Here is a 54,459-nt window from a genome sequence, read left to right on the forward strand (position 1 = left end):
TGGGCACTACCGGCAATTATGAGATTTTACCCGTCGAAAAAGGCGGCACCGGTGGCAATGACCAGCCAACAGCACGAGCTGGTCTGGCTGCCGCGAAGAGTGGTGCCAACAGCGACATCACCGAACTCAATGCCGTAACCAAGGCTCTCACCGTTGCGCAGGGCGGGGTATCGAAAGGCTACATCGAGGGGCTCAACTTCACATGGGTGTCCGGAACACAAATCAGCATTTCGCCTGGCGCAGCATATATACCAGGACTATCAAGAACGTTAGAGGTTAATAACTCTCTCATCCTGAACATTGCTGCCGGTAGCTTGGCCTCTGATACGTTCTATTACTTGTATCTTTATAGTAACTCTGGGTCGCCGACTCTTGAGCTGAGCACAACAATAGCAGATGCATATACCGGTGGAACTGCAAGGCATAAGTCAGGTGACCCGACGAGGAGATTTCTTTTTTGTATCAGAAGTGGTTCGGGGGGGAGCTTCTTGAAGACGGTACAAAATGGCGATCTGATGGAATATAGGAACATATTGAACGCAGCACCCTATCGAATTGTTGCAGGGAACAACTCGGTTACACCGTATACGGTGTATCTAATTTCTATCGTCCCTCCAATCGCGAAGTGTGCCTTGGTTAGCTGTCACAACGCTACTGCAGGAACTGGTGGGCCGACGCTCTGGATCACTGATTACGAATTCCAGTACATGCTTGTCCGAGGCATTGATAGCTCGACGAGACAGGTGCTCAGGCTGCCGCTGGTTAATCTGAGCTTTGTATTTTTCTTTGTAGCAGCCGGTGGCAGCGCGAACTTTGACATTATTGGCTACAGCGCGGAGCGATAACATAATGGAAGGATTTGTAATCACCGAAACCTCTTGGGCGCCCTACATTGAAAGTCGTGGGGTGCTGGAGGGGGAAACGTTTGTCGAGGAAATCCCTCATTGGCTGATCGATAACCTCGCAAAAATCGATGCTGATCGCGAAAGCCGCAGTATTCTTTCTGCTCGAATGGCAGCGGCAAACGATTTAATTCAGCCATTGCAGGATGATTTCGATATCGAAGAAATAACTGATGAGGATTTGGTTAAATTGAAAGTCTGGAAAAAATACCGTAGCTCGTTAGGGAAAACGCCTGAGCGCGAAGGGTGGCCAGTTACGCCAGACTGGCCACCACTCCCGTAGGTTGGCGCTGAATAGATCAGGGATTACGCCGTCTCAGCAGGCGTTGGTGAATTTTCTGCCTTTGACTGACGCCGAATGACGTTTCTCAACGGCTCAAGCCATTTGTTTGCCGACCAGGCCAAGCCATAGGAAAGAAGCAGTATTGGGACGATGGATACAGCAACAAGGCTCAGTCCTCGACGCTGCCCATCCAGCACCAGATAGCTCATGATGAAGCCGACTACTCGGTGCAGTAGAAACATAGGGTAAGCAAGATCCCCTAGCAATTTTCCTGAACTCTTGAAAGTCTTTTGTAGGTCTGAGTTTGCGACACAGTAAATAAAACTTGCCATGCAAAGTAGATTTACATAGAAGAACAGGTTGAAGCTTTTGAAGGCGAGACCCGAGAATAACCCGCAAGCAAGAAGGTTTGCCGCGCCGATAAGAACGGATGCACCAGCAATCGCGTGTAGCATGGCGGGAGTTAGTCTTTTCGCAAAGTCTTTGAAGAAGTAAATGCATGCACCCATTGAGAATGGCAAAAGCGCAGCATAGAACGGGAAATAGCGCTTGGTCCAATCCATATCCATGGCGAAAGTAGCAGCGTGATAGATCAGCGTCACGGCGACTGTGATCACCGCAAGTTTTTTACTTCTCGCAACAAATAGCCACAATATGAAGTAGTTGATAAGTTCCACGCCTACCGACCAAGCTGGTGGGATTAGCCTGAAGGATGCGTCATAAAACTCGAATGGGAAAATGAATAGGTTACCTACTACGTCTATGGCTCTGCCGGTGAAGGTCCAAGCGTTATGATATTCCTTGGCTCCAGGAATCACGACCATTGCAATAATTGTTATTATTGCTGCAACGTAATATATCGGAAAAAGCCGGAGGAATCGGTTTTTCGCAAATGATGACAAGTTAAAAGAATACGCTTCATTTAGGACAATGGTCATCAGGTAGCCGGATATTAAATAGAATCCGAATACCGCAAAAATACCCCAATGTTCGAAGAAAAGGCGACCTTCAGTCAGGTGCGCGACAACGACTAGCGCGGCTAGCCCAAATCGATAAATCCCAAGCATTTTCGCATCCAAGCCATATTTTAGTTGGCGAATTGTATCGTCAGGCTTGTGTCTGAGCCACAGAAACAAGGCTAAACACCCCAATAGTTACCCGCCACTGAGCGGGTATTTTTTTACCTGGAGAAAAGTGATGCCTGTAACCGAAAAAGACCGCGACATCCTCGCTCGCACAATCTGGGGCGAGGCTCGCGGCGAAGGGACGGCCGGCCAAGTGGCCGTGGCCTGGACGATCCGCAACCGTGTGTTTGATGGAAAGGAAAAGTCTTGGTGGGGCGAGGGCTATGCCGGCGTGTGCCAGAAGCCGTATCAGTTCAGCTGCTGGAACAAGACCGACCCGAACTACCAGTTCCTGATCGGCGTGAAGGAAATCCCGTTTCGCGAGCTGGCGCAATGTCGGATCGCTGCTGACCAGGTGATCGACGGTAAGGTGTCAGATCCCACCGGCGGCGCCACGCACTACTACGCCACCAGCATCAAGGCGCCGGCCTGGGCGGCGAAGGCGAAGCAGACCCTCAAGCTTGGCGGGCACGTCTTCTTCAAGGATGTGCCGTGATGGTCGTTCCGTGGAAGACGGTGGGCGCAGTGGTGTTGGTGCTGATCGGTGCCGGCAGCGCCTGGCAGTTTCAGGACTGGCACTACGGGAATCAATTGGCCCAGCAAGCCCAGCAGCACGCCGAAACCCTAAATCAACTGACCCAGGCCGCCGCCACCGCGAAGCAGACCGAGCAGGACAAACGGCTGGCGCTCGAGCACCGGCTGGCGGCCAGTGAGCAAACCCACTTCAGGAAAATGACCGATGCCCAACGTGACCAAGATCGCCTGCGCGATCGCCTTGCCACTTCTGATTTGCGGTTGTCAGTCCTCCTCGACACAACCGACGCTGCCAAAGGCTGTGGGGTGCCAGCCACCGCCGGTGCCGGCGGCGTGGATCATGCAGCCGTACGCGCCCGACTTGACCCAGCGCATGCTCAACGAATTATCGCCATCACCGACACCGGCGACCGGGGATTGATCGCGCTGCAGGCGTGCCAGGCCTACGTGCGTGCGCTGAATGATGGCTCGGCGCTATTGTTGCGAGATGATTATCGGTAAACCATCATTTAGGTTCGAACTGGATGATGCGGACACATGGACAAGCAACTGGCTGGCTACTCAATTGTGATGACGATTATCTGGGTTTCAGTCGTACTTTCTGTCATTTATTGGATGTCGTAGTGAAGGTAATAGGTGGCTGATGTGGAAGGTGTAGTGCTGAGCGAGAAAATGCAGCGGGAAGCAGATCGGCTGCTGGCGCAAATTGTCCGGGCAGATTCGATGATCATCGCTGTGAAGGCGGGGGCACGGGCGGACGGCTTCGTGCTCGGATTGGAAACCGGCGGAGCTTTGCGCACCGGTGATGCTGAAAGGCTGTATATCATTTTTGAAGCCGCACTGGTGGAGCGCCTGAAAACGCTGACCAGGAGCTGAGTCATTCGACTGGTTTGATCAGGTCCGGGCCTTGGTTTCGGACATTGCCCACGCCCCGGTCAACCTTGAACCACTCGAACACCTCTGTCGGCTCGCCCTGCTGAAGCACCATCTGTTCGGCGCGCTCTTTCGGCGTGGCCGGGTCCAGCCATTCCCGGGCGAGCTGAGGCGATAACGCCACCGGTCGCCGATCATGGATGTCGACCATGCCGCCGGCGCTGTCGGCGGTGATAATCACGAAGCCATCATGCTCGCCGGGGCCATGCTCTTCATTCGGGTATTGGCCGATGGCCGCGCAGAGGATCGGGGATTGGTCCCGGTGCCTGATCAGGTAGGGCTGCTTCTTCGGCCCGCCCTCATCAACCCACTCGAACCAGTTGTTGATCGCGATGATCGCCCGGTGCGGCCAGATCGCGCGGAAGAATGGGCCGTGGGCAACTTTCTCGACTCTGGCGTTGATCGGCGCTGCCCGATCTTTGGCCCAGTGCGGGCGCCATCCCCAACGCACCATGTCGGCGTGGAGGAACTGGCCTTCTTGGTGGAAGAGAGCGAGCTGAGCAGTCGGCGCGGCGTTGTACCGCTCGAAGGGCTGTTCGCCGGTTGAGTTGATCAGGGCGTTTGGCATGCTCAGCGCCGCCACGAAGTCGTGAATACCGCTGTACTGGGAGAGTCGTCCGCACATCGACTGATCCTCAAGGTGAACCCTGAGCCTAGCCTTCAGCTGTTCCTCTCGCGAGCTTCCCTCAGTAGGCGCTGATTCTCAAGGAAGAGGTAGTCACGCTGATCGGACACGCGCAGAAGGCTGTTCACCTGTCCGAGTAGTTCGCCTCGTTCGCTTTGGAGTCGCGCAGCATCAGCGGCAGATTTCTTGAATGCGGCTTCTGCTTTGGCTTTGCCGGCAGACAATTCATCGTTCATCTCGACGAGTTTGAATATCCGTTCCCTGGCTTGGCGCAGCTGCAGGTTCAGTTCCTCGAACTCATTTTCGTAGAGGGCGAGCTGGTGCCGACAAGTTTCGAGCGGCGTCGGGCAGCCGAGCCAGTCGTCGGTGTTTTCGATATCGGAGGGGTCCACGGATGGTGCCTTTGCTTTGTACTGTTTGGATATACAGTAATCGAGGCGCGATAGGTGGGCGAGGGTGAGGCGACGAGCTGTCAGTCAGGTGTCATCAAAACAGCGAGCGTCATCTTGATGAACTCCTCATTTTTGTCGATCGTCCAGAGTGCGCCGCGGATGTTCTCGGCGACATCGGCCGATCCGCGCTGCTCGACCCAGTTGGACAGTTCCATTATGGCGGCTTCGAGGGCGAGTTGGTTTTCGTTGATCTTGAAGAGCAGGGAAGGGAGCAGATCAGAGTTTGGCATTTTGGTTTCCTCCGTGGACGAAACCAGAGTAGCAGGGGGATTGTTAGATCGGCAGGACGCCGGGGATGGTGCCAAAAAGGCTCAGTGACTTTCCGAGTGACTTTGTAAAACACGGTTGCGCACGGTTGGGCATCGTTGCAGCGAGCGCCCGGCGCGAAGCCTCTGTTTTTGCGGGCTGTAGATCAGTCCGCTTGCATGGGGTGCTAGGGGTCGAGTGTTCGAATCACTCCGTCCCGACCATTATTCCTGAGTAAAATCAGACACTTGAGCCGATCAGTCAGATCGGCTTTTTTGTGCCTGCGCAAAACCCGCGCAAAGCTCGATCAAATGCCCTGGCTCAGCGCCCGAATGGTTTCTCGATCACGAACCTGGCCACGTCGTTCAAAATGACCGGACGTTCGTCTCGGTTCTTCACGCCAGACCTGGTGCTACTGCCCCCAAACCCTGCCGGGATCAAGAACACACTTGTTCCCAGTTCCGATACCGCAATTTCCCGATTCCACTGAAGCTTTGTAAACCTCCTGCTCCCGGCAACCGGTGTTGACCTTGATTGCGCGCCGGCGACAGCTGAAAGGCTGTACATCATTTTTGAAGTTGCGCTGGTGGAGCGCCTGAAGATGCTGACGAAGAGCTGAGTCAGTCGGTGATTAGCTCCGAGCCTTGGTTGCGGACATTCCCCACAGCCCGATCAACCTTGAACCATTCGAAAACCGCTGTCGGCTCGCCCTGGTGCAGGACCATCTGCTCGGTGCGTTCTTTCGGCGTGGCCGGGGCCCGCCATTCTTGGGCCAATCCGGCGTCAGCACCACCGGGAGGCCGATAGCTGGAGGATACATGCGGTTGTGTATATGATCCGCGCAATTAAAAAAGGATCAGGGAATGAAATTCTACAACCTCCAGGCCATGCGCGGCGTTGCGGCTTGCATGGTCTTTCTAATTCATCTGCTCAGCACCAAGCACGGCTTGGGCGCTGACTGGTTTCTTTTCAAATGGTGGTGGGTGGGCCCGGCTGGCGTGGATCTGTTCTTCGTCATATCGGGCTTCATCGTCTGCTACACGGCGGCGAAGGCCGGTCGGGAGGATCTTGCCCCAATCACGGCAGCAACTCGCTTCGGCATTAAACGCCTGTTCCGGGTGTATCCCGTCTACTGGATCGTCCTGGCAGTATCCTTTGCCCTGGCGCCATACGTGCAGACTGCTGACCCAGGCATGGCAGCCGAGCGCGTTTGGCGGCTGGTGACGCTGGCCACTACGAACAACAACCGTGTGGTACTGGCCTGGACACTTTGTTACGAGCTGTTCTTCTATTTGGTGCTGGCGCTGATCATCCTGATTCGGCCAAAGCAGGTGTATGAGCTGGTGCTTGGATGGATCGCTTTACAGATCGGCCTGACCATCTGGGCCAGTGGCGGCGGCTTGCAAATGTTCAACTACGTGCCACTGAGCCCGCTGATTCTTGAGTTCGGCGCCGGATGCATCCTGGCCTTCATGGTGGATCGTGGCGTAAAGGCGTATGGCTGGCAGTCCCTGATGGCGGGTGTGGCGCTGTTTTGCGTTGCGGTCTGGGCTCACTCTCAAAATGGTAACTGGGCACCGTGGTGGCGCTCGCTGTACTTCACTATCCCTTGCGCGTTGATTGTTTATGGCGCCATCGCCATTGAAATATCCAGCGGCGTTACACTACCGGCCTGGTTGCAGAAGGTGGGCGACTCGTCCTACTCGATCTACATCTGGCACCAACTGGTGCTGGCGATATTGCTCAAGCTGACCGAAATGTCAGGCCTTTTTGATGTGTTGCCCGGTCTGCTGATCTTGTTCATCTGGGGCGTGATCGCCCTGGCTTTTGGGTTCCTGAGCTATCAGGTGATCGAGAAACCAAGCCAGAACTGGATACACCGCGTGATGAAGCGGCCAGAGCGCAGAGAGCTTTCTCACATTTAGGCCGGATAGGCCCGCCGCTGAGCGGGCCTATTTATTGGGTCTGGATTTTTTCGTTCGGCAGAACCGATCAGTTGGCGCCTCTTACACACCGCCATATTGGTACACAGTCGCACTCCAATACTGGCTGCCGTTACGTTTTTGGCGTGCCCACCCATCGGCCATCAGTTGTTTGGCGATCATTCGATTCATCAAGCCATGACCGAGCAGCAAAACCGGTCCATCGCCGGCAATGGACTGCAATCGCTTGGCTGCCATACTGGCGCGCCTCCTCGCAACGCCGGCGGATTCGACGTTGCGTGAGTAACCGCATAGCCATAAGACGCGAAGGATAATTGCCCAGGTAAACGGCGATAGTCGTGGCAGTTTCCAATGACCATAAGGTAGTTGTGCTTCGCAGAAAAGCGCGTCGACCAGTGCAGGCTTCAAGCCGAGCGCCTGGACGGAGCTCAGCGCACGCGGCGCGTTGCTTGAAACAATCACCGTGGCGGTTGCGGCGAGTTGCACACTGGCCTGTGGGACCGGGTGGTGGGTAATTTCGGATCGGTCGTATTGTTCGATCCAGTCTTTCATCTCGTGCACTGAAATTTTATCCGTTGCGGCCAGTTTTGGCTGGCCGTGACGCATCAGGATGATTTCCCTTTTCACAGTTTTTACGTCCTTGTTTTTTCCCAACGTCAGATGTCGATCATGACGGATGAGCTTTTATTCTTCGAGGCACTGTGGTTTTCAAACCAGCCATGATCACGGTACCACGCCACGGTGTCAGTGATTGTCAGCTCTAGCGACCTGAAACTCAGGCCAAGCTCCTGCTCACTCTTGTGATGGTTGAAACAGCTGCGGTCATTCTCTCGTCTTAACAGACGCAACGTGGCCATGCTCAGCAGAATGGGCTTGCCGGTAAGGCGCGCATAGATCTCCTGCACAGCCGCCAAAGTGTATAGAAGGGGGAACGGTAGTTGTCGAACGGGTGTCTTGACGCCCGCGATACGTCCTAGAACAGGGACCAACTGACGCATCGTCATATGCCGACCCGCCGCGAGATAGCGTTCACCGCGTCGGCCATGTTTGGCGGCAGCAATCAGCGCGAATGCCACATCACGTGCATCGACGACGGAGAAACTGCCTGGGATCAGTCCGGGCAACTTGCCCTGCACGACATCGTTGACCAACTGTCCCGAGGAGGTCGGGCCAATGTCGGCAGGGCCCCACATCCAACCGGGCAGGACCATGCAGGCATGCATCTCGGGATGTGCTTGCAGGAACGACAAGACGACCCGGTCGGCGAGGATCTTGCTGCGGTAGTAGTCATCCGCGTCGGCGTCCGCCCGCAGGCATGTTTCATCAATGAGCGAGCCAGGTGCGCCGTCGAGCACGGCTATGGAGGACGTATGGATGAACCGTCGTATACCGGCGCGGTAGGCCTGGTGAATCAGGTCACGCGTACCGGCGACATTGATCTTTTCGAGTTCCTTCCAGTGGTTGCCGCCCTTGTAGTTGTCGCGAAAGAACGCCGCGGTGTGAAACACCGTATTGCAACCTTGCAGTGACGCTGCGAATGCGTCGACATCGGCCATGTCCCCGACGACCAGTTCCACAGTCGGCAAATTGTCGAACTGCTGTTCTCCTTTGGCTTTTGAACGGACCAGGGCTTTGACCGCGTAACCACGAGCGACCAGTTCACGTACCAGGTTGTTACCCAACAAACCGGTCGAGCCAGTAACGAATACACTGTGCATGGCTCAACCCTCAGCCGGATGGGTTAACGGCAGCAGCACTGCACTGTCGAAGAAGGCCTCTTCACGAATGACCAGCCCGTCTTTGAACGTGAAGTGTGCGGCGTAGTACGCGGTGATATGGCGTCCATGAGGTGGAATCACCCGGTCCGGCAGTACCAAGGGTGCGGCGAATGTGCCGGTCAGGAAGGCAGTCAGCGCCAAGCGATCGTGACTGGCGGCGAATGGGCTGAAGATCACATGGGCATCGGGGAGTGCTTCGAGCAATGCGTTCTCTCGTTTGCGCATGGCTTCGCGACCGGTTTGTATTCCCATGCTGTCGAGGTAGATGAAGTCTTCGCAAAACAGCGCAAGCATCGCCTCCACATCATGGCGATTGAAGGCGCTGGCGGCGCGTTCCGCAAAGTCGTTGGGGCCAGTAGCCATATCGTCCATTCCATTCGTTTTCGAGGGCCTGCAGATATACCTTTGAGGCCTCTCCCGAAAAACAGCGACTACTGCATAATGGCTTTGCACATATGCAGACCAGGGAGGACAGGACGCATGGCGTTGCAAGCAAATTGGGACGATCTTCGTCTGCTGTTGGCAGTTTCTCGGCGTGGCAGCTTCCTTCAAGCTGGCCAGTTTCTGGGGATCGCGGCGTCTACCGTGTCCCGCCGCCTGACCCAACTGGAGGTCGCACTGGGCGAGCCACTCATCGAGCGGGGTGTTGAAGGATGCTGGTTGACCTCGCGGGGCCAATCCCTCGTGGAAGTGGCGCTGGCGGCGGAAGCGGGTTTGAGGCGTCAAGCCGCTGCGGGCATATCCGAGCTGAACACAGAGCTGTCTGGCAGTGTCCTGGTCAGTGCCGGAGAGGGGTTCTCGTCGTGCGTGCTGGAGGCCGCGAGTCGTTTCACGTCTCTGCACCCACGTTGCTCGGTGGAGTTGATGGTAACCACTGACTTTCACAAGATCGTCCGCGGTGTGGCGGACATTGCTGTACGCACTGCCCACCTGGGCGAACCGTCGCTGATTTATCGACCCATAGGCAGGCTCGCTTATGGTGTCTTCGCCGATGCCGGTTATCTGAAACGGTATCCGGGGGTGACTCCGGCCACTGCGGTCACCATTGCCTTGCTTCCTCCGCTGGATATGTTGCCGCAAATGCGGACGGCAAAGGCCGCGGGCCTGGAACGCGCGCAGATCAGCGTGAACTCGTTCGCTGCGCAACTCGAATCGGTGAGGCGAGGTATGGGGGTGGCTGTATTGCCCCGGATACTGGCGAAGGATCTGATCGAGCTGTTCCCGGATATCCACCTTCCTGATATGGAGGTCTATCTGGTGACCCGGCCTCAGGCCTTGAAACAGGCCCACATCAAATGTTTTTTTGCCATCCTGGAGCAGGTGATGCTCGAAGCCCTGTCCATGGAAAATGGCGAAGGCTACCGCTTGGGGGGCAGCCTGTGAGTATCGGAAGAGTACCGATCTCTGCCGCGTACGGGGTATCTATGGCAATTCGAAGGAAGAGCCGATTTCACCGGGTGAAACCCATGTTGGAGCATCATAGGTTTTGATTGTCGAGGCGTCGTTTAAAAGCGTCGAGCGCAGTACCGATCATTGGTCCCATCACCGGGTCGGCGGCAATGCTTTCGGCGCTCAATCGGCTGGACAGGAGGTTAACAGTCATTGACGCTTCCTCGATGATGCGCGCTGACATCGTATCCAGTACCAGACGCAATGCAGCTTGCGCGTGACTGGCTCTGGGCGAAGCGTTGAAAAGCGCGACAGGCTTGCCCGGAAACTCTTCACTGCTCACGAGCCAATCGAGCATGTTTTTGAATGAGCCGGGAATACCTCGAGCGTATTCGGGGCATGAAAACAACAGCCCATCCGCTTGCCCGATAATTGACCATAACGCTATGACTGTCTCGGGGGGATCCTCGAGCAGATCCGGGTTGAAGTGAGGCAATTCACCTATACCTTCGTAATGCCTGACCAATACCCCGTCGGGGCATAGACGCTCAGCTGCTCGTAGCAAAATCGAGTTGGAGGAGGTCTGGCGCAGACTTCCAGAGACAGCAAGCAGGCACACCATTTCAACAACGTCCGTGATTCGCAAGTCGGTGAAGTTTCGCACGAGCCTGAACTCATGCACAGATTTTACCGGCGCAGTTGTTTTGGGGACGCGTTCAACAGGCGGCGCATCAGTCGCCGTAGGGCCGTGGCATCCTGGTATCCCACCTGCTCGGCGATGGATTCAACGGAGTATCTGCTGGTTTCCAGTAGCACGCGGGCTCTGTTCAGTTGCACACGCTGGATCAGATATTGGGTTGAGAGGCCGGTTGCTTTTCGAAGGTGCCGTGACAGCGTTCGCTCAGACATGCCGGCATACGCCGCAAGGCTCGGGACACTGGGGGGATGGGGCAGGCGTGCTTCTATGTAGGCAGTGAGGTTGGCGACCAGCGTATTGCCCTGGGCCATGATTGCCGGATTGATGAATGGGGATTGCAATTGGCGGCTGTCGAGGAGAAGAGCCTTGCCCACATAGTCGGCGAGCTCCGGCGACAGGCGTCTGCGCAGCAGGTGCAGCATCAGGTCAGTTTGCGCGAAGGCTGCGCCAGCAGTCGTCAAGGGTGGGTCGCAGAGCACCATGACGTTGGGGTCGACAATGCAATCAGGCGCAATGCTCGACAGCCAGGGCGCGAGCCACCAAGAGGTGGTTACCTGTCGACCACTCAGTAGTCCTGCGGCATGCAGGAGAAAGACCGCCGAGCACGAGGCCGCAATCTCATTTCCCTTATTCACATGTACCCTCAGCGCGGGCAGCGTCTGAAGTACCCAGTCCTCTTCAAGACGCTGCAGCAGCGCGTCGAAGTCGCTGATGCCAAGGCCCGGAATGATCCAGCAGGAATGGTCCTCGACGTCTGTCGTCAGTTCGTCGACCAACAGTTGCATGCCTTGCCCTAGCGTTATCAGCCCGGACTGAGGTCCACACACTCGCCAGCGTGGCACGGCAAGGCCTCGCCGCTGCGCAAGTGTTGCGGCGGTGCCGAGGATATCCAGGGTGACGGCTACGCTTGAGCTGAACGACCCGGGGAAGACCAGAACAGTGAAATCATACATTGTCCGATTATGCCCGAAAGAAGACGAATCGGTCACTTATCGAGTCGGGAGATAACTGGCCCAATGGCGCCTCCAGTCAACCACGAGTCACAACGAGGTTTCGCCATGCCAAACATCCTGATCAAGGTGCCTACCGGCGCTTTCAATCAGCTACAGCGCCAGCAATTGCTTAGAAGCGTGAGTGACGCGGCAATGATTAATGAACACATGGGCGATGCCCCTCAGCAGCGCGCCTTGTGCTGGGTGCTCATCGAGGAGGTACAGGCTGATGAATGGCTGTGCGGTGGTGTTGCTCCTCATGCCCGGATTGTCCCATGCATGGTCATCGTCAAGGTGCCTGCCGGCGTTCTTGATGCGCCGATGCGCCAGCGCTACGTGCGCGACCTGCATTACGCGATGCAATCGAGCCTGGCAGCGGGGGATCAGCGCCAGTTGCTGAGTTCAATACAAATCGAGGATGTTGTTGACGGAACCTGGGGGGCGAACGGTGATATCTGGCATTTGGCCGACTTCACCCGTGCTGCCGGATACGGACATCTTGCGCACTAGGATAGATGCCAATGGCTCGATGCGCGCCTGTTGCTGGTGATGAACTGACATTGGTCTTTTTCATGCGCGTGAGCTTTGCGCGAAGGCTCCTAGATCGCTGCGCGCAGACCGGGCTCAATGCAGAACCCGGCGGCTCTCACCAATCCTGATCCGGTCCAGCGCCCGGTTCAGCGCATCCAGTGCATCCAGCAGCGCCTTTGCCTCCGCTTCTCGGCCGTCGCCCCAAAGGCGCTCGGCCATTTTGTTAAGCGCCTGAATCGAGCGTTCGATGTCAGCTGCGGTGGTCGTCGCGGCTGGGGGGTGCGGTGGCTTTTTCGGCATTCGGTCATTCATCTGCAGGTCATTGACGATCTGCCGCATGATCGGCGTTCGCTGTCATTCAATCCAGTGGTTACTGTTTCGGCGTGCTCTGAATATCTTCCGAGTCGCTGGAGGTGGCCGCGTCTTTCTCGGTTTCTTTCGATTCTGCGCCGGAGTTTGAACCAGAGGCTTCCTCACCTTTTTTGTTGGCTTTTTCTTCGTTGGATTCGGACTTGTTGCTGGACTGGTTCACGCCGGGAATGGCGGTGGGCGGTGCGGCAGATCCTGCCGCTTCGGATGCCAGTGTGAAGCCCGAGCCCATCAGCAGCAGACTTGCCAGTGCCAGGGTTGCCATTTTCTTGTTCATTTTCAGGCCTTCCGTACGAGGGTTGTACCGCATTGGAAGCATGGGCAGGGCCAAGGTGCAGGTCGCTGGACGAGCGGTAGGTCCTGACACAAGGCGGCAAATTGCTGGCCCCCGGGTTTTATCATCCCGGGCAAACTCGCCTTTTTTCAAAAGGTTAGGTTGGCTATATGCGGACGATTGTCATAACCGTTGCAACGCTTTCCCTGGCTGCGTTTGCCTCGGGAGTTCAGGCGAAAGAGTTGAGCAAAAGTCATCGGTTTGCCTGTATATGGGGTTCGGATATCGCCGCCGGTGCCCAGCAGTCGAAACTGTCGGGAATCTCCCTGTACGGCGCGCGTAAGCAACTGCAGGTGCGCAAGTTCCAGCAACCGTGGATGCGCATGACGGCCATGGGGATTACCGAGCAGACCTACAACAGCACGTCGAGGCTCAAGCCGGCGGCGGTCAAGCAAACCTATTACGAGCAATGCGTGCGGCATGAGCTGGCCCAGCGCTAATCAAAGAAGCCCAGCCTGAAGAGGTTGGGCTTTTTCATGCCTGAAGAGGCCTCAGCCTCACTTGTCGCTCTCGCAATTGACCATCCACGACACGCCAAAGCGATCCACCAGCATGCCGAAACGGGCGGCCCAGAACGTCGCTTCCAGCGGCATGTCAACGCGACCGTCCCTGGCCAGCGCATTAAACACTCGCTCGGCTTCGGCAATGCTGTCGACGTTGAGGGAGATCGAGCAACCGCTCATGCCCCCGGTTGGCCGGTCAGGCGTGGTGTCGGAGGCCATGATCATCTGGTCACCGACCTTCAGGCAGGTGTGGATGACCAGGTTGTGGTGCTCTTTCGGCACGTGTTCGGCGGCGGGTGTTTCGCCGAAGGTCATCATCGCTTCGAGTTTTCCCTGCAGGGCTTGCTCGTAGAAGGTGAAGGCCTCACGGCAGTTGCCGTTGAAGATCAGGTAGGGATTGATTCGCATGGTGGCGTTCCTGGCAGTAGGCGCGGAATGCGGCGATGTTCGTCAGGTTCCGCGAGGGGCGGTTAAAACATAGCAGAGCATTGGACGCCGGAAAGGGCAGAGTTTTTCCAGATGTTTTTCTCATGAAAAAGCGCGGTTTCAGCACGGATCAAACCTGCGGAGTACCATGGCAGGCTCTATCTGCCGTCGAGCTCACCGTTCCATGCCTTTGATTTCCCGCTTCCACGCTCTGTTGGATCAGGCCCGGCGCGCCTTGCTTCTGGTCTGGGCGACCTCACGCGGACTGTTTCTGGGCTTGGTGCTGGCGACCTTGATTGCCGGTGTACTGCCAGCGCTGGCCGCGTGGCTGGGCCAGCGCATTGTCGACGCAGTGGTGACGGCGATGCAGTTGCACGCACAGCAGGGCGATGCGCCGCTGTGGCCGGTGTTGCGTTATGTGCTGATGGAGGCGGGGGGGGTGGCGCTGTTGTCCGGCACGCAACGGGCGTTGTCGGTCCAGCAGTCGCTGCTGCGGGTGCAATTGGGGCAGAAGGTCAACACGCTGATTCTGGAAAAGGCGCAGACCCTGTCGCTGGTGCAGTTCGAGAACTCCGAGTTTTACGACAAGCTGGTCCGCGTGCGCCGCGAAGCCTCGACCCGGCCGCTGGCGCTGGTGATGAAGTCGCTGGGATTGATCCAGAACCTGATCATGCTGATCAGCTTCGGCGTGCTGCTGGTGCATTTCTCGCCGTGGGCGCTGGTGTTGCTGGTGGTGGGTGCGTTGCCGGTGTTCTTCGCCGAAGCGCATTTTTCCGGTGACGCTTTCCGCTTGTTCACCCGTCGTGCTCCAGAAAGTCGGCAGCAAAATTACATCGAAACCCTGCTGTCCCATGAGGCCTACATCAAAGAGGTCAAACTGTTCGGCTTCGCGCCGCTGCTGTTGCAACGTTACCGGGACACCTTTGCCAGGCTCTATGCCGAGGACCGGCGTCTGACGCTGCGTCGCGATGGCTGGGGCTTCGGTCTCGGACTGCTCGGCACTGGAGCGTTCTATCTTGCCTATGCCTGGGTGGTGATCGACGCGGTGCATGGCAATATCAGTCTGGGCCAGATGACCATGTACCTGGTGTTGTTCAAGCAGGGACAGGGCGCGGTCAGCAGCAGCCTGAGCGCGATCAGCGGCTTGTACGAGGACGGTTTGTACCTGTCCAACCTCTACGAATACCTGGCCGAACCGGTGCTGGCCGATTCCGGTCATCTCACGGTCGGCGCGCAACCGGGCGATGGTCTGCGCTTTGAAAACGTCGGTTTCCGTTATCCGGGGGCCAACCGAACGGCGCTGGAGGGCATCGACCTGCATCTGGTACCGGGCAGGAGCATGGCGCTGGTGGGTGAGAACGGCTCAGGCAAGACCACGCTGATCAAGCTGCTGACCCGCCTGTACAGGCCCGATCAAGGCCGGATTCTGCTCGATGGCAGCGACTTGCAGGATTGGGATGAGACAACGTTGCGCCGGCGTATCGGCGTGATTTTCCAGGACTACATCCGCTACCAGTTCACCGTGGGTGAGAACATCGGCGTCGGTGATACCGCGGCGTTCAATGAAGAACAGCGCTGGAAGGCAGCGGCTACCGAAGGCATGGCCGCACCCTTCATTGAGGGGCTCGACCGTGGCTACGCCACGCAGCTGGGTCGCTGGTTTGCCGGTGGTCAGGAGTTGTCCGGTGGGCAGTGGCAGAAGATTGCCCTGTCCCGGGCGTACATGCGCCGCGATGCCGACATCCTGATCCTCGACGAACCGACCTCGGCCCTGGATCCGGCTGCGGAAGCGGCGGTGTTCGAGCATTTCAGCCAAACCACCGAAGGTCGCATGACCTTATTGATCTCCCACCGCTTTTCCAGTGTGCGCAACGCCGATCAGATCATCGTGCTGGAGGCCGGACGGATACTGGAGCAGGGCGATCACCCGCAACTGATCGCGGCCAATGGACATTACGCCAGACTGTTCGACCTGCAGGCCCGAGGCTATCGCTAGGAATCCTGGGCGCTGCGTGCCAGCGTCGGCCCGGCCACGCGGGGGGCTGGTCTGGACTGCATCAGTGCATCGATCGCCTTGCGGTAATTCTGCCCGCCCAGCGCCATGCTGTTGTTGTGGGTGGCGCCCGGTACCAGCAGCAGTCGCTTGGGTTGTCGAGCGGCATTGAACAGTTGTTCACTGAAGCGCGGCGGCACGAATGCGTCGGCCATGCCGTGCACCACCAGCAGCGGCATGTGAATCTCGGCGATCTTGTCGATGGAGTCGAACTTCTGCGACAGCAGCCAGCGCACCGGCAACGAGGTGTTGGCCACGGCAGCCGCGACGTCGGCGAGGGAGGTGAACGTCGACTCGATCACCAGGCCTTTGACCGGCAGCGGTGTATGGTCCCGGGCGGCGTCCTGGCCGAGTTCTGCCGCCAGATCAATGGCCACGGCGCCACCCAGCGAGTGGCCGTAGATCAGGCGCTTGCCCGGGTCGGGCTGCAGCAGTTTGAAGCGCTCCCACGCTACACGGGCATCTTCGTACACGCTGCTTTCCGAAGGCAGATCACCTTTGCTCTGGCCGAAACCGCGATAGTCGATGGCCAGCACCGAGTAGCCCGCCGCGCGCAATTGCTCGATGCGGAACAACTGTCCGGTGAGGTTCCAGCGCACGCCATGCAGATAGAGGATTGCCGGGGCGTTCGCCCGTTCCGCCGGCCACCACCAGGCATGAATGTTCTGCCCGGCCTTGAAACTTTTTGGCTGCAGGTCGAGTTCCTGCACGCTGCCGGGCAAGCCGTGATACCAGCCGGCTGTGCCCGGTTCGATGCGAAACAGCAGCTTGCGCTCGGTGTGTTCGAGCACGGCACAACTGGTCGGCACGCCAATGATCAACGCAGCCATGCAGGCAAACGCCAAACGGCGGCGGCGCAGACGCGTCATGAAGGACAGGAACATTAAACGTTTCACCCAGGCGCAGACAAAGAAGGCTTTTTACCAGATGCCTCGGTTTGCGCGTGAGTTTTTCGACCACCGCCCCGGCGCAACGATTACCAAATGCTGCAAGGACTCACGCTACCCGCAGCACGATCTTGCCGATATGGTCACCCGCCTCCATGTGCGCGTGAGCCTGAGCGGCGTCGGCGAGTGAGTAGACCTTGTCGATCATCGGCAGGCAGCGCCCGGACGCCAGCAGCGGCCATACGTGTTCACGCAGTTGATCGGCAATCGCGGCTTTTTCGGCAGCGGTGCGGGCACGCAAGAGGGAGCCGGTGATGACCGCGCGTTTGGCCATCATCGCCAGCAGATCAAAGTCATTGGCCCGCGCGCCGCCGAGGAAACCGAGCATGACCAGTCGGCCATCCATCGCCAGGGCGCTGACGTTACTGTTGAGATACGATCCGCCCATGATGTCGAGGATCACATTGACGCCCTGGCCTGCGGTTTTTTCGGCGATGACCGCAGCGAAATCCTCATCGCGATAATTGATCGCGTCGCCACCGAGATTGCGGATCGCTGCGCATTTGTCCGGGCTGCCGGCGGTGGCGAACGCTTCTATACCGAATTCGCGGCACAGCATCAGTGCGGTAGTGCCGATGCCGCTGGTGCCACCGTGAATCAGTGCGCGTTGACCACGGCTGGCGCCACCGAGGCCGAACAGGTTGGCCCACACGGTAAAGAAGGTTTCCGGGATCGCGGCGGCGTGTACCCAATCCAGGCCTTGGGGAATCGGCAGGGTCTGGCCAGCCGGGACTGCGCAGTATTCGGCATAACCGCCGCCGTTGGTCAGCGCGCAGACTTGGTCGCCCACAGCGAACTGACTGACACCGGCCCCGAGGGCCACGACTTCGCCAGCGACCTCTAGCCCGGGGATCGGGTTCATGCCAGGTTTCATCGGGTATTTGCCGGCACGCTGTAAAGCGTCCGGCCGGTTGATTCCGGCGGCGTGTACGCGGATCAGCACCTCACCTTGTGCAGCGACCGCAAGCGCTACGTGTTTGGGTTGCAAGACCTCGGGGCCACCGGGTTCGGTGATTTCGATTCGGGTCATTTCATTGGGCAGAGACATATCGATTCCTCTGAGTGCAGGTTGTGTAAGTGGGAGCGTGTTGCGCAAACAATGATTCCCTTCAATTTGCGCAGCCGTGCGGTTCGATAGGGACGGGCAGCCATTTCATGGCTTGCTCCAGCAGCAGCGCCACGACGATCGCGCCAGCGGCGATGACGAACAACAACGCGTGGTGACCGCCGCTGGCATTGAACAGCGCTGAATAGGCAAATCCGGCCAACGCCTGAAAGGTCGCGAAGGACACCGTGGCACGGCTCCAGGCGATCTGCTGGCGGTGATGCTCCGGCACCAGCTCATGTACCCGCGCAAGGGCGAGCGGCACGATGCCGGGCGGAAATGAACCGAGTATCACTGCCAGCAGCGCCAGCGCCACAAACGAGTGGGACATCGCCAGCAACCCAAGGGCTATCGCCTGCACCACCAACACCAGGCGAATGCCTGAGCGCGCGCCAAGCTGATCGGCAAGAAAGCCGTAACTCACCGGGCCGACAATCGCGCCCAAACCATACATCACCCAGATCAACGCGCCGACATGCGCCCCGGCGCCGAGTCCACGCGCCACGTAATCCACCAGAAACACCATCGCCGGAACCAGGCCGGCGGCCATGAAGGCGTATTGGGCGAACAGCAAATACACACCGCGCGGCGTCGTTTCAACGGGCGCCTTTTCATGCGCGACCTGCGGGTGCGGGAAATCAGACGGCCAACCGAACCAGCTCAGCGCCGTCAGCAACAAGGCCAAGGCCCCCAGACCCAGCCATGTCGCTTGCAAGCCAAGGCTCAACAGCGGCGGTACCAGCGTCCCGGAGCCGGCAATGCCAAGACCGATGCCGAGAAAGATCGCACCGCTGGCAAGCCCCTTACGAGCCGCCGGAACGTGTGGCAGTACGGTCGCGGCCACCAGCACCATGATCGCGCCACCGGCAATCCCCGACAGCAGTCGCCAGCCGAAGAACCAGCTCACCGACAACGGAAACGCACAGGCAAAAAAAGCCGCCGTGACCACCAGCATCATCAGCCGCAAGGCATTTTTATTGCCGAGCTGGCGCGCTGTCGGCCGGCCGAGCAGGGCGCCGATCAGATAGCCGACCAGATTGGCCGCACCGAGGTAGACCACATCATTGGCGCTGAACCACTGCGCTTCAATCAGCGAAGGGATCAACGGGGTGTAAGCGAAACGCGCCAGCCCGATGCTGACCAGGCTGGCGCAGAGGCCGGCGAAGATCGGCAGCCAGATACCGGTGGAGGTTGAAGTGCGCATGATAGCGATCTCGCGGAAGGTTTATGGCGTCCAGCATATCGGCTATCGTTGCTGCGTTAATGCAGCGATTAAGCGGCACTACGATGCGAATCTGCATCACTGGGAGACAGCATGAATTGGGATGATGCACGGGTATTTCTCGCCGTTTGCCGCGAGTCGACCCTACGGGGCGCGGCGCGGGTGCTGGGGGTGGATCAGGCCACGGTCGGGCGACGGATCACGGCACTGGAAAAATCCCTGAGTGCGACGTTGTTCCTGCGCACCTCCGACGGCTACGCATTGACCGCGGTCGGTGAGGCAGCGCTCAAGAGTGTGGAGAAAATGGAGCATTCGGCACTGGAGCTGGAGCGGCAAATCCAGGGCCTGGATGATCGCCTGACCGGCACGGTGCGCGTCAGTACCACCGATTCGCTGGCCATCGACTTTCTGATCCCGGCCATTGCCCGTTTGCACGAGCAGCACCCGGACGTGCGAGTGCAACTGGATGCGTCCACGCAGATTCTCAACCTGGCCAAGCGCGAGGCGGATATCGCGGTGCGCAACACCCGACCCGACAACCCTGATCTGATTGCCCGTCGCATTGCCCGATGGCCGGTGGGACTGTTCGCATCCCAAGCGTATATCGACGCCAATGGCATGCCGCAGCCGGACACAGCGTTCGAGGGGCATGATCTGGTGGTCTATCAACCGTACCTGCAAAGCCAAAAGGACCTGACCCTGGTGTCGGAGCCGCTAAGTCGCGGCCGGATTGTCGCCAGCCTCAGTTCCAGCCTGCTCGTGCGCCGTTCGATTGCAGCAGGGTTGGGTGTAGGAGAAATCCCGGTGTACATGGGCGAGCGCGACGGACTGGTCAGGCTCTGGCCGCAGCGTACCCGGCCGCAGCCCTATGAAGTGTGGTTGGTGACCCATGCGGATCTACGCCATACCGCGCGGGTGAGGGCGGTGATTGAACAGATCGTCGAGGTGTTTGCCTCGGAAAATGAGTAGCGCACACTGGCATCGGCGAACTCACAAATCCTGATGAAACGGCCTACGCCGATAGCAGAAACCGCTGGCTTGTAGGCCGGAGGACCGAGGGCTATCGTTTCAAAGGCTGGTGCAAGGCAGCACGCATGTACTGGAGTGACATACCACGGACGGTATCGGTAGCCCGATAAAGGTGTCGAATTGGAAGCCAGGGAATTCAGTCACTTTCAAAGCAGTGACACAACGAGTAAAGGCCAGGGAACGCAAGTCATGGGCGCCATCAGTCGCGAAGAATTCAATGCCAGGATCGAGACCATCGAGACACGAATGGATGCTCGACTGGACGCGGTATCAATGAAAATTGACGGGTTTCTATCTGTTCAGGGAGAGCGGGACAAAACTCAAGTCGAACGAGACAGACGCTACGACCTGATTACGCAAGAAATGCGCAGGATTGCCGACGGCGCGCAGGACGCAGCAAGGCAAGGGGCGACCGTCAAAGCCAATGTCTGGGCTGCAACGGCCGTCCAGTTACTGGGGATAGTCGCCATCGTCGTCGGTGCTTATTACGCCAATCAAGCGAATATGTATGTCGCCATACAAACGACCTTCGCGGCGGTTCAAGCAGGCAAGGACGCTCACACACCAAAACCGTCGGTGCTGCCAACGCCACTGCCTCCACAATAAAAAACGGCCTTCAAAAGAAGGCCGTTTTCGTAGGCGTTACAACCCTGCCTCATGGCATTTGCGGCAACTCCTGCGGCCGCAGATCAAACATCAGCACCTCGGCATCCACGCCGTTGCTCAAGGTCAGTGCCTGTTCTTCACGAACCCGCACACCGTCGCCTTCCTGCAACTGCACGCCGTTGAGTTCAACGCTGCCACGCGCTACATGCACGTAGGCATAACGGTTGGCCGGCAGTTGCAGCGTCGCGCTTTCCTTGCCGTCGAACAGGCCGGCGAAGACCCGGGCGTCCTGACGTACTTTCAGTGAGCCATCCGCGCCGTCCGGCGAGATGATCAGTTGCAGGCGACCGCGTTTTTTCTGCGCGCTGAAGTGCTCCTGCTGGTAGCGCGGCTTGGCGCCGGCCACTTCCGGTACGATCCAGATCTGCAGAAAGTGCACAGGTCGGGTGGCCGAATGGTTGAACTCGCTGTGGGCCACGTCGCTGCCGGCACTCATCAGTTGCACGTCACCGGGGCGGATCACCGAACCGGTGCCGAGGGTGTCCTTGTGTTCCAGTGCGCCTTCAAGCACGTAGGAGAAAATCTCCATGTCGCGGTGCGGGTGCTGGCCGAAGCCCTTGCCGGCCGCCACGCGGTCGTCGTTGATCACCAGCAGGTCGGAAAAACCCTGCTCACGCGGGTTACGGTAGCTGGCGAAGGAGAAGGTGTGGAAGGACTTCAACCAGCCATGATTGGCGAGGCCGCGGTCGGAAGCTTTGCGAAGCGTCAGCATGATGAAATCTCCTGGTGGGACGTTGATTCGTCCGAGTGAGGAGAAGGTTACTGTTAACCGGTTCGAGCAATAAGTAGATGGAAATTGAAACACTGTCCCTCTCAGGTTGACAGTTTTGCGTACCCGATCACGTATTCTTTTCGCCGCTCGCCGCGCACTTGGCCATAATACGAGCTCTGCTTACTTTTCCTTGATTTCAGTGATGTTCACCCATGAAAACCGTGGCTATGGTGCTGTTTCCCGACTTTTTACTGCTCGACATGGCCGGGCCCATGGAGGTGTTTTCGGTCGCCAATCGCTACTTGAAACCTGAAGATCATTACCAGTTGATCACCCTCGGCACCGAGCGCGGGATGTTGCGCGCGTCCAATGGCGTGCAGGTGCAGGCCGACCGCCATATCGACGACCCGGCCCTGGCCTGCGACCTGCTGCTGGTGCCGGGCGGTCCGGGGGCCTACAACGAAAAGCACCCGGCGTTGCTCGCCTGGCTGCGACGGGCGGTGGGACAGGCTGGTTGCTACGGTTCGATCTGCACCGGGGCCTTTGTGCTCGGGCATGCCGGTCTGCTCGATGGCTATCGCGTGACGACCCACTGGAACTACACCGAACGGCTGATCAAGGCCTTCCCCAAGGCGCAGGTGGAGACTGACCAGATCTACACCGAAGACCGCCGCCTGATCACCTCGGGAGGCGTGACTGCCGGCATCGACCTGGCGTTGGCCGTGGTCGCCCGGGATCACGGGAAAAAAGTCGCCCAGGACGTGGCCAAGGTCCTGCTGGTGGTGATGAAGCGTCAGGGCGGACAAGCGCAGTTCAGCCCATTGATGGCGGCGGTGGCTCCGCAGGAAACCGCCATCACCCGCGTGCAGAACCATGTGCTGGAACACCTCGACCAAGCATTCACGGTTGAGCGCATGGCCGGTCTGGCGAACATGAGTACCCGGCACTTTGCGCGGGTGTTCGCGCGGGATGTGAACATGACACCGATGGAGTTTCTGCAGAACGCCCGTATCGATTGCGCGCGTAATCTTCTGGAAACCAGCGAGCTGCCGTTGAAGACCGTGGCTTATAAAAGTGGTTTCGGCAGCGTGCGCCATATGCGTTTTCTGTTCGCTGAAAAGCTCGGCCTGACCCCGGCGCAGTACCGCGAACAGTTCAGCTAGAGCGGTTGTGTCCGTCCGGTGCATCCGGATGTCCGTGTTGCGCCCTGCACGGAGGTTGTGCCGTCACCCACGCCTGCCAAGATAACGGTAACGTCTGGAAGGGAGAGGCGCCGGAGGCTGAGGGCATGATGCTCGCGACCGCTGGCGCTGGAAAACGGCATGCACAGCCACATCGATTTGCCCGCTGCATCGGTCCTGCATTTTGGGCCATACGCCTTTCATCTGCGCCAACGGCTGGTCCTCGACGGCGACCGGCAGTTGCGCATGGGCGGGCGCGCCCTGGATATTCTGCAGGTGCTGGTCGAGCGCGCCGGACGAGTGGTACGCAAGGAACAACTGATTGCCCTGGTGTGGCCCGACAGTGTGGTTGAGGAGATCAACCTGCGGGTGCACATCGCCGCGTTGCGCCGGGCGCTGGGTGACGGCGAGAACGGCCAGCGCTACATCGTCAACGTGCCGCAGTGCGGCTACTGTTTCATCGCCCCGGTGCAGGCTGGAAGCGTTGCACAAGTGGTGTTCGAAACCTTGCACGCCCCGCAGCATAATTTGCCCGCACGCCTGACTTCGGTCATCGGCCGCGATTCGCTGGTCGGCAGCCTGGTGCGACAAATGCCGTTGTGCCGGCTGATGACGCTGACCGGCCCGGCCGGTGTCGGCAAATCCACGGTGGCACTGCGCGTGGCCGAGCTGCTGTTGCAGCATTATCGTGATGGCGTCTGGTACATCGATCTGTCTGTGATCGATGATGCCCCATCGTTGCTCGACCATCTGCTGCGCACCCTCGACACCTCGTTCGAGTCGTTAGTGTCGCGCCATGCCTTGCTGGTGCTGGATAACGGCGAGCGCCGTCGCGAGCCGTGCCGGGCGCTGGTGGAGCGACTGCTGCTGGCGGCGCCACGCCTGGCACTGCTGGTCACCAGTCGCGAACCGTTGCAGGCCGATCTCGAGACCCTGCAATCGGTTGCGCCGCTGGCCTTTCCCAAGGCGTCGGCGTCGGACACGGTCGACGAGGTCATGAGCTATTCGGCAGTGCAATTGCTGGTCAGCCGCGCTCGCGCCCGTCAGCACGATTTCAGCCTGCGCGAGCAGGATCTGCCAACCGTGTGCGACATCTGTCGGCGGCTCGACGGCTTGCCGCTGGCCATTGAACTGGCGGCCGCGCAGATCGATGCGTTGGCGCTGGTGGGGCTGCAAACGCAACTGGACAACGGCCTGCGCCTGCTCAGTCATGGCCGACGCACGGCGGTGGCGCGGCTTCAGTCCATGAGCGCTGCGCTGGACTGGAGCTATCAGGATCTCAAGAGCAGCGAGCAACGGGTCTTGCAGCGTCTGTCGGTGTTCAAGATGGCTTTCACCGAGGCGGCGGCGCTGCGGGTGATTGACGGTGCGCATCTGACGGCGATCATCGAACGCCTGGTCGCCAAGTCATGGCTGACGGTGGAGCAGGGCGCAGACCCGATGCGCTATCGGATGCTCAACACCATTCGCTGTTATGTCCGCGAACAGCTGGAAAGTAGCGGTGAACTGAGCGCTATCGTGCATCGTTATGCGCTGTACCACGGGCGACATCGATCCGGCTCAGGTGTGCAATTGGCCACGTAACGCGTCGAGCAGCAAACGCACCTTGCGCAAGTCCGGGGTCGCGTAGCCTTCGCTGAAACGCTGGTAGATCGGTGTCAGCAAATCCAGCGCTTTACGGTGACGTGACTGGCGCTGCCACAGCTGTGCCAGAGAGGTCGCGCTGCGCAGTTCCCAGGCCAGGGCGCCTTGGGATCGGGCGATGGCGAGGGCGTTTTGCAGAAGTGCTTCTGCCTGGACGGCGGTATCGACGGTGCCTGGGCGATTGCCTTCGCGAGCAGGCTCGCTTCCACAGACAGGCGCGCTCTTGTCGGAGCGAACCTGCTCGCGAAGGCCTCCCTGCGCACACCCCGCGTCATCAGCCAATAACCGCTCCGCCTCGGCCCGCAACACCTCAGCGGTGCTCCAGCCTGCCGCGCCATTGCGCGCGCGCGCAAGCAACGCATCATCGATGTAACGCGCATCGAGCGTGACCATCAGCTCCTTGATCAGGCCGTTGTCCGCCGGGGTGACGGGCTGGGCCAGGCGCCCATCAATGACCTGCGCATAGTGCTGCCCCCAGGTATGGAACAGCAGCACCGAGTGCTTTTGCGCCTGCTCCAGCAACAGCTGCAACAGCGTGCGGGCGGTCTTGGAATCGCCGTTGTAATGCGCGATCAGGCAACTGGCCAAAGCCAGGGTGTAGCAGATCGAAGTGCCGTGGTTGATCTGCACGGCGATGTCCAGCGCCTGCCGGGCGGTGCGCCATGCCTGTTCGGGAAACCCCTGCAGCCACAGTACCCGGGCGAGAATGGTCAGCGAAGCCACGCTCTGGTCGTACTGCACGCCAAAACCATGGGTGAACCGGTTGCGATAGCCACTGTGGGCCATGCGCTGGATCACTTGCTCGGCGCTGATCCGGGCTTGCGGCTGGTCGCCGGCAAAGTGCAGGGCCAGCACACGCAAGCGGTGAATACTCAACGACAGCAGCGGGTCGTCTTGGCCACCGAGGCGGTCGAACTGTTCGCTTTGCTTCAGTGCAGCCTGGTAATGGCCGCAACTGAGATTGACCGCGAGGTGTCCGGATATCGCGCGCAACTGCCCGGCGACGTCGTGGTGCCGTTGCGCCAGTGCGTGGGCCTGGGTGAAGGCCTCGATGGTTTCCGGCGAACCGCCCCAGGTGTGGTAGCAAGCGCTGCCGAGCGCCAGTTGCAGGGTGATTTCCAGTCGTGGGCAGGGTTGCTCGGCACCGGCGAGCAAGGTCAGCGCCTGGCGCACATGGCCGCCATATTCCTTGAGCAACGACAGCTCTTGCCAGAGCGCGGCCGACGTCGCCGTCAGACGGATTCCGAGTGGGCGCGAGCCCGCACCGTGCAAACTCCAGTCGAGAGCGGCGCGCAGGTCCTCCAGACCCCGGGCATAACGTTCGAGCCATTGCGTGGTCGGGGTGTGCTCCCACTCGGTCTGCGCCTGTTCCATCAACGTCAGATAGCGTTCGGCGTGGCGTTCGCGCAGGGTTTCGCGTTCACCGCTGTGTTCGAGTTTTTCCAGCGCGTAATGGCGCGTGGTATCGAGCAGGCGATAGAACACTTGTTCGTCGCCGACATCCACATTGAGCAGCGATTTGGCCACCAGTTGCGTGACCGCCGCGAGCACCTCGGTGGGTTCGATGTGCTGACCGACGACCACCGCAGCGGCCGACGCCAGGCTGAAACTGCCGCGAAACACCCCGAGGCGGCGCAGACAGGTCTGTTCGCAGGGCGTGAGCAGGTTGAAACTCCAGTCCAGCGTGGCATGCAGCGTCTGGTGCCGCGCATGGCGGTGGTGGTTGCCCGCCGCCAGTGGGTGCAGGTGATCCTGCCATTGCTGCAGCAAGCCGCTCAGACCGAGGCTTTCGACCTGCGCCGCCGCCAGCTCCAGCGCCAGCGGAATGCCGTCCAGGCGCCGGCAGATTTCAATCGCCAGCGGTAGCTCGGCGTCGCTCAATTCGAAGTGTTCGTGGGCGACCATGGCCCGCTCGACGAACAGTTGCAGCGCGGCAAAAGCCATCGCCTGTTCGCGATCGAGATCGCTCGTCGCCGGTGGGCAGTCGAGCGAATCCAGACGCTGCACGAATTCACCTTCAGCGCGCAGGCTTTCACGGCTGGTGGCCAGAATGTGCACCTGTGGTGCGCCGCGCAGGAGGCTCTCGGCGAGCAGCGCCACGGCATCGATCAAGTGCTCGCAATTGTCGATCACCAGCAGCATCTGCCGCTCGCGCACATCGTTGATCACCGCCGCCAGCGGTTCGCCGTCGTGCACTGACAGATTGAGCAGGGTCGCCAGTTGCGAGGCGATCAGCACCGGGTCGTTGAGCGGTGCCAGATCCAGCAGGCGGATGCCATCGCGATAGCGTCCGATCAACTGTTCGGCGACGCGCAGGGCGACCGTGGTCTTGCCGATCCCGCCGGGGCCGACCAGGGTGATGCAACGCTGCAGTGGCAGTTGTTGCATCAGGCTGTCGACCAGCGGCTGACGGCCGATCATCCGGGTATGGCGCAACGGCAGATTGTGCCGCCCCGGAGCCGCTTCGCGCAGGCGTTGTTCGCTGGCCTGCATCGTCAGCGGGGCGACGAAGCTGTAACCGCGCTGGGCCACGGTGATGATATAGCGCTGACCGGCCTGACCGTCGCCCAGCGCCTTGCGCAGGGCGGCCATGTGCACCCGCAGGTTGATGTCTTCGACCACGCTGTCCGGCCACACACCGGCGAGCAACTGCTGTTTGCTCACCACTTCGCCGGCGTGCGCCAGCAGCATCAGCAGAATATCCATGGCACGGCGCCCCAGGCGCAGCGGCTGGTCACCTTCCATGACCAGTCGTTGCCCGGTGTAAATCCGATAGGGGCCGAAGCCGATGGCCTGATTCGGGGAAAGACTCAACAGCACACTCCTGCGGTGATGCGACGATCCCGGCACAGGGGCGCTACGTGAAGACGCAGACCGTCTGGTGCAGGGTATCGCAGCATATTCCTCAGGTTTGGCCATCAGTGCAACGGCAGGCTCTTGCGCAACGCTCAAAAGCTCATGGGCCGTGTCCGGGTCTCTTTGCCTTCACGCATGACCTGGCAGCGCCAGGCGAACGGGTTGATCCCTTCGCTGCGGGTGAACATGTGACAGAAATGCGCCTGATCGCAGAAGCCGCATTCCAGGCTGATCTGCGTCAGGCTCAGACCGGTGCAGCGGATCAGCAGCTTGGCACGGGCGATGCGCTGTTCGCGGATCCAGTCCTGCGGCGAAACCCCTGTGCTGCATTTGAAGGCGCGGGAAAAATGGCTGCGTGACAGTGAACAGGCGCGGGCCAGTTCGGTGACCTCAAGGCTCTCGCCGAGGCGTTCGAGGATCAGTTGTTTGACCTGTCGTTCACGTTGCGGACTGAGTCCGCCGACCCCGGCCTTGCGTGGTTCGTTGGCAGGGGCGAGGGCGACGCTGTGCTGTAAGTGAGCCATGGCCAAAGTCCGTGTCGATGGGGAATGCACGGTCGGCGCATCCCCTCAGGTCAAAAAAACAACGCTGCGCAGAGGGCTTCATTGTTGGGCGAGGGCGGGAGGCTGACGAGTTAATCGTTGTTAATTCCAGCGCATTGGCCTGAACTCAGCACATCCCTGCAAGTCTGCGCCCCACTGTTTGCGGCACGATGACTGCAAGCGTGGCGAATCGATGAGGCGCTGCAATCGGCAGGTTCAGGGGGAGTCAAATGAAAGGCATCTTTAAAGCAGCGACGGCGCTGACGTGCGCGCTAGTGATTTCCGGTGCCATGGCGCAGGCACCACAGCAGGGCACTCAGGTGCCGGGCTATTTCCGCCTGGCCTTGGGGGATTACGAGGTCACCGCGTTGTTCGATGGGTACAACGACCTGTCGCCGAAGCTGTTGCAGGGCATGAGTCAAGCCCAGATCCGCGCACTGCTGGCACGCCGTTCGATTGAATCCCCGGGTGTCCAGACGGCGTTCAATGCTTTTCTGGTCAATACCGGCAAGCAACTGATTCTGGTCGACAGCGGCGCCGGACAATGCATTGGCGCCACCGCCGGGCAGCTCCTGGCGAATATGCGGGCGGCCGGCTACCAGCCAGAGCAGGTCGATACGATCTTGCTGACGCACCTGCACCTTGATCATGTCTGTGGTCTGGTCGATGCACAGAAACAAGCGTTGTTCACGAATGCCACGGTGTACGCGGCCAAGGCTGAAGCGGATTACTGGCTCGATCCGGCCGCGCTGGCCAAAGCTCCGGCCGGCGCCAAAGAGTTTTTCAAGATCGCCCAGGACTCCACCGCGGCCTACGTCGCCGCCGGGCGCTTCAAGACTTTTGCCGCTGGCCAGTCGCCGTTGCCTGGATTAGTCGAAGCGACACTCGAAGCCGGACATACGCCGGGCAGCACCACCTACCGTTTCACCTCGCAGAATCAGAGCATCGTCTTCATGGGGGATCTGGTGCATAACCTCGCTGTGCAGTTTGAGCACCCGGAAGTGTCGATCGGCTTTGACGTCAACAGTGCGCAAGCGATCAACGCTCGTCAGGCGGTCTTCAGCGCGGCGGTCGCCAGCAAGACGTGGGTGACGGCGGCGCACCTGCCGTTCCCGGGTATCGGTCACATCACTGCGCAAGGCAAACACTTTCAGTGGGTGCCCGTGGAATACGGTCCGTACAAGCGCGCGGCCAAGGTGCCGTTAATCGAGTAAAGTGCGCAGCGCCCACTCGCCAAAGCGGCTGACACCGAAAAGGAAAACAAGCCCATGAACCGTAACGATCTGCGTCGCGTCGACATGAACCTGCTGGTGATTTTCGAAGCGCTGATGTTCGAAAAGAACCTGACCCGCGTCGCCGAAAAACTGTTCATGGGGCAACCGGCCGTCAGCGCCGCGTTGGGGCGTTTGCGCGATCTGTTTGACGATCCTTTGCTGTTGCGCAACGGTCGCGGCATGGAGCCGACCGCGCGGGCGCTGGCGATTCTCAAAGAGCTGCAACCGGCGATGGACGTCATCTCCGGCGCGGTCAGTCGGGCCAAGGAGTTCGAACCGGCGAGCAGTTGCGATGTGTTTCGCATCGGCTTGTCGGACGACGCTGAGTTCGGCCTGTTTCCACCGCTGCTGCGCCAGCTTCAGCAAGAGGCGCCGGGGATCGTCGTGGTCGTGCGGCGCGCCAACTATCTGTTGATGCCGGCGCTGCTGGCGTCCGGGGAAATCTCCGTCGGCGTGAGCTACACCACCGATCTGCCGGCCAACGCCAAGCGCAAGACCTTGCGCGACATTCCCTGCAAAGTCCTGCGCGGTGACGACCGCCCGGGGCCGCTGACCCTCGACGAATACTGCGAGCGCCCTCACGCGATGGTGTCGTTCTCGGGCGATCTGAGCGGCAATATCGATCTGGACCTGGCCAAGGTAGGCCGTTCGCGCCGCGTGGTCTTGGGCGTGCCGCAATTCAGCGGCTTGCGCGCCTTGCTCGCCGGCACCGAAATGATCGCCACGGTGCCGGATTACGCAGCCTGTGCGCTGGTCGAGGGCTGCAAACTGCGCGCCGAAGATCCGCCGTTCCCGATCGATGCGGCGCAACTGTCGATGGCCTGGAGCGGGGTGCATGACAACGACCCGGCCGAGCGCTGGCTGCGTTCGCGGATCAGCCAGTTCATGGCCGCGCCGCTGGATATCCCGTCTGCCTGACATCTTCTCCGTGTAGGAGCTGCCGAAGGCTGCGATCTTTTGATCTTCAACAACAGAATCAAAAGATCGCAGCCTTCGGCAGCGCCTACACAAAGCTGTCGCGTCTGTTGGTAACTGAGCACATCCATTCAATTTCCCCCCGCCCGCACCGAGCATGATTCAACCCGATGAGAACGAAAGGGTAGGGTCATGAGCGCATCACAACGCGATGAACGGGCACAGAACATCGGTCTGCTGTTTCTTCGGGTCAGCGGCGGACTGTTCCTGCTGTGGGTTCACGGCTTGCCCAAGCTGCTCGACTTCACCGCGCAACTGCAACTGATCGAAGACCCGTTTCACCTCGGTGCCCACCTGACCCTATGCCTGGCGATTTTCGCCGAAGTCCTCTGCCCGCTACTGATCGTCGGCGGGGTGCTGGCGCGATTGGCCTGCTTGCCTATTCTGTTTGTGCTGCTGGTGGCGCTGCTGGTCGTGCATCCGCAATGGAGTGTGGCCGAGGGGCAGTTCGGCTGGTTGCTGTTGATCCTGTTCACCACTGTGTTCATCGCCGGGCCGGGACGGCTGGCGATTTCTGTTCGTTTACCCGGAGTGCTGCGTTATGCCTGAAGTCCTCGATCCACAAACGCCGGGGGCCGATGAGACGGTCACGCTGATTATCAAGCACCGGGTCAAGGCCGGTTTCGAGTCAGCGTATGAGGCTTGGCTGCGCAATATCGTCCGCGTGGCGGGGCAGCGTGAAGGCCATTTGGGTGTGGACGTGGTGCGCGGCAAGCGCGGCCGTCTCGACTTCTATACCTGCGTACTGCGCTTCAGCTCCACCGAAGCGATGCAAGGCTGGCTGGAGTCGTCGCAGCGTCAGGCACTGGTCGCCGAAGCCGCGCCGATGCTGGCTGATGGCGATCAGACCGAAGTCGCGCCGATCAATGAATTCTGGTTTACGCCACTGGTCGATGCTGCTTCGCCGCCGCCGCGCTGGAAGCAGGCCGTCGTCACGCTGCTGGTGATTCTGCCGCACACTTTGCTCGTGCCGTTGATCTGGGGGCCGCTGCTGGCGCTGCATCCGCTCCTTTCGAATTACGTGGTCGCGACGTTCCTGATCACCCTGACCATCGTCCTGTCGGTGGTGTACGTGGTGATGCCGCCGGTCACCCGATTATTTGCGCCGTGGCTCGAAGCCAGCCAGGTGCATGAACACCTCGATTCCCAAGAAACCTCGCCACGCTGAGCGCGCGGGGTTTGCTCCTTTTCACTTTGCTTGAGGAACTGCGATGAGCGCCGATCTGATTTTATTCAATGGCCAGTTTCACACCGTCGACCGCACCAAACCGCTGGCCAGTGCCGTGGCCATTACCGACGGCCGCTTTGTCGTCGTCGGCAATGATAACCAGGCCATGGCCCTGCGCGGGCCGAACACGCAAGTGATCGACATGCATGGCCGCTGCGTGATCCCCGGTCTCAACGACTCGCACCTGCACCTGATCCGTGGCGGCCTCAATTACAACCTCGAACTGCGCTGGGAAGGCGTGCCGTCGCTGGCCGATGCGCTACGCATGCTCAAGGAGCAGGCCGACCGCACGCCGACCCCGCAATGGGTGCGCGTGGTCGGTGGCTGGAACGAATTCCAGTTCGCCGAAAAACGCATGCCGACCCTCGAAGAACTCAACCAGGCCGCGCCGGACACCCCGGTGTTTGTCCTGCACCTGTACGACCGCGCGCTGCTTAACCGCGCGGCCCTGCGGGTTGCCGGTTACACCCGCGACACGCCGAACCCGCCGGGTGGCGAGATTGTCCGTGACGCCAATGGCAACCCGACCGGGATGCTGGTGGCGCGGCCGAACGCGATGATTCTGTACTCGACGCTGGCCAAGGGGCCGAAGCTGCCGCTGGAGTACCAGGTCAACTCGACGCGCCAGTTCATGCGCGAACTCAATCGCCTTGGCCTGACCAGCGCGATCGATGCCGGCGGTGGTTTCCAGAACTATCCGGACGACTATCAGGTGATCGAACAGCTGGCCAAGGATGACCAGTTGACCGTGCGCATCGCCTACAACCTGTTCACCCAGAAGCCCAAGGAAGAGCTCAGCGACTTCCAGAACTGGACCGGCAGCGTCACCCTGCACCAGGGCGACGATTACCTGCGGCACAACGGCGCCGGCGAGATGCTGGTGTTCTCGGCGGCGGACTTTGAGGACTTCCTCGAACCGCGCCCCGATCTGCCGCAAACCATGGAAGAAGAGCTGGAGCCGGTGGTGCGCCATCTGGTCGAGCAGCGCTGGCCGTTCCGTCTGCACGCCACTTACAACGAATCGATCAGCCGCATGCTCGACGTGTTCGAGAAGGTCAATCGCGACATTCCATTCAACGGTCTGCCGTGGTTCTTCGACCACGCCGAAACCATCACCCCGCAGAACATCGAGCGGGTGAGGGCGCTGGGCGGCGGCATCGCGATTCAGGATCGCATGGCGTTCCAGGGTGAGTACTTTGTCGATCGTTACGGCAAGCAGGCGGCCGAGGCCACGCCGCCGATCAAACGTATGCTCGCCGAGGGCGTGCCGGTAGGCGCCGGCACCGACGCCACGCGGGTGTCCAGCTACAACCCGTGGACCTCGCTGTACTGGATGGTCAGCGGTCGCACCGTCGGCGGTCTGGCCTTGTACGAAGAAGGTCTGCCGCGCAGCACGGCGCTGGAGCTGTTCACCCACGGCAGCGCCTGGTTCTCCTCCGAGCAGGGCAAAAAGGGCCAGATCAAGGTCGGGCAACTGGCGGATCTGGCGGCGCTGAGCGCGGACTTCTTCAATGTCGAGGAAGAAGCGATCAAGTGGATCGAGTCGGTGCTGACTGTGGTCGGCGGCAAGATTGTCTACGCCGCCGGCGATTTCGAAGACCTCGGCCCACGCTCGATTCCCGTGCTGCCGGACTGGTCGCCGGTGGTCAAGGTGCCGGGCCACTGGCGGCCGAATTCGCCGCTGCAGGCGCAAGTGCACCAGTGTGTCGGTGCCTGCGCGGTGCATTCGCACAGCCATGAAAAAGCGCGCCTGTCGAACGCGCCGGTCAGCGATTTCGCCGGGTTCTGGGGCGCGTTCGGCTGTTCCTGTTTCGCTTTCTGATCTTTCCATATAAAGCGCCGGCCAACCGGTACGGCGCTTCCTGCAACATCCATCCCAAGGAGTTTCCCATGAGCGTTCCCTACAAGCGTCTGAACAAAGATGATGCGGTCGTGCTGCTGGTCGATCACCAGACCGGTCTGATCTCGCTGGTGCAGGACTTCACCCCCAACGAGTTCAAGAACAACGTGCTGGCGCTGGGCGACATCGCCAAGTTCTTCAAGCTGCCGACCATCCTCACCACCAGCTTTGACGCTGGTCCCAACGGCCCGATCGTGCCTGAGCTGCGCGAGCAATTCCCGGACGCGCCGTTCATTCAGCGTCCAGGCCAGATCAATGCCTGGGACAACGAAGACTTCGTCAAGGCGATCAAGGCCACCGGCCGCAAGCAACTGATCATCGCCGGTGTGGTGACTGACGTCTGCGTGGCGTTCCCGACCCTGTCGGCCATCGCCGAAGGTTTCGAAGTGTTCGTGGTGACCGATTCTTCCGGCACCTTCAACACCACCGTGCAACAAGCGGCGTGGGCGCGGATGTCGGCTGCCGGTGCACACCTGCTGAACTGGTTCGCCGTGGCCTGCGAGCTGCAGGGCGACTGGCGCAACGACATGGAAGGCCTGGCGCATCTGCTGTCCGAACGCCTGCCGAACTATCGCAACCTGATCAACAGCTACACCAAGTTCACCGCCAAGTAAGAAGATCAAAAGATCGCAGCCTGCGGCAGCTCCCACATTGGAACGCGTTCCTCTGTAGGAGCTGCCGCAGGCTGCGATCTTTTGCTTTTAACGTTTCTGCAACCAACCCAGAAAACCACCCTTGCGCATCGGCGCCGGTTTCGTCATCAGTGCGAGGCGGCTGTTCTGCTGTCGCACGGCCTGCAGTTTGTTCAGCGCCTGGCCGACTTCGCTGCGCTGCGCCATGCATTGGCGGGTCAGGGCTTTGTCGAGGCGATAGATGATGCTCGACGTCAACGCGGTAAACGTGGCTTGCGACGGCGTATCGGCGAGGATGCTCTGTTCGCCCATGACCTCGCTCGGTCCCATGCGTCCGGCTTCGGTCTGGCCGCTGCCATCGGGCACGGTCGCACTGACCACGCCGGTGGCGATGACAAACAGACTGTCGGGGACTTCATCCAGCCCCAGCACCACCTGACCGGCCGCGTACTGCTGCGCGACCATCGATTCGGCGAGGCGATCGCGTTCCTCATGGCTCAACGAGCGGAAGACTTTCACTTCATCGAGCAACGCCCGGGCGCGGGTCGACGGCTCAATCACGCCATCCGGATGTCGGGAAATACCCGCGGCTTCGAGATGCCGGTGGGCGAGGTCGAACAGTTGATTGCGCACCTCGCTTTTCTTGCCCAGTTCACTGATAAAGCCGCTGGCGACGTACTCCGACATTTCTTCACCGGCCTCTTTCAGCACGGCTTTGGGCGGCGGATTCAACAGCAGACTGCTGCTGCCTTGCAGGGTGCGGTCGAGGGCGTCGAGCACCCGCCGTGGACGGATATGATTCGGCACCTTGATGCTGATCGAGACACCGTGCAGGTTGGTCGGGCGACTGAGATTGACGATCTTCGCCTTGGCCGCCACCGAGTTCGGCACCACGGCCAGGGTGCCGGTACTGGTCAACAAATGCGTGGCGCGCCAGTCGATGTCGAGCACCTTGCCCTCGACGCCGTCGATCACCACGAAATCATCCACCTGATACGGCTTGGTGGTGTTGAGCACGATCCCGGAGAACACGTCGCTCAGGGTACTTTGCAACGCCAGACCGACGACGATCGCCACCACCCCGGAAGTCGCCAGCAAACCTTTGACCGGCAGCTCCAGCACATAACCGGCGGCCGCGACGATTGCTGCCAGAAACACCAGCGCGCCGATCACGTCCTGCAACAGCCGACCGCTGTGACCGATGCGCCGCATCAGCACCAGGCCGATCACTTCGGTCAAGACGCGCGCGGCGTACAGCCACCAGACAATCCCCAGCGCTGTCGCGCCCAATTGCGCCACGCGGTCATCGGCAAACACCGGCGCCAGCAACGGGCTGACGCCGGCATTGATGATCAGTGCGCTGAAGCCGAGAAACAGCACCAGGCGAATACCGACCCGTGGGGCGCGATGCGTGAAGGGCGCGAAGTGCCAGAACATTGCGTCGAGCACCAGCAAGGCGGCGCTCCAGGACAGCAGGTGGGCATAAAAAAGGGTCATGATCGGGACTCTGCGATGCGGCTGAGAAAAAAGATCGCAGCCTGCGGCAGCTCCTACAGGGAAATGCATTCCAAGGTAGGAGCTGCCGCAGGCCGCGATCTTTTGCTTTTAAGGGTTCAGATGCGTTTTCAACTCAGCCGCCGCCTGCCGCACGGCCGCTTTCACTTCCGGAATCTGACTCAGCGGATTGAGCAAGCCAAAGTCATGAATCATCCCGTTGTAACGCACCGACGTCACCGGCACGCCGGCCGCATCCAGATGCCGTGCGTAGCCTTCGCCTTCATCGCGCAACACGTCGAACTCGGCGGTCTGCACCAGCGCTGCGGGCAAGCCCTTGAGCTGTTCGGCGCTGGCGTTCAACGGCGAGGCGTGGATCTGGCTACGCTCGGCCGGGTTGGTGGTGTAGCTGTCCCAGAACCACTGCATCATGCCCTTGGTGAGGAAATGGCCCTCGGCAAACTGCTGGTACGAGCCGTCGTCGAACTGCGCATTGGTCACCGGCCACATCAGCAACTGGAAGCGCAGCGCCGGGGTGTTCTGTTCCTTGGCCATCAGCGCCACGACCGCCGCCATGTTGCCGCCGACACTGTTACCGGCCACCGCCAGTCGCTTGCCATCGACACCAATCTGCTTGCCGTTTTCGGCCACCCATTTTGTCGCGGCGTAGGCCTGATTGATCGCCGTCGGGTACTGCGCTTCCGGCGACGGCGTGTAATCGACGTACACCGCGACAGCGCCGGAGCCCACCACCAGATCACGAATCAGGCGCTGGTGCGTCGGGTAATCGCCCAACACCCAACCGCCGCCGTGGAAAAACATGAACACTGGCAACTCACCTTTGACCTTGGCCGGGCGCACCACTTTGAGGTTGATCGTCTGGCCATCGACCTTGATCGCCTTGTCGCTGACTTCAACCCCGGACAGGTCGACTTTCACCGAGGCCTGAGCACCGGTCAGCACCGCACGGGCCTCTTTCGGGCTCAGTTGCTCCAGCGGTTTGCCACCGCCGGCGGCGAGCGCTTCGAGGAAGGCCTGGGTATTGTGTTCGACACCCGGGCTGCCGGCGGCGAAGGCGTTGCCGATGGACAGGGCGAGGAGGGACGCGGTCAGGGTTTGTTTGATGTTCATGCGCAATTCCTTTTTCGAGAGTTTGTTGTGTGTTGTTGGGTTGTGTTCAAACCGTGAGCACAGATTAATGAGCTGTCGAAAAGTGAAAAAGCGGCTATAAAGCGTTTAACTGTCCACCAGAGAGTGACAATGAACCCGTTCGAAGACATGCGTATTTTTTGCCAAGTCATGGACTCCGGCAGCTTTACGGCGGCGGCTGATCAGTTGGGCCTGTCCAAGCAATTCGTCAGCCGTCGGTTGATGCAACTTGAAGAGCGCCTCGGGGTGCGGTTGTTGAACCGCTCGACCCGGCGCCTCGACGTCACGCCACTGGGCCAGAGTTATTACGAATCGGCGCTGCGTCTGCTGGGTGAAGTCGAACAGGTCGAGCAAGGCATCGCAGGGCAGACCGCCGAGCCGCGCGGCACCATTCGCGTCAGTGCACCGCTGTCGTTTGCGGTGGCGCATCTGGGCTGCCTGCTGCCGCTGTTCCTGCAGCGCTATCGTGAGGTCACCGTGGAAGTGGACTTGAGCGACCGCCCGGTGGACCTGCTCGGCGAAGGCTACGACCTGGCGTTGCGCATCGGTGTGCTGGAAGACTCGACGCTGATCGCCCGGCGCCTTGCCTCCATCGAACGGGTGTACTGCGCCAGCCCGGCGTACCTGGCCGAACGCGGTACGCCGCTCAAACCCGAAGACCTGCACGGCCACGACTGCCTGCCGTATGGCCATGGTCGTTCGGTGCAATGGCGCTTCGATGCGGGGCAGGGCAAACCGCTGCTGGTGAACGTCACCGGACGCATGCGCGTGAACAACGGCGAGTTGCTCAGGGACGCGGCGGTGCAGGGGATGGGGATTACCTATCTGCCGACGTTCATCGTTGGCGCGGCGCTGAACGACGGGCGACTGCTGCCGGTGCTCGACGACTACCGCCCTGAACCGCTGACCCTGTCGGCGGTGTATCCGCAGCATCGCCAGGCCTCACGCCCGGTGCAGGCGCTGGTGGAGTTTTTGCGCGAACGCCTCAATTCGACAACCACCAACTCTCTGTAGGAGCTGCCGCAGGCTGCGATCTTTTGATTCTGGTTAAAAGCAGGATCAAAAGATCGCAGCCTGCGGCAGCTCCTACAGGGGGTGTATTTCAATTCGGGATGTTTAAAGGTTGTGAAGGAAAAGCGGAAGCTTCCCACGCTGTTTTCAGGTTGTCCGTCGGACGTCCGGTCTCTAGCCTGTGTTGGTCGCTGCCAAATCAGCGACCGGGCCTGGAAATCCGATGGTTTTGAGAGCGCAAAGTGGTCATGCTCGGTGAGCTGGCGGTGAACAAGGCGCTGGATAACGTCGAGCCCGCCGCATAACTCCCACAATGGATCCGCGGTGCGGCTTACAAAGTCGCAACAACCGTATCGATTGGGCTGTTCTAGACTTGGCACCGCTCAATCACGAGCAGTACCGGAGTGCGCCATGGAAGTGCCCAACAATAAAACCGCCATCGACAGCAATCGACAGGCGTGGAACGATTCCGCTCGCCATCACCGTGAATCGGCGGAATGGCAAACGCTCTTGAGCGACGTGTCACAGGCTGATTTCTCTTGCCTCGACGACACCCTGCGCGGCCTGCTGGAGCAGGTTGGCGTGGATGGTCAAGAGGTGATTCAACTCGGTTGCAACAACGGTCGTGAAAGCCTGTCGCTGTTTGCCCTTGGTGCGCGGACGGTGGTGGGCGTCGATCAGTCGAGCGCCTTCCTCGAACAGGCTCGCGAATTGAGCCAGCGTTCGCCACACAACGCCGAGTTCATCGAAACCGATATCCATCACCTGCCGGCCTCGTTGCACAGCCGTTTCGACGTGGCGTTGATCACCATCGGCGTCCTCAACTGGATGCCCGACATCGGCGAATTCTTCCGTCATGTCGCCTTGACCCTGAAGCCGGGCGGCAAACTGGTGATCTACGAAACCCATCCGTTTCTGGAAATGGTCGACCCCGACGGCGAAGACCCGTATCGCCTCGTCAGCTCCTACTTCCGCGCCGAGCCATTCGTGCAGGAAGAGCCGATTGTCTACGTCGGTAAGATCGAGCAGCAGGCGGCCAAGTCCTACTGGTTTGTGCACACCCTCGGCGCAATCTTCAGCGGCGCCATCGCGGCCGGTCTGAACATCGCGCACTTCAAGGAATATCCGCATTCGAATCGGGAAGAAGTGTATGACCAGTACCTGAATCAGCCAGCGCAGATGCCGCTGTGCTTCACCCTGGTCGCCAGCAAGGCCTGAGTGTTTAGACGAAAATGAGTCAAACCACCGTAAATTCTTCAGGAAACAGAGTGATTGATTACATGTCCCGGTTGAGCACAAAGATCAATGCCAAGGGCATGAATGACTTTTAGTACCGTCTCAAATCGAGGTTTTGCTCCGGGGGCAAAGGCCTTGTAAAGACTTTCTCGACCCATGCCAGAGTCTTTGGCGATTTGAGTCATGCCGCGGGCTTTGAGCACATAGCCAATTGCACGGAGGAACTCTTCGTTATCGCCGTCTGCGAGTACTTGTGAGAGGTACTCGCTGATAGCTTCGTCGCTATCCAGCAGCGCCGCCATGTCGAACGTTGTCAAAGTCTGGCTCATGATTAAACCTCCTTTGCCATTTTTTTTGCGCGTTGTATGTCTGCACTTTGAGTGGATTTATCACCTCCTGCCAGCAGTACGATGACTGCACCGTTACGCTTCGTGAAGTAGACCCTATAACCAGCGCCAACATCCACTCGCAGTTCCGATACTCCATCGCCAACGGATTTGGCGTCACCCAAGTTACCCGTCGCAGCGCGATCAATTCGACGGGCAATTGCGATCCTGGCTCGCAGATCTCGAATAGAGGTATGCCAAGCTCTGAAAACCGCTGTTTGTTGGATAAGATAATTCATTGCTCGACTGTATCCAAGTGGATACGGTCAATCTATCAGTCAGATCTCTCATCGGCGCCGGATGTGGCGCTAGAGCATGTAGGCAGCAATCCCATTGTTGGTAGGAACGCGTCACACACAAAGCCACTGTAGAAGTGAGCCCGCTCGCGATGGCGGCCGAATGGCCGCCACTCCTTTAACGATTGAATCACGCCTGCGTCGTCGTACTCACTGCCGACCACTGCGGTTTGCGCAGCGGTTCCAGCTGTGAGCCTTCATAGCGGCTTTCGCGGTAGAAGCGCCAGCGGCCGAACAGACCTTAGACGTGGGTGATGCGCCCTGCTCGTGGTAGCCCTGCGGATGTGCAGTTTCATCGCCGGGATGTTGCGGGTTTCGCGAATCAATCGAGTGCCGCAGCACCCCGTGGGAAATCCTTGTTCAGATCGGCATAGGAAACCCGTGGCACACCCGTCAGCCGTTGTTCCAGCACGCGGCTCAGGGATTCGCCGGGGTTGAGGTAGGCATCACCGAAATCGCTCCCGAGCTGATTCGGGTGGGCTACGATTTCCAGCACGCCGTCGGTCGGTGCGGGGGCGTTGCGCAGGTCCACTGGCGTGCACACATAGTCCGCCGTGGCCCCGGCCAGACTTTGCAAACGCCAGTTGAGCAAGCCTTTGAATACGCGTTTGGGCAAGCTGAGATTTTGTCCCAGATTGCGCGCCAGGCGAATCGGCACGCCTTGTCGGGCGGCAAACCGGGCGACGATTTCGCCGATCGGCCAGATGTTGTGCACGTGCTGATGCGAGTCGATATGGCTCGGCCGCACGCCGTGCTCGACACAGCGTTGCCACTGCGCCTGCAGCTCTTCGCGCACCGCGTCGCGATCTTCACGGTTCAGCCACAGGCTGTGACGCGGCAGGCTGAGGTCGAACACGCCGTGGCCGTCGCAGAAGGTGCGACGGCGCAGAATCGAGGCACTCAGCGGCCGGCCGTACGTCAGGTTGAAATGCAACCCGACCCGACCTTGCAGCGAAGCATGCCGGGCCATGGCGCAGGCCGCTTCGAATGCAGGCATGTTGGCCATGGCGGTGGCGCTGCTGATGACCCCGGCCTGAAACGCCGCGAAGATCACCGCGTTTTCGTTCGGGCTCAAACCGAAATCGTCAGCGTTGACTATGACTTGGCGCGGCATGATCGCCCTCCGTGGTGATGACGACAGGTGTGGGCGCCGCTGCGGGTGTGGCCGCACGCCGTGCCCGCCATTGCTGCACAGTCGGTTTCAAGTGATGCCAGAGGCGCAAACCCAGCCCCAGCAGCAGGCCGCTGGGGCGCCAGGAATAGAAGCTCCAGCGCCAGTGTTCCAGTTGTCCGGTCATGCGTTCATGCAGTTGATGGCTGGAGTTTTCCAGGCTGACCCGCGAGGCATCGATCCAGCGCCAGTGCTCGTCCAGCCCCCAGCGAATCCATTCCTCCAGCAGCACCCGGCCACTGCCCAGATCGGCGTATTGCGGCAGGAACGCGAGGTTGTAGTCGTACAGTCGGTCCTGTTCGAGCAGGCCGAGGCGGTAGCTGATGCAGCGCCCGTCGAGTTCCAGCGTAACCACGCGGACCAGTCCTTGGGCGGCGAGGGCGGTGAAGGCATTTTCGATCCATTGCCGGCTGCGTTTGCTGGCAAAAATCCCCACACCTTCATCACCTTTCCAGCTCACCGCTTCGACTTCGCGGATCACTTTCAGCAATGGCGGCATGCTCAGCGCATCAGGGGTGATGCGCCGCACCTCGGCGCCACATGCGGCAATCCGTTTGCGCGCGCGGCGCAGTTTGTAGCGCGGGTCGCCGGAGACTTCCTGATGATCCGCCTCGCTGATCAGGTGCACCGGCACCCGACAGCTCAGGCGTCGCTCACCGGTGGAACTGGCGGCCATCCATGGGGTGAGGGCGCTTTCTTCCCCCGCCGGTTCGGACAATTCGTTGAGTTGCAGCAGCGCGTGAGGTAACCGTTGGCGGATCAGCCGCAAGGCCTGGCGCATCGCTGCGCCGTCGAGCAACGATAGCAGCGCCAGACGGTCGGCCAACGGATAGCCCAGATGATGCAGGACCCGGAACGGCACCCCGGCAAAGCGCTCGCGTCCTGTTATCAGCGGCAGGCACAGGCGCAATTCGTCAGCTTCCCAACCCAGCAGAATGTGCAGGCACTCACCCTGGGCCAGGGTCAGCTCTGCTGCACGCAACCAGCCGAGGTTGTTGAACGGTGTGTGGTCCGCCACGCTCAGGCGCAGCGCTTCGTAGGCTGCTGCCGGGAAGTCGGCGGCGCACAGTGAAGTGCGCCATTCGAATCGCGCCGCCATGGGGTCAGGCCGCCGTTGCTGGGACAGATGGACGGGATGGTTTGCGTAGCGCGTCGAGCCGCGAGCCGCTGTAGCGGGTTTCGCGGTAGAAGCGCCAGCGACCGAACAGGGTGTAGATGTTCATGATCCGGCCTTGCTCGGTGTAACCCATGCGCAGGTGCAGTTTGAGCGCCGGGATGTTGTGGAACTCGCAGACGTCCACCACCTTGTCGCAGCCCTGGTCAGCCATGGCTTTCCACAGTTCCAGTTGCACGTCTACCGACAGTTCGGTGCCCCAGAAGGGACGCGTCAGCTCGCCGCCGAACTCGAAGAATTCGCCAGGTTTCACCGGGAACAGGCACCCGTAGTAATGCCGGTCGAAATAGTCGCGCTTGCTGCCCCAAATGAACCCTATGGCATCGCCCTGATCGTCCAGATACATGAGCCCGGTGTGGCCTTCATTGGCCAGCTCGGCCATGGTTGCGACGCGGTCGCCGAAATAGCGGGCGAAAGCGCTGGCATTGTCGGCAGTGATCCTCACCGACCGCACGGGTGGATAGGGCCTGAGGCTATGCGGCGGTACTGGACTGACCAGGTCGCGTTCCATCCACAGCAGTTCCTGATGGGAAAGCACGTAGTGCTTCCAGGCCTTGCCGAGGGTGGTGCGCAAGCCTTTTTGCTTAATGTGTTGACTGATTTTTTGCACAATGCTCATGGTCTTTGCTCCTGGTGACATGCATCGCGCGGCCAGCGACCAGCGCGGTAGAACATGAATAAACGAGTCATGAGGCGCTCCAACCGAGAGCAAACAAGGTCTGCCCTGGCAGCTCGAAACGCACGCGCCCGTCCTGGCAGGCAAACGGCGCGTCGCGGCTGCGGTTGTCCGCGCCGAAATAACGCAATGCCCCCTGGTTCAGCGGGCACTTGGCGCCGTCCAGTTCGACACGCTGCAGACGTGTGCCCTTGTTCACGCCGAGCAGGCCACGCCGGCCGTTACCGGCCATTGCCAGCACATCGACTTCAAACGCATCGTTCTCCAGCCACAACACCTGATGCAGCCAGTGCTGCGCGATGAACTGCTGGGCCAGCCCCACCGGTTTCAGCTCGAAGCGATCATCGCCCAACACCCGCAACATGCCCTTGGGGTACTGCGGCTCGTCGGCGGCCTGAAACCAGTTGAGCATGCTCAGCAAACCGTCCTGCGAAGCGTTGATCACCACCGAGGCCCACCACAGCGAGGCGTAGTGGGTTTCCTGATCGTAGGGGCTGAGGCTGGAGCCGCTGGACAGATTGGTCTGATCCAGCAGCAAGGCTTTGCGCGGTTGGCCGTGGGCGTCGAGGCCCACCAGTTCGGCTGCGCGGCGCACGCTGTCGCGGTAGACGCGGGTGGCGAGCAGGTCGCGGATCATCCATTCGTGCCACGCCAGCGCATCGACCTGATCGGCGGATTCGCTCAGCAAGCGCCGCGCCCAATCGATGCCGCGCTTGTTCGCCGCGTTGTCGGCGAACGGTCCGTTGACCAGTCGTGAGCTGGCCGGCATGGCGATGCGCACCCCGGCTTTGGCGTTCGCCGGATCGCTGCGCACCTGCCGGGCCATGTTGGCGAAAATCGCCCGGTATTGCTCGAAGCTCGAATAGTTGAGGTTCGGCTCGTCGGCAAACCCGATGTAGTGCGTGCCTTTACCGCCCAATGCCCGAGTGCCGGCGAGCCAGGCGTCGAGGCCATTATTGCTTTGCACGTCGGCGCGCAAATCAGCCTGGCGCTGACTGCCGGCAAGCAGGGTGATGTCCTGTTTGATGCCGAAGCGATCCTGATAAACCTCGCGGAACGCGTCTTCGAAATGGGGGTTCTTCGCCGTGACATCGACAAAGGTGTAGTAACTGGCCGCCGTCGGTTTCAGCGCATCCAGCGCGGCATGGCTGGCGACGGGCGGCAGCACGTAGGGCAAGGCGATACCCAGATCCGGTGTGCGGCCGAGGATTTTGTCGTGCAGGGTCAAACGGGTCTGGCCGGGGTCCTCGCGCAGGGTTTGCAGCTGCTGCGGATTCTGCGCAAACCGATTGGCCGTGCCGTCGAGCCAGAACGCCGCTTTGCCGCTGCCTTGCAGACGCAGGCGCCAGATCTGTTCGCGCGCGCTGACCGGCAACGCCACTTGATCGAACTGCCAATAGGCGCGGTAGGGTTTGAGTGCCAGCGTCAGTGGCCGGTCATCGCCAACCCGTTGCGCCGATAGCGCGCTGACCCCGCCATGAAACTTGCCGGCCAGCACCGCGTGTTCCCCCGGCGCGACCTTGAAATACAGCTCGTCGCCATTCTGCGTCTGGACGCTGAAATGCACTTTGGCCGGCTCGAACAGCGCCACGGTGTGGTCATCGTGTTCCACTCGGTAGTTACGGAAGCTGTAGCCGGGGATTTCCAGGCGATAACTGGCGGCGCCCGGCAGCAACGGCCAGCTCTGGGTGCCACGGGTTTCGCTGGCCTTGATCAACCGTTCGCCTTGCAATTTGCCCTGGCCGTCGAGCAGGTACAGGTGCTCTTCGTTGGCGTCGGCTTGCCAGGCCGGCGTCCAGCGCACGGTCACAGTGTCCGGGCGATCGGTTTGCAGATACAGGCTGCCGTCGCGGATCTCGCCCCAGCGCATCGACGCGGCAAAGGCGTTCAGCGACAGGCCGAGACCGAGCAGCAGGACCAGGCTTTTCATACGGCCTTCCGGTGCAACATCTGCCACATCGGCGCGACGTCGCTGGGCAGGATGATCAGGGTTTGCCAGAACGGCACACCGCTCAAACGGCAGTACAACACCAGCATCGCGACCGTCACCGCCAGATAGGCAATCGACGATGCGGCGGCCGCGCCGACGATGCCGTAGGCCGGAATCAGCACCAGATTCAGCGCCAGATTGAGCAAGGCGCCGAGGCCCATCAGCAGCGACACCGTGCCGGGGCGGTTTTTGCCCAGCAGGTCCAGACGCAGGATGCTCGCATAGCACAGGCCGAGCAGCCCCGGCAGCAACGCCAGCAGTGCCGGATACGCCGGTTGGTAAGCGGCGCCGAACAGGGTGACGATCAGCCAGTTGCCGATCACCGCCATGCACAGGCACGCGCCGAGCATCACCGTGGCGGTCAGACGCAAGGCCAGCGGGGTGACTTTGTCCATGCCTTCGTCCTGTTGCAGCAGGCGTTTCATCAGCGGCGTGGTCACCGCTTCCGGGACGATCAGCAGCAGTTCGGCGGCGGCGCTGGCCATCGCGTAATGACCCAGCGCGGTGCTGCCGAGCAGGGCGCCGATGAACAGGTAATCCGAGCGCAGAATCACTTGTTGGAACAGCAGATCCGGATGGCTGCGGGCGCTGTAGCGCAGCAGTTCGTTCTGGCTGGCGCGGTCCCATTGCAACTGCAGTGGCTGTGCGCGTCTGAGCCAGACCCAACCGGCCAGCACCACCAGGCTGATCCCGGCCAGCCAACTGATCAGCGCCGCTTCCAGAGCCGCGCTTTTCCACATCCAGAACAGCGCGAGAAACAGCAGCAGCGGGGCCAGTGATTCGATCAGGCGCAAGGCGTTGAACGCGACCACGCCGCCGGAGGCATTGTGCAGGGTCAGCAGGCCGCTTTTGAGCACGGTCAGCGGCACCGCCAGCAGCAACAGCCAGGCCAGCAGCCCCAGTTGCATGGTCACATCCAGCTCGCCACCGAATTCGCGCACCAGCGCTACCACCAGCAGGGTCAGCAGAGCGGCGAGCAAACAACCGAACACCAGCACCTGACTCAGCAGCAGGCCCATCGGCCGCTGCTTGGCGGCCTGATAACCGACGGCCGAGTTCAGCCCGCCGCTGGTGGCCGCGCTGATCAAGTCCGGCAGGGTGCTGAGCAGGGCGAACAGTCCGCGCTCACTGGGCCCGAGGATTCGCGCCAGCAGCACATTGCGCAGCAGGCGCAGGGCGATCATCGCCAGTTTGGTGCCCATGCTCAGCGCCAGGTGCTTGAGGTAGCGGCTGCGGCTCATGGCCGTGCTCCGCGAAAGATGCGCCACGACAACAGCTCCGGATTACGCGCGGTGCGCTGACTGACGCCGAAACGCGGCAGGTTCAGCGGATCGCCTTCGCCGCGATAGATACCGGTGCCGGTGCCCAGGGCGAACGGGTAGTCGTGCGCGGCCATTTGCTTGCGCACGCGTTCGTCGTTGTTGCCGTTGGGGTAGCAGTACACCGACAGCGGCCGGTTGCAGCCATTGTTCAAGGCTTCACGGCTGCGGCTGATTTCTTCGTTCAGGCGCAGGTCGTCCAGTTCGGTGAGGATCGCGTGGCTGGCGCCGTGCGGGCCGAAACGCACCAGACCGGAAGCTTCCAGCGCCCGCACCTGATGCCAGTCCAGCGCTTGCGGCAATGACTCCGACGGACATTCGTCGGTCAGGCGTTCGAGCATCTGCGGTTCGACGGTCTTCAGGCTTTGCAGGTAATGCAGCAGCGACAGGCTGCGTCGATCGACGTCAATGTCATCGACCAGCACCGGCAGCGGATGCCCGATGGAGTGCAGGCACTCGATCAAGTGCATGCGGGCCTTTTCACCGTGGCTGCCCCACAGGGTTTCGCCAAGGCTTTCCCACCAGAAGCGCTGGCGGCTGCCGATGAAATCGGTGGAGAGAAAGATGCTCGCCGGCACCTGATATTTTTGGAGCAAGGGGAAGGCGTTGACCGCGTTGTCGCGCCAGCCGTCGTCGAAGGTCAGCGCCACCCGCGGGCGTTCGCTGCGCAGTGAATTCGGCGCGAGGATGTCCATCAGCGGCACGCAATCGAAGTGCCGGCGCAGCCACACCAGCAGGTGTTCGAAGGCCTTGGGCCCGACGCACAGTTCATTGCGGTGCGGCAGGTCGGCGGCGCGGTCGTTGCCCAGCACCCGGTGCAACATCAGGATCACCCCGGCGCCCTGCAACTGATTTCGTCCCACGGGGGAGTTGAGGTAAAGCCAGCCACTGGTGCGTTTTATTAATTGTTTGATCGCCATGGCTTTGGTCCTTTCAGCGGTTTTGTTCAGGGTTCCACTGGGCGTAACGGTGGCCGCGCAGGAACTGCCACAGGCCGATGCTCATGCCGGCGAGCGTCACCAGCAGGAAGGCCGCCAGACGAAACGGTTTGGGTAATCGGTGTTGTGAGTCGAGCAGTCCGGCGATCGCCATGGTGTAGCCGAACAGTTGTGCGATCAGCGCCAGTCGATAGAAACCATGGTCGTCCCACAGCCAGAAGCTGCTCAGCAGCAACGGCAGCAGGAGGATCGGCGCCAGACGGCGGATCAGCTTGTGGCTGATCAGCGCAAGCGAATACAGGCCATGTTTGAGCGGGTTGAGCAGCTCACTGCGCTGGGCGAGGCTTTGCAGGCCACCGACGGTCACGCGCTGACGACGGCGAAACTGTTTGTCCGCCTCGTCCACACCGTGGTCGATCACTTGCGCCTCGGGCACGTACACAATGCGTTTGAATGCGACGGGGGCGCAGGTACTGAGAAAGAAATCGTCATTGACCTCCGCCGGCACGTTCTGGAACAGCTCGCGGCGCAGGGCGAGCAGCGCGCCGTCGGCCGAGACCATGCAACCGGTACGGTTCTCGACCCGGCGCAGCCAGCCCTCGTAATGCCGGTACAGACTGTCGCCGATGCTCAAGCCGCCACCGGTCACCGGAATCACCATGTGCCCGGCACAGGCACCGACGGTGGGATCGTTCAGTGGCGCCAGCAGGTAACCGAGGGTTTCCCGCGACCATTGGTTGTCGGCGTCGGTGAACACCAGGATATCGCCGCGGGTCAGCGCCACGCCGGCATTCAGTGTCGCCGCTTTGCCCTGACGCGGCAGATCGAGCACGGTGATGCGCGGGTCAACTATCTTGCGTGCGCAGGCCACGGTGTCGTCGGTGGAGCCGTCGCTGGCGAGAATGATCTGCAACGTGGCCGGTTGATAGTCCTGCGCCAGCAGCGTGCGCAACTTGTGCTCGATGTGCCGCGCCTCGTTGTGTGCGGCGATCACGATGCTGATGTTCAGCGGCGGTGCCGGGGTATGGCGCCAGGCCGGAAACAGTGGCGCCAGCAGGCTCAGCAGCAGTGGATAGCCCAGATAGGCGTACGCCGGCAGCAGCAGGCACAGCCAGAAAATGAATTCAGCCACGGGCAGGCCTCCTGGCGGTCCAATGACACAGACTGAGAATGAAGGCGGCGCCGGCAAGATGCAGACGCAACCAGTGCAGGACCCACAGTTGCAGGGTCAGCGCGAGGTTGTGATGGCGCGCACTCTGGCGAATGCTCAGGACCAGTCCGGGCAGCAGGGTCAGCAGCACCATGATCGCGGCGTGCTGCGGAAAGCCGTCGAACAGGGCGGAGAGGGTCAGGAAATCCAGGATCCACACGCCAATCGACAGCATCGGAAAGCGCAGCAGGCGCAGGCTCAAACCATGCGTGCGCAGCAGTTGCAGATGACTGCCCTGACGCCACATTTCCTTGCCCATCCACTCGCGCCAGTTCATTTCGTAGCCCCAATGCAGGGCCACACGGCTGTTCACCGACAGCAGCCGCGCGCCGTGTTCGTGCAGGCGCAGGGTGAACTCCTTGTCTTCGCCGGTGCGCAGGTGTTCGTTGAAGCCGCCGACCTTGTCGAACCAGTGCCGACGCATCAGCAGGTTGCAACTGGGCAGCCAGTCCACCGTGTGCGACGTCTGACTCGCCGGCCGCAGCGTGCGCCGTTGCCAGGCGGCGGCGTACCACGGCGCGGCGGCGGGGGTGTGCAGATCGAGACCGAACACATCGGCCTGACCACTGGCTTGCAGCTCGAACAACGGCTTGAGCCAGTCTTCAGGCATCTCAACGTCGGCATCGATGAACGCGATCCATTCACCGGTCGCCAGCAGGGCGCCGCGATTGCGCAGGGCGCCGATCATCAAGCCCGGCAGCACCAGCACCTGCGCACCAAACTGGCGGGCGATGTGCGGGCCGTCGTCGCTGGAGCCGTTGTCGACCACAATCAACTCGCACTCGACATCGGCGGCATGCGCGGCCTTTTGCGCGGCCAGCAGCGTGCGCCCGATGTGCCGGGCCTCGTTGTACATCGGGATGATGATGCTGATCCGGCTCATGCTCGGGCCTCGGTCAGGGGGGCCTGTTCGGCTTTGAGGCGCAGGACGCTGGTCAGCGCGAGCATGATCCACACGTACTTCTGGTTCGGTGCACTGAGGAACATCAAGAACAGGGTCAGCGACAGGAAGCTCACGCCCAGGTGGGTCATCAGGTCCGCCTGCTGCCAGTCGCGCCGCAGCATCCAGGCGGCGCGTGCGCGAATCAGGTTGTACAGGCCCAGGCCGAGCATGCCGACGAACAGCAGGCCGGCGGGAATTCCCAGCTCACTGAAGATTTCCAGATAGGTGTTGTGGGCTCGGCGGTACAGGTCGCCGATCTTGCGGTTGGCGGAAAACGCCTTGGCGTAACCGGTGGTCGCGTAGTGCAGCGGGAAGGTGCCGGGGCCGGAGCCGAGCAGCGGATTTTCGCGGATCATCTGCCCGCCGACCACGATGTACGAAGCGCGGCGGCCGAGGGATTCATCCTGTGCTTTGGAGCCGGCGCTGAGAATACTCAGCGACTGAATGCGCGCGATGTATCCGGCGGGCATGGCATAGATTGCCAGCGGAATCACGATCGCCGCGCCCAGCATGGCAAACCCCAGGTGCCGTGGACGGATCCGGGTGAGTTGGGCACGGTAGTGCCAGCAGCCGATCAACAGACTCAAGGCCACCACCACCAGCCCGGAACGCGACTCGGTCTTGGTCATGCCGCCGAGCAGCAGCACGCAGCAAACGCCCCAGAACAAGCGGTGCAACAGGTTCGGACCGCGAATCACCAACAACAGCGCCAACGGAATGGCGAAGGCGATCAGCAGGGCGAAGGCGTTGGGGTCTTCGAGCAGCCCCGCAGCGCGCCCCTGATCCTGGAATTTGGCCGAGAACATCGCCATGGCGCAGGTCGTGCTGACACTCAGGGTCACCAGCCTGGCGAACAGGTCGAGGTTCAGTTCGCGACCGATCAGCAGGGTGATGACAAACAGGATCAGGCCCACGCTCAGCTCGCGCAGGTGCCCCAGCGACATGCCCAGGTCATCGGTATTGAGCAGGCTGAGGAAATACAGGACCAGAAACCACAGCAGAAACCGCCAGATATTGCTGCGCAGACGCTCGCCTGGAATCTGGTGCAGGGCCAGTTGCAGCATCAGGATCACCGCCAGCGAGGCGCCGATCAGTTTGCTTCCGGACACAGAGCTGTCCTTGAAGAACCCTTCGAACGGCACCAGCGCGGCAATACCCAGCAGGCCCCAGGCCGGCTTGCGATACAGCACCGAGAAACCCACCAGGCCAATGACAGCGCCCGGTGCCAGAAACGGATAAGGGCTGGCGAGCAAACCAATGCACACCAGGCCGAGCAGACTGACGATCGAGAGCGGGAAAATCATGCGCGTGCCTCCCGTGCCGTGCGGATGTACAGCTGCGACCAGCGTTCGGCCAAGGCCTTGAGGTCGTAGCGATCCTGTTGCGTACGCTTTGCGTTGTCGCACAATTGCCGGGCCAGGTTCGGCTCGTTCAGCAGGTTGTCGAGCTGGCGGGCGAGGGCATCGCTGTCGACGGGTGTCGCCAGCAGACCGTTGTGTCGATGCTCAAGCACATCCGGAATACCACCGACGGCGAACGCCACCACCGGCACACCGGCCTGCATCGCTTCGAGCAAAATCATCGGCGTGCCTTCGGTGCGCGAGCTGATCACCAGAGCATCCAGTCGCTGCCACCACGGTTGCATGGCGGTCTGGTAACCGGGCAGGCGAATCCGTTGCGACAGTCCGGCGGCGTCGATTCGCGCCTGCAGTGCTTCGCGTTCCGGCCCGTCGCCGAGCATCACGGCATCCAGTTGCGGATGCTGGTGACACAGCGGAATCAGCGCATCGAGAAACAGGTCCGGGCCTTTCTCGCTGCTCAAGCGACCGACGTAACCGGCCAGCCAGCGCTGACGATCCACGTTGCTCACCAGCGCGGCGGCGGCCGGTAGACCGTTGGGAATCACCTGCAGTTTTTCCGCCTGCACACTGGCCTGACGATGCAGTAAGGCGATGCTCTCGGCCACGCACACCACACGATCCACCGACGCCGTGCGGCACAGCTGCAAACTCAGCCAGGTGTAGAACTTCTGCTTGCGGCTGCGTGGGGTGAAGCCGTGCTGGGTGATGACCAGCGGCAAACGCAACAGCGTCGCCCCGACCCAGCCGAGCAACAGCCCTTTGAAGTTGTGGGTGTTGATCAGCGGCTGTTCGCTGCGCCGGGCACGCAGGTGGCGCAACAGTTCACCCAGCCCGGCACAACCCCGGCAGTCCACCCCGGCCTCGCGAAAGCGCGCGATCAACGCCGGCGGTGCATCGAGAAACAGCACCTGGTGCTGCCCCGGTGTCGCCAGACAGTGATCGAGCAACATGCGCTCGGCCCCATAGAAGCCGCCGCTGCTGAGCAAATGAATGATCGGCAGCGCGGCGTTCGGGGTGGACAGCGTGTTCAATTGCGCACCCAGTGCACGAAGCTTGGCACGGTCCAGTTCTTGTGCGGATTGCTTGGCAGCACGTTCTCGTCGTTGATCACCAGCAACACCGGCAGGCCCAGTTCGTGGGAGATTTGCGCAGGATGCTTGAAACGGTGATCGAAGAACTCACGCACATAGACCAGGGCGATCGCCAGCAGCAGACCGGTGAGCAGCCCGAACGGAATGATCAGCAGCGGTTTGGGGAAGGCCGGCTCGGTCGGTTCGAACGGCGGGCTGAGGACTTTGGCGTTCGACAGATCGTCGTTGAGCGAACCGGCGGTGCTGCTTTCGGCGAAGCGTTGCGCGTAGGTCGAGAACGCCGTGTGCAGCGCGTCGATTTCCGTGTCCATCTGCCGCAGCTTGCTTTGGGTTTGCTGCAAGGTGTGGATGCGGTTCTTGAACTCGGCGATGCGCGCGGTTTTCTGCTCGATCACCTGTTGCACCACCGCCAGGTCGGTGGTGCGTTCCTGAATGCGGTTGCTCACCACTTTGAGAAATTGCTGACGGGTGCGGGCAATTTGCTCGCGGGTCAGCAGCATCGGCTCGCTGCCGGGCTGGAACACGGCCAGGTCATTCATGTAGCGGCTGACCTGGGAGGTCAGTTGTTCGCCCAGCTGTTTGATTTCCCGATCCTCGAACGCCACGTTATCGACGGTGGTGGTGAAGGTGAAGGGGAAGGTGTAGTCGTTGAGCTTGTTGCTGCTGGCGGCAGTCAGCGCGGTTTTCAGGTATTCGAGCCAGCGCTGGCTCTGCAACAGGCGATCCTGGTACAGGTTCAGGGCTTGCTCCTCGGTGTTGATCGCGTTCAGGCGGAAGGTGATTTCCTCCTTCGGATCAGACGAAGCAACACTTTCGAGCAACGCCTGGCGATTGCCTTCCAGCCCATCGAGACGCACCTGATACAAGTGCTTCTTGGTTTCGTAGAAGGACTGTGGCAGGTCGATCGATTGCAGCGCCTGACGGCTGACCAGATAGTTCTGCAGCAAGGAGGCGACAAACGTCGTGCCCTGATGCGGATCCGGGAAGCTGTAGATGATCGAGATCACGTTGGAGCCGGGCAGGGTCTCGATCTTCAGGCTGTCGATGGCGTCTTGAGTCAGGCCATCGAGTACGGTGTCACGCACCGGATCGGTTTGCAGCCCGAACATATTGCGCATCGGATTGATCACGTACTGGCGCAGCGGCGAGGAGACGTAGCGCTTGAACGGCCCACTCACCAGTTTGGCGAATACGCCCACTGGAGGGTCGTATTCGCCCTTGTCGCGCAGCTCGCTGATGGTCTGGCGGATCAGCGCCGGGGACCGCAGGATATTGCTTTCGGTTTCCATGTCCGCCAGCGAAGGCGGAATGAAGGTGGCGTTATCGACCGTCAGTGACGTGGTGGCGTCACCCTGGGAGAGTTTTTTCGACTGCACGATCACCTGCGCGGTGATATCGAAGCTCTGTTTGAGCACCAGCGGCAGTAGCAACGCGATGACTGCAAAGATCAGGAAGACCCGTTTCACCAATTGCTTGTTGGCGAAGAAGATCCTGAAGAACTCATGCAGGTAGTTTTCCTTTGGATTCATGATCGTTCACCTGAGAGTCAGTTGTTGTTACTGCCTTTGTTGTCGACGCGGTAGCCGAAGCTGAAGCCCACGCCCTGGAACAGCACCACGTCCGCCAGTTGTCGAGCCAGTTCGCCGGCACTCGCCAGTTTGGTTTTCGGCACGAACAGCATGTCGTCCGGTTGCAGGTAGGCGATCTGCGACGCGTCGCCCGCCAGGGCTTTTTCCACGTCGTAGTGCACGGCCTGCACCTGGTTGCCGTTGCGGCGCATGATCACCACCGAATCCAGACGCGCCTTGACGTTGGTGCCACGGGCCAGGGTCAGCGCTTCAAGCACCGACACCGGACGGCGGATCGGGTAGGAACCCGGCTGGCCGACTTCGCCGAGCACGTAGATCTCGTTGCCGGCGGTGGACTTGAGCATCACATCGACGCTCATCCGCCCCGGCAACTGTGCGTACTTCTGGTTGAGGAAGGTTTCCAGTTGATTGATGGTCATGCCTTGCAGCGGCACGGCGCCGATTTCCGGGAAGCTTGCATACCCGTCGTTGCCCACGGTGATCTCGCGGCTCATGCCGGTGGCCGGGTGATTGAGGGCGCTTTTGAGGTTTTGCTCATTGGTCAGCGGGCTGATGATCTGCACGGTCAGCTGATTGCGGTTGGGCTGGAACAGCTGCTTGCGCTGGTAGGCCCGCTGGATTTCATCGCGTGCTTCATCGCCGGTGAGCCCGGCGATTTTCACCGAGGTGTTGGCCCCCGGCAGGCTGATGGTGCCGTCGGGCAGCACCAGCTGGTTGCCGTTGAGCTGGCTCGCCGCCGTGAAGTTCAGGCCGATCTGGTCGCCCGACTGCACGCGGTAGGCGTCCGAGCCGCTGGTGCTGATGTGGAAGATCACATCCAGCACGTCTTGCGGGCGCAGGGTCTGTTCGACCTTGGGCATGTCGGTCGCCTGGGCGTTGGCCGGCGTGGCGGTGAGAATATTCACCGGCATGTTCTGGGTTTCGGAAGTGCTGGAGCAGCCTGCAAGCGGCAGCATCAGCAGAACAAGTATCTTGGCGTTCATGGCGTCATCCTTCGCGTTTGCTTACAGGTTTTTGTAAAGCCATTTGGGCATGTAGTACTTGCGCCGGTTGAACACGCTGCCGACCACTTTCGCCCCGGCCTGGGTCAGGCGTTGCACGGCGGCCTGGGCGACTTCCCAGCGGGTGTCTTCGGCGCGTACGACAAACACCACGCCATCGACCTGAGTAGCGAGCACCAGCGTGTCGGCCGCGGAATACACCGCGTCACCGTCGATCACCACGAAGCGGTACTGGGTGCCCAACCGATCGAGCAGAGGGCTCAGGCGTTCGGCGGTCAGGTGCTCCAGGGTGCGAATCGGCCGGCCGTTGGGCAGGACATGGAACGGCAGGCTCGAGACCTGCACCACGCAGTCCTGCAACAGCGGCGGGTTGTCCGGGTTGAACAACAGGTCGCGC

The 54,459-nt window shown here is 60.7% G+C and carries 56 protein-coding genes, 1 tRNA gene and 3 pseudogenes (1 of these 60 only partly in view); 23 read left to right on the plus strand and 37 right to left on the minus strand.

Annotated features, from left to right (window positions below):
• Together KKQ10_RS24805 and KKQ10_RS24810 are read left to right on the plus strand one after the other, a co-directional pair.
• Positions 1-845 (plus strand): annotated as a pseudogene (locus KKQ10_RS24805) (hypothetical protein); the annotation flags it as partial.
• Positions 846-849: 4 nt separating this feature from the next.
• On the plus strand, positions 850-1,185 hold the full coding sequence (locus tag KKQ10_RS24810; protein ID WP_215502565.1) for a tail fiber assembly protein: 336 nt from the start codon (positions 850-852) through the stop codon (positions 1,183-1,185).
• 23 nt (positions 1,186-1,208) lie between these two features.
• On the opposite strand, the gene KKQ10_RS24815 is transcribed toward KKQ10_RS24810, so the two are convergent.
• Positions 1,209-2,321: an acyltransferase family protein gene (locus KKQ10_RS24815; protein ID WP_215502566.1), complete on the minus strand. Its 1,113-nt coding sequence runs from the start codon at positions 2,319-2,321 to the stop codon at positions 1,209-1,211.
• Positions 2,322-2,382: 61 nt separating this feature from the next.
• Between KKQ10_RS24815 and KKQ10_RS24820 the strand changes: the two genes are divergently transcribed.
• The 3 genes from KKQ10_RS24820 to KKQ10_RS24830 all read left to right on the plus strand — a co-directional run bounded on the left by KKQ10_RS24820 (position 2,383) and on the right by KKQ10_RS24830 (position 3,719).
• Positions 2,383-2,805, plus strand: a complete 423-nt coding sequence (locus tag KKQ10_RS24820) for a cell wall hydrolase (protein WP_215502567.1) — start codon at positions 2,383-2,385, stop codon at positions 2,803-2,805.
• On the plus strand, positions 2,805-3,344 hold the full coding sequence (locus tag KKQ10_RS24825) for a lysis system i-spanin subunit Rz (RefSeq protein ID WP_215502568.1): 540 nt from the start codon (positions 2,805-2,807) through the stop codon (positions 3,342-3,344). The genes KKQ10_RS24820 and KKQ10_RS24825 overlap by 1 nt, the downstream gene beginning before the upstream one ends.
• Before the next feature lie 144 nt (positions 3,345-3,488).
• Complete coding sequence (locus tag KKQ10_RS24830; RefSeq protein ID WP_215502712.1) at positions 3,489-3,719, plus strand: hypothetical protein; 231 nt, start codon at positions 3,489-3,491, stop codon at positions 3,717-3,719.
• A 1-nt stretch (position 3,720) separates the two neighbouring features.
• Here KKQ10_RS24830 and KKQ10_RS24835 read toward each other — a convergent pair whose 3' ends face one another.
• From KKQ10_RS24835 to KKQ10_RS24845, 3 genes are all read right to left on the minus strand, one after another.
• Positions 3,721-4,401, minus strand: a complete 681-nt coding sequence (locus tag KKQ10_RS24835) for an SOS response-associated peptidase family protein (RefSeq protein ID WP_215502569.1) — start codon at positions 4,399-4,401, stop codon at positions 3,721-3,723.
• Positions 4,402-4,436: 35 nt separating this feature from the next.
• On the minus strand, positions 4,437-4,793 hold the full coding sequence (locus KKQ10_RS24840) for a hypothetical protein (protein WP_353844755.1): 357 nt from the start codon (positions 4,791-4,793) through the stop codon (positions 4,437-4,439).
• Positions 4,794-4,873: 80 nt separating this feature from the next.
• Entirely contained in the window at positions 4,874-5,083 is a 210-nt protein-coding gene (locus KKQ10_RS24845) for a hypothetical protein (protein WP_215502570.1), read from the minus strand.
• A gap of 171 nt (positions 5,084-5,254) precedes the next feature.
• Here KKQ10_RS24845 and KKQ10_RS24850 point away from each other — a divergent pair.
• Positions 5,255-5,323, plus strand: a tRNA-Pro gene (locus KKQ10_RS24850).
• Positions 5,324-5,426: 103 nt separating this feature from the next.
• Here the strand turns inward: KKQ10_RS24850 and KKQ10_RS28485 are convergent.
• Positions 5,427-5,631, minus strand: a pseudogene (locus KKQ10_RS28485) (tyrosine-type recombinase/integrase); the annotation flags it as partial.
• Positions 5,632-5,719: 88 nt separating this feature from the next.
• A pseudogene (locus KKQ10_RS28490) lies at positions 5,720-5,881 on the minus strand (DUF159 family protein); the annotation flags it as partial.
• Positions 5,882-5,962: 81 nt separating this feature from the next.
• On the opposite strand from KKQ10_RS28490, the gene KKQ10_RS24855 reads away from it, so the two are divergent.
• Positions 5,963-7,024, plus strand: a complete 1,062-nt coding sequence (locus KKQ10_RS24855) for an acyltransferase family protein (protein ID WP_215502571.1) — start codon at positions 5,963-5,965, stop codon at positions 7,022-7,024.
• Positions 7,025-7,105: 81 nt separating this feature from the next.
• Here KKQ10_RS24855 and KKQ10_RS24860 read toward each other — a convergent pair whose 3' ends face one another.
• The 3 genes from KKQ10_RS24860 to KKQ10_RS24870 are packed head-to-tail and all read right to left on the minus strand — an operon-like array spanning position 7,106 to position 9,183.
• Positions 7,106-7,648 (minus strand): histidine phosphatase family protein, encoded by a 543-nt coding sequence (locus KKQ10_RS24860; protein ID WP_215502714.1) that lies wholly within the window; start codon positions 7,646-7,648, stop codon positions 7,106-7,108.
• 50 nt (positions 7,649-7,698) lie between these two features.
• Complete coding sequence (locus tag KKQ10_RS24865; protein ID WP_215502572.1) at positions 7,699-8,760, minus strand: SDR family oxidoreductase; 1,062 nt, start codon at positions 8,758-8,760, stop codon at positions 7,699-7,701.
• A gap of 3 nt (positions 8,761-8,763) precedes the next feature.
• A complete protein-coding gene (locus KKQ10_RS24870) occupies positions 8,764-9,183 on the minus strand; it encodes an ester cyclase (RefSeq protein WP_215502573.1) in 420 nt (139 codons plus the stop codon).
• 117 nt (positions 9,184-9,300) lie between these two features.
• Between KKQ10_RS24870 and KKQ10_RS24875 the strand changes: the two genes are divergently transcribed.
• Positions 9,301-10,203 (plus strand): LysR family transcriptional regulator, encoded by a 903-nt coding sequence (locus KKQ10_RS24875; RefSeq protein ID WP_215502574.1) that lies wholly within the window; start codon positions 9,301-9,303, stop codon positions 10,201-10,203.
• 94 nt (positions 10,204-10,297) lie between these two features.
• Here KKQ10_RS24875 and KKQ10_RS24880 read toward each other — a convergent pair whose 3' ends face one another.
• Both KKQ10_RS24880 and KKQ10_RS24885 read right to left on the minus strand, forming a co-directional pair.
• On the minus strand, positions 10,298-10,873 hold the full coding sequence (locus KKQ10_RS24880) for an NADPH-dependent FMN reductase (RefSeq protein WP_353844756.1): 576 nt from the start codon (positions 10,871-10,873) through the stop codon (positions 10,298-10,300).
• 23 nt (positions 10,874-10,896) lie between these two features.
• Positions 10,897-11,859 carry a GlxA family transcriptional regulator gene (locus KKQ10_RS24885; protein ID WP_127650663.1) on the minus strand — a complete coding sequence of 321 codons (963 nt, stop codon included), beginning with the start codon at positions 11,857-11,859 and terminating at the stop codon, positions 10,897-10,899.
• Between the two features lie 105 nt (positions 11,860-11,964).
• Between KKQ10_RS24885 and KKQ10_RS24890 the strand changes: the two genes are divergently transcribed.
• Entirely contained in the window at positions 11,965-12,408 is a 444-nt protein-coding gene (locus KKQ10_RS24890; RefSeq protein ID WP_215502575.1) for a tautomerase family protein, read from the plus strand.
• A 114-nt stretch (positions 12,409-12,522) separates the two neighbouring features.
• Here KKQ10_RS24890 and KKQ10_RS24895 read toward each other — a convergent pair whose 3' ends face one another.
• Both KKQ10_RS24895 and KKQ10_RS24900 read right to left on the minus strand, forming a co-directional pair.
• Entirely contained in the window at positions 12,523-12,729 is a 207-nt protein-coding gene (locus KKQ10_RS24895; protein WP_215502716.1) for a hypothetical protein, read from the minus strand.
• Positions 12,730-12,799: 70 nt separating this feature from the next.
• The gene (locus KKQ10_RS24900; RefSeq protein ID WP_215502576.1) at positions 12,800-13,075 is read right to left on the minus strand and encodes a hypothetical protein; all 276 of its coding nucleotides are present in this window, start codon (positions 13,073-13,075) and stop codon (positions 12,800-12,802) included.
• Between the two features lie 167 nt (positions 13,076-13,242).
• On the opposite strand from KKQ10_RS24900, the gene KKQ10_RS24905 reads away from it, so the two are divergent.
• Positions 13,243-13,572: a hypothetical protein gene (locus tag KKQ10_RS24905; protein WP_215502577.1), complete on the plus strand. Its 330-nt coding sequence runs from the start codon at positions 13,243-13,245 to the stop codon at positions 13,570-13,572.
• Positions 13,573-13,629: 57 nt separating this feature from the next.
• Here KKQ10_RS24905 and KKQ10_RS24910 read toward each other — a convergent pair whose 3' ends face one another.
• Positions 13,630-14,043 (minus strand): VOC family protein, encoded by a 414-nt coding sequence (locus KKQ10_RS24910; RefSeq protein WP_215502578.1) that lies wholly within the window; start codon positions 14,041-14,043, stop codon positions 13,630-13,632.
• Between the two features lie 202 nt (positions 14,044-14,245).
• Between KKQ10_RS24910 and KKQ10_RS24915 the strand changes: the two genes are divergently transcribed.
• Positions 14,246-16,057 (plus strand): ABC transporter ATP-binding protein, encoded by a 1,812-nt coding sequence (locus KKQ10_RS24915; protein ID WP_215502579.1) that lies wholly within the window; start codon positions 14,246-14,248, stop codon positions 16,055-16,057.
• On the opposite strand, the gene KKQ10_RS24920 is transcribed toward KKQ10_RS24915, so the two are convergent.
• From KKQ10_RS24920 to KKQ10_RS24930, 3 genes are all read right to left on the minus strand, one after another.
• Positions 16,054-16,998 carry an alpha/beta hydrolase gene (locus tag KKQ10_RS24920; protein ID WP_215502580.1) on the minus strand — a complete coding sequence of 315 codons (945 nt, stop codon included), beginning with the start codon at positions 16,996-16,998 and terminating at the stop codon, positions 16,054-16,056. The two genes, KKQ10_RS24915 and KKQ10_RS24920, sit on opposite strands and share 4 nt — an antisense overlap.
• 112 nt (positions 16,999-17,110) lie before the next feature.
• Complete coding sequence (locus KKQ10_RS24925; protein ID WP_215502581.1) at positions 17,111-18,109, minus strand: NAD(P)H-quinone oxidoreductase; 999 nt, start codon at positions 18,107-18,109, stop codon at positions 17,111-17,113.
• Between the two features lie 61 nt (positions 18,110-18,170).
• On the minus strand, positions 18,171-19,370 hold the full coding sequence (locus KKQ10_RS24930; protein ID WP_215502582.1) for a YbfB/YjiJ family MFS transporter: 1,200 nt from the start codon (positions 19,368-19,370) through the stop codon (positions 18,171-18,173).
• Positions 19,371-19,481: 111 nt separating this feature from the next.
• Here KKQ10_RS24930 and KKQ10_RS24935 point away from each other — a divergent pair, with 111 nt between their 5' ends.
• Both KKQ10_RS24935 and KKQ10_RS24940 read left to right on the plus strand, forming a co-directional pair.
• The gene (locus tag KKQ10_RS24935) at positions 19,482-20,357 is read left to right on the plus strand and encodes a LysR family transcriptional regulator (RefSeq protein ID WP_127650621.1); all 876 of its coding nucleotides are present in this window, start codon (positions 19,482-19,484) and stop codon (positions 20,355-20,357) included.
• Between the two features lie 249 nt (positions 20,358-20,606).
• Positions 20,607-21,023: a hypothetical protein gene (locus tag KKQ10_RS24940; RefSeq protein WP_215502583.1), complete on the plus strand. Its 417-nt coding sequence runs from the start codon at positions 20,607-20,609 to the stop codon at positions 21,021-21,023.
• A 49-nt stretch (positions 21,024-21,072) separates the two neighbouring features.
• Here KKQ10_RS24940 and KKQ10_RS24945 read toward each other — a convergent pair whose 3' ends face one another.
• Positions 21,073-21,795, minus strand: coding sequence for a pirin family protein (locus tag KKQ10_RS24945; RefSeq protein ID WP_215502584.1), 723 nt, complete (start codon positions 21,793-21,795; stop codon positions 21,073-21,075).
• 212 nt (positions 21,796-22,007) lie between these two features.
• On the opposite strand from KKQ10_RS24945, the gene KKQ10_RS24950 reads away from it, so the two are divergent.
• Both KKQ10_RS24950 and KKQ10_RS24955 read left to right on the plus strand, forming a co-directional pair.
• On the plus strand, positions 22,008-22,958 hold the full coding sequence (locus tag KKQ10_RS24950; protein ID WP_215502585.1) for a GlxA family transcriptional regulator: 951 nt from the start codon (positions 22,008-22,010) through the stop codon (positions 22,956-22,958).
• A 159-nt stretch (positions 22,959-23,117) separates the two neighbouring features.
• On the plus strand, positions 23,118-24,560 hold the full coding sequence (locus tag KKQ10_RS24955) for an ATP-binding protein (protein ID WP_215502586.1): 1,443 nt from the start codon (positions 23,118-23,120) through the stop codon (positions 24,558-24,560).
• On the opposite strand, the gene KKQ10_RS24960 is transcribed toward KKQ10_RS24955, so the two are convergent.
• Together KKQ10_RS24960 and KKQ10_RS24965 are read right to left on the minus strand one after the other, a co-directional pair.
• Entirely contained in the window at positions 24,537-27,434 is a 2,898-nt protein-coding gene (locus KKQ10_RS24960; protein ID WP_215502587.1) for an ATP-binding protein, read from the minus strand. The two genes, KKQ10_RS24955 and KKQ10_RS24960, sit on opposite strands and share 24 nt — an antisense overlap.
• Before the next feature lie 134 nt (positions 27,435-27,568).
• Complete coding sequence (locus tag KKQ10_RS24965; protein WP_215502588.1) at positions 27,569-28,000, minus strand: helix-turn-helix domain-containing protein; 432 nt, start codon at positions 27,998-28,000, stop codon at positions 27,569-27,571.
• A 248-nt stretch (positions 28,001-28,248) separates the two neighbouring features.
• Here KKQ10_RS24965 and KKQ10_RS24970 point away from each other — a divergent pair, with 248 nt between their 5' ends.
• The 6 genes from KKQ10_RS24970 to ycaC all read left to right on the plus strand — a co-directional run bounded on the left by KKQ10_RS24970 (position 28,249) and on the right by ycaC (position 34,009).
• Positions 28,249-29,232: an MBL fold metallo-hydrolase gene (locus tag KKQ10_RS24970; protein WP_215502589.1), complete on the plus strand. Its 984-nt coding sequence runs from the start codon at positions 28,249-28,251 to the stop codon at positions 29,230-29,232.
• A 54-nt stretch (positions 29,233-29,286) separates the two neighbouring features.
• On the plus strand, positions 29,287-30,210 hold the full coding sequence (locus KKQ10_RS24975) for a LysR family transcriptional regulator (RefSeq protein WP_215502590.1): 924 nt from the start codon (positions 29,287-29,289) through the stop codon (positions 30,208-30,210).
• A 189-nt stretch (positions 30,211-30,399) separates the two neighbouring features.
• The gene (locus KKQ10_RS24980) at positions 30,400-30,816 is read left to right on the plus strand and encodes a DoxX family protein (protein WP_127650639.1); all 417 of its coding nucleotides are present in this window, start codon (positions 30,400-30,402) and stop codon (positions 30,814-30,816) included.
• Complete coding sequence (locus tag KKQ10_RS24985; RefSeq protein ID WP_127650641.1) at positions 30,809-31,435, plus strand: antibiotic biosynthesis monooxygenase; 627 nt, start codon at positions 30,809-30,811, stop codon at positions 31,433-31,435. Before KKQ10_RS24980 ends, KKQ10_RS24985 begins: the two co-directional genes overlap by 8 nt.
• Before the next feature lie 43 nt (positions 31,436-31,478).
• Positions 31,479-33,317, plus strand: a complete 1,839-nt coding sequence (locus tag KKQ10_RS24990) for an amidohydrolase (RefSeq protein WP_127650643.1) — start codon at positions 31,479-31,481, stop codon at positions 33,315-33,317.
• A gap of 68 nt (positions 33,318-33,385) precedes the next feature.
• Complete coding sequence (ycaC, locus tag KKQ10_RS24995) at positions 33,386-34,009, plus strand: isochorismate family cysteine hydrolase YcaC (protein WP_127650645.1); 624 nt, start codon at positions 33,386-33,388, stop codon at positions 34,007-34,009.
• Between the two features lie 87 nt (positions 34,010-34,096).
• Here ycaC and KKQ10_RS25000 read toward each other — a convergent pair whose 3' ends face one another.
• Both KKQ10_RS25000 and KKQ10_RS25005 read right to left on the minus strand, forming a co-directional pair.
• Positions 34,097-35,524, minus strand: coding sequence for a mechanosensitive ion channel family protein (locus tag KKQ10_RS25000; protein WP_215502591.1), 1,428 nt, complete (start codon positions 35,522-35,524; stop codon positions 34,097-34,099).
• 108 nt (positions 35,525-35,632) lie between these two features.
• Positions 35,633-36,652, minus strand: a complete 1,020-nt coding sequence (locus KKQ10_RS25005) for an alpha/beta hydrolase (RefSeq protein ID WP_127651817.1) — start codon at positions 36,650-36,652, stop codon at positions 35,633-35,635.
• A gap of 129 nt (positions 36,653-36,781) precedes the next feature.
• Between KKQ10_RS25005 and KKQ10_RS25010 the strand changes: the two genes are divergently transcribed.
• Together KKQ10_RS25010 and KKQ10_RS25015 are read left to right on the plus strand one after the other, a co-directional pair.
• Entirely contained in the window at positions 36,782-37,684 is a 903-nt protein-coding gene (locus tag KKQ10_RS25010; RefSeq protein WP_215502592.1) for a LysR family transcriptional regulator, read from the plus strand.
• A gap of 408 nt (positions 37,685-38,092) precedes the next feature.
• Positions 38,093-38,899 (plus strand): class I SAM-dependent methyltransferase, encoded by an 807-nt coding sequence (locus KKQ10_RS25015; RefSeq protein ID WP_215502593.1) that lies wholly within the window; start codon positions 38,093-38,095, stop codon positions 38,897-38,899.
• Between the two features lie 38 nt (positions 38,900-38,937).
• On the opposite strand, the gene KKQ10_RS25020 is transcribed toward KKQ10_RS25015, so the two are convergent.
• From KKQ10_RS25020 to KKQ10_RS25090, 15 genes are all read right to left on the minus strand, one after another.
• On the minus strand, positions 38,938-39,246 hold the full coding sequence (locus tag KKQ10_RS25020) for an addiction module antidote protein (protein WP_215502594.1): 309 nt from the start codon (positions 39,244-39,246) through the stop codon (positions 38,938-38,940).
• Between the two features lie 2 nt (positions 39,247-39,248).
• Entirely contained in the window at positions 39,249-39,542 is a 294-nt protein-coding gene (locus KKQ10_RS25025) for a type II toxin-antitoxin system RelE/ParE family toxin (protein ID WP_215502595.1), read from the minus strand.
• Between the two features lie 379 nt (positions 39,543-39,921).
• The gene (locus KKQ10_RS25030) at positions 39,922-40,713 is read right to left on the minus strand and encodes a ChbG/HpnK family deacetylase (RefSeq protein ID WP_215502596.1); all 792 of its coding nucleotides are present in this window, start codon (positions 40,711-40,713) and stop codon (positions 39,922-39,924) included.
• Positions 40,685-41,869, minus strand: a complete 1,185-nt coding sequence (locus tag KKQ10_RS25035; RefSeq protein ID WP_127651813.1) for a GNAT family N-acetyltransferase — start codon at positions 41,867-41,869, stop codon at positions 40,685-40,687. Before KKQ10_RS25035 ends, KKQ10_RS25030 begins: the two co-directional genes overlap by 29 nt.
• A 4-nt stretch (positions 41,870-41,873) precedes the next feature.
• Positions 41,874-42,563 (minus strand): GNAT family N-acetyltransferase, encoded by a 690-nt coding sequence (locus KKQ10_RS25040; protein ID WP_215502597.1) that lies wholly within the window; start codon positions 42,561-42,563, stop codon positions 41,874-41,876.
• 67 nt (positions 42,564-42,630) lie between these two features.
• Positions 42,631-44,550 carry a hypothetical protein gene (locus KKQ10_RS25045; protein WP_215502598.1) on the minus strand — a complete coding sequence of 640 codons (1,920 nt, stop codon included), beginning with the start codon at positions 44,548-44,550 and terminating at the stop codon, positions 42,631-42,633.
• Positions 44,547-45,851 carry a lipopolysaccharide biosynthesis protein gene (locus KKQ10_RS25050; RefSeq protein ID WP_127651810.1) on the minus strand — a complete coding sequence of 435 codons (1,305 nt, stop codon included), beginning with the start codon at positions 45,849-45,851 and terminating at the stop codon, positions 44,547-44,549. The genes KKQ10_RS25045 and KKQ10_RS25050 overlap by 4 nt, the downstream gene beginning before the upstream one ends.
• Positions 45,848-46,849: a polysaccharide deacetylase family protein gene (locus tag KKQ10_RS25055; protein ID WP_215502599.1), complete on the minus strand. Its 1,002-nt coding sequence runs from the start codon at positions 46,847-46,849 to the stop codon at positions 45,848-45,850. The genes KKQ10_RS25050 and KKQ10_RS25055 overlap by 4 nt, the downstream gene beginning before the upstream one ends.
• 13 nt (positions 46,850-46,862) lie before the next feature.
• Positions 46,863-47,999, minus strand: coding sequence for a glycosyltransferase (locus tag KKQ10_RS25060; protein WP_127651808.1), 1,137 nt, complete (start codon positions 47,997-47,999; stop codon positions 46,863-46,865).
• Positions 47,992-48,960 carry a glycosyltransferase gene (locus tag KKQ10_RS25065; protein ID WP_215502600.1) on the minus strand — a complete coding sequence of 323 codons (969 nt, stop codon included), beginning with the start codon at positions 48,958-48,960 and terminating at the stop codon, positions 47,992-47,994. Before KKQ10_RS25065 ends, KKQ10_RS25060 begins: the two co-directional genes overlap by 8 nt.
• Positions 48,957-50,324, minus strand: coding sequence for an O-antigen ligase family protein (locus tag KKQ10_RS25070; RefSeq protein WP_127651806.1), 1,368 nt, complete (start codon positions 50,322-50,324; stop codon positions 48,957-48,959). Before KKQ10_RS25070 ends, KKQ10_RS25065 begins: the two co-directional genes overlap by 4 nt.
• Entirely contained in the window at positions 50,321-51,412 is a 1,092-nt protein-coding gene (locus KKQ10_RS25075; protein ID WP_215502601.1) for a glycosyltransferase family 4 protein, read from the minus strand. The genes KKQ10_RS25070 and KKQ10_RS25075 overlap by 4 nt, the downstream gene beginning before the upstream one ends.
• Positions 51,409-53,001: a GumC family protein gene (locus KKQ10_RS25080; protein ID WP_215502602.1), complete on the minus strand. Its 1,593-nt coding sequence runs from the start codon at positions 52,999-53,001 to the stop codon at positions 51,409-51,411. Before KKQ10_RS25080 ends, KKQ10_RS25075 begins: the two co-directional genes overlap by 4 nt.
• 17 nt (positions 53,002-53,018) lie before the next feature.
• Entirely contained in the window at positions 53,019-54,044 is a 1,026-nt protein-coding gene (locus KKQ10_RS25085) for a polysaccharide biosynthesis/export family protein (protein WP_127651803.1), read from the minus strand.
• Between the two features lie 21 nt (positions 54,045-54,065).
• Positions 54,066-54,459: the 3' portion of a CpsD/CapB family tyrosine-protein kinase gene (locus KKQ10_RS25090; protein ID WP_127651802.1), read on the minus strand. 254 nt of this gene lie beyond the right edge of the window; 394 of the gene's 648 nt are visible here — the last part of the coding sequence; its start codon lies beyond the right edge, outside the window; it ends in the stop codon at positions 54,066-54,068.

Source organism: Pseudomonas sp. MG-9 (assembly GCF_018729515.1).
GTDB classification, from domain to species: domain Bacteria; phylum Pseudomonadota; class Gammaproteobacteria; order Pseudomonadales; family Pseudomonadaceae; genus Aquipseudomonas; species Aquipseudomonas serboccidentalis.

Bases quoted from the DNA above. Each gene is read 5' to 3' on its own strand.
- KKQ10_RS24810 (WP_215502565.1), top strand. From the start codon at position 850: ATGGAAGGATTTGTAATCACCGAAACCTCTTGGGCGCCCTACATTGAA.
- KKQ10_RS24820 (WP_215502567.1), top strand. From the start codon at position 2,383: ATGCCTGTAACCGAAAAAGACCGCGACATCCTCGCTCGCACAATCTGG.
- KKQ10_RS24825 (WP_215502568.1), top strand. From the start codon at position 2,805: ATGGTCGTTCCGTGGAAGACGGTGGGCGCAGTGGTGTTGGTGCTGATC.
- KKQ10_RS24835 (WP_215502569.1), bottom strand. From the start codon at position 4,401: ATGTGCGGACGACTCTCCCAGTACAGCGGTATTCACGACTTCGTGGCG.
- KKQ10_RS24845 (WP_215502570.1), bottom strand. From the start codon at position 5,083: ATGCCAAACTCTGATCTGCTCCCTTCCCTGCTCTTCAAGATCAACGAA.
- KKQ10_RS24855 (WP_215502571.1), top strand. From the start codon at position 5,963: ATGAAATTCTACAACCTCCAGGCCATGCGCGGCGTTGCGGCTTGCATG.
- KKQ10_RS24860 (WP_215502714.1), bottom strand. From the start codon at position 7,648: ATGCGTCACGGCCAGCCAAAACTGGCCGCAACGGATAAAATTTCAGTG.
- KKQ10_RS24865 (WP_215502572.1), bottom strand. From the start codon at position 8,760: ATGCACAGTGTATTCGTTACTGGCTCGACCGGTTTGTTGGGTAACAAC.
- KKQ10_RS24870 (WP_215502573.1), bottom strand. From the start codon at position 9,183: ATGGCTACTGGCCCCAACGACTTTGCGGAACGCGCCGCCAGCGCCTTC.
- KKQ10_RS24875 (WP_215502574.1), top strand. From the start codon at position 9,301: ATGGCGTTGCAAGCAAATTGGGACGATCTTCGTCTGCTGTTGGCAGTT.
- KKQ10_RS24885 (WP_127650663.1), bottom strand. From the start codon at position 11,859: ATGTATGATTTCACTGTTCTGGTCTTCCCCGGGTCGTTCAGCTCAAGC.
- KKQ10_RS24890 (WP_215502575.1), top strand. From the start codon at position 11,965: ATGCCAAACATCCTGATCAAGGTGCCTACCGGCGCTTTCAATCAGCTA.
- KKQ10_RS24895 (WP_215502716.1), bottom strand. From the start codon at position 12,729: ATGCCGAAAAAGCCACCGCACCCCCCAGCCGCGACGACCACCGCAGCT.
- KKQ10_RS24900 (WP_215502576.1), bottom strand. From the start codon at position 13,075: ATGAACAAGAAAATGGCAACCCTGGCACTGGCAAGTCTGCTGCTGATG.
- KKQ10_RS24905 (WP_215502577.1), top strand. From the start codon at position 13,243: ATGCGGACGATTGTCATAACCGTTGCAACGCTTTCCCTGGCTGCGTTT.
- KKQ10_RS24910 (WP_215502578.1), bottom strand. From the start codon at position 14,043: ATGCGAATCAATCCCTACCTGATCTTCAACGGCAACTGCCGTGAGGCC.
- KKQ10_RS24915 (WP_215502579.1), top strand. From the start codon at position 14,246: ATGCCTTTGATTTCCCGCTTCCACGCTCTGTTGGATCAGGCCCGGCGC.
- KKQ10_RS24920 (WP_215502580.1), bottom strand. From the start codon at position 16,998: ATGTTCCTGTCCTTCATGACGCGTCTGCGCCGCCGCCGTTTGGCGTTT.
- KKQ10_RS24925 (WP_215502581.1), bottom strand. From the start codon at position 18,109: ATGTCTCTGCCCAATGAAATGACCCGAATCGAAATCACCGAACCCGGT.
- KKQ10_RS24930 (WP_215502582.1), bottom strand. From the start codon at position 19,370: ATGCGCACTTCAACCTCCACCGGTATCTGGCTGCCGATCTTCGCCGGC.
- KKQ10_RS24935 (WP_127650621.1), top strand. From the start codon at position 19,482: ATGAATTGGGATGATGCACGGGTATTTCTCGCCGTTTGCCGCGAGTCG.
- KKQ10_RS24940 (WP_215502583.1), top strand. From the start codon at position 20,607: ATGGGCGCCATCAGTCGCGAAGAATTCAATGCCAGGATCGAGACCATC.
- KKQ10_RS24945 (WP_215502584.1), bottom strand. From the start codon at position 21,795: ATGCTGACGCTTCGCAAAGCTTCCGACCGCGGCCTCGCCAATCATGGC.
- KKQ10_RS24950 (WP_215502585.1), top strand. From the start codon at position 22,008: ATGAAAACCGTGGCTATGGTGCTGTTTCCCGACTTTTTACTGCTCGAC.
- KKQ10_RS24955 (WP_215502586.1), top strand. From the start codon at position 23,118: ATGCACAGCCACATCGATTTGCCCGCTGCATCGGTCCTGCATTTTGGG.
- KKQ10_RS24965 (WP_215502588.1), bottom strand. From the start codon at position 28,000: ATGGCTCACTTACAGCACAGCGTCGCCCTCGCCCCTGCCAACGAACCA.
- KKQ10_RS24970 (WP_215502589.1), top strand. From the start codon at position 28,249: ATGAAAGGCATCTTTAAAGCAGCGACGGCGCTGACGTGCGCGCTAGTG.
- KKQ10_RS24975 (WP_215502590.1), top strand. From the start codon at position 29,287: ATGAACCGTAACGATCTGCGTCGCGTCGACATGAACCTGCTGGTGATT.
- KKQ10_RS24980 (WP_127650639.1), top strand. From the start codon at position 30,400: ATGAGCGCATCACAACGCGATGAACGGGCACAGAACATCGGTCTGCTG.
- KKQ10_RS24985 (WP_127650641.1), top strand. From the start codon at position 30,809: ATGCCTGAAGTCCTCGATCCACAAACGCCGGGGGCCGATGAGACGGTC.
- KKQ10_RS24990 (WP_127650643.1), top strand. From the start codon at position 31,479: ATGAGCGCCGATCTGATTTTATTCAATGGCCAGTTTCACACCGTCGAC.
- ycaC (WP_127650645.1), top strand. From the start codon at position 33,386: ATGAGCGTTCCCTACAAGCGTCTGAACAAAGATGATGCGGTCGTGCTG.
- KKQ10_RS25000 (WP_215502591.1), bottom strand. From the start codon at position 35,524: ATGACCCTTTTTTATGCCCACCTGCTGTCCTGGAGCGCCGCCTTGCTG.
- KKQ10_RS25005 (WP_127651817.1), bottom strand. From the start codon at position 36,652: ATGAACATCAAACAAACCCTGACCGCGTCCCTCCTCGCCCTGTCCATC.
- KKQ10_RS25010 (WP_215502592.1), top strand. From the start codon at position 36,782: ATGAACCCGTTCGAAGACATGCGTATTTTTTGCCAAGTCATGGACTCC.
- KKQ10_RS25015 (WP_215502593.1), top strand. From the start codon at position 38,093: ATGGAAGTGCCCAACAATAAAACCGCCATCGACAGCAATCGACAGGCG.
- KKQ10_RS25020 (WP_215502594.1), bottom strand. From the start codon at position 39,246: ATGAGCCAGACTTTGACAACGTTCGACATGGCGGCGCTGCTGGATAGC.
- KKQ10_RS25025 (WP_215502595.1), bottom strand. From the start codon at position 39,542: ATGAATTATCTTATCCAACAAACAGCGGTTTTCAGAGCTTGGCATACC.
- KKQ10_RS25030 (WP_215502596.1), bottom strand. From the start codon at position 40,713: ATGCCGCGCCAAGTCATAGTCAACGCTGACGATTTCGGTTTGAGCCCG.
- KKQ10_RS25035 (WP_127651813.1), bottom strand. From the start codon at position 41,869: ATGGCGGCGCGATTCGAATGGCGCACTTCACTGTGCGCCGCCGACTTC.
- KKQ10_RS25040 (WP_215502597.1), bottom strand. From the start codon at position 42,563: ATGAGCATTGTGCAAAAAATCAGTCAACACATTAAGCAAAAAGGCTTG.
- KKQ10_RS25045 (WP_215502598.1), bottom strand. From the start codon at position 44,550: ATGAAAAGCCTGGTCCTGCTGCTCGGTCTCGGCCTGTCGCTGAACGCC.
- KKQ10_RS25050 (WP_127651810.1), bottom strand. From the start codon at position 45,851: ATGAGCCGCAGCCGCTACCTCAAGCACCTGGCGCTGAGCATGGGCACC.
- KKQ10_RS25055 (WP_215502599.1), bottom strand. From the start codon at position 46,849: ATGGCGATCAAACAATTAATAAAACGCACCAGTGGCTGGCTTTACCTC.
- KKQ10_RS25065 (WP_215502600.1), bottom strand. From the start codon at position 48,960: ATGAGCCGGATCAGCATCATCATCCCGATGTACAACGAGGCCCGGCAC.
- KKQ10_RS25070 (WP_127651806.1), bottom strand. From the start codon at position 50,324: ATGATTTTCCCGCTCTCGATCGTCAGTCTGCTCGGCCTGGTGTGCATT.
- KKQ10_RS25080 (WP_215502602.1), bottom strand. From the start codon at position 53,001: ATGAATCCAAAGGAAAACTACCTGCATGAGTTCTTCAGGATCTTCTTC.
- KKQ10_RS25085 (WP_127651803.1), bottom strand. From the start codon at position 54,044: ATGAACGCCAAGATACTTGTTCTGCTGATGCTGCCGCTTGCAGGCTGC.